We start from the raw sequence: 50,800 nt of genomic DNA, 5'->3' as shown, positions 1-50,800 counted from the left end.
CGAGAGGGCTACGTCCCGAGAGGGCTACGTCCCGAGAGGGCCACGTCCCGGGAGGTCGCGGCCCGGAGGCCGCGTCCGAGAGGCGACGCCAAGGCCGGCCGGGGAAGCCGGGGCGGTCGCGAACGTACTGACGATCATGACGAAAGGGTCGACGGGTCGGAAACGGGGCTGTAAGGAGCGTCACGCGGCCCGCTCCTTCCAGTGGGCGGCGGCCGGGAGTAACGTCGGCCGGCGATGACCAACGTCTGGCACCTGACCGTGCGCCTGTACGTCGACCTCCGACGGCAGGCCAGCGGCATCTGTCCGGCGCAGCCACTCTCCTGACGCTGCCCCGTTCACCCCACCAGACCTTGGACCGACCCCATGGCTTCCGCCCTGCGCAAGTTTCCCTTTTCCCTGCAGATCCTGCTCGGCCTCGTCCTCGGCGTGGCGCTCGGCTTCCTCGCCCGCGCCAACGACCTCGCCTGGCTGACCAGCACCCTCGACACCGTCGGGCACCTCTTCGTCCAGTTGCTCAAGCTGGCCGTACCGCCGCTGGTCTTCACGGCCATCGTGGTCAGCGTGGTCAGCCTCCGTGGCGTGGCCAATGCCGCCCGTCTGGCGCTGAAGACGTTGCTCTGGTTCGGCATCACCGCGCTGGTCGCGGTGAGCATCGGCATCGGTCTCGGCCTGCTCACCGACCCCGGCAAGGGCGTCACCCTCGACGTGGCCGGCGCCGCCGCGCCGAAGAAGACCGGCTCCTGGACCGACTTCCTCACCGGCATCGTGCCGACCAACCCGGTCGGCGCGTTCGTCGAGGGCAACGTCCTCCAGATCGTCTTCCTCGCCCTGGTGGTCGGCGCCGCCGCGCTGCTCATCGGCGAGGCCGCCGAGCCGTTCGTGACGCTCAACCGCTCCGTGCTCGCCATCGTGCAGAAGGCGCTCTGGTGGGTCATCCGGCTCGCCCCGATCGGCACCCTCGGCCTGATCGGCAACGCCGTCGCCTCGTACGGCTGGGACCTGCTGGCGCCGCTCGCCAAGTTCACCACCGCGGTCTACGTCGGCTGCGCCATCGTGCTCTTCGTGGTGTACCCCGTGCTGCTGCTGGCCGCCGGCCGGCTCAACCCGGTGCGCTTCTTCGCCGGCGCCTGGCCCGCCATCGAGCTGGCGTTCGTCTCCCGCTCCTCGGTGGGCACCATGCCGGTGACCCAGCGCTCGGTCGAGCGCCTCGGCGTCCCCCGCGAGTACGCCTCCTTCGCGGTGCCGTTCGGCGCCACCACGAAGATGGACGGCTGCGCCGCCATCTACCCGGCGCTCGCCGCGATCTTCGTGGCGCAGGTCTTCGGGGTGCACCTGGGCGTCACCGACTACCTGCTGATCGCCTTCGTCTCGGTCGTCGGCTCGGCCGCCACCGCCGGCCTGACCGGTGCGATCGTGATGCTCACCCTGACCCTGAGCACGCTGGGTCTGCCGCTGGCCGGCGCCGGCCTGCTGCTGGCGATCGACCCGATCCTCGACATGATCCGCACCGCCACCAACGTGGCCGGCCAGGCCGTCGTGCCGACCATCGTGGCCGCCCGCGAAGGCACCCTCGACCGCACCGCGTACGACTCGGCCGGCCGGCGCGAGCTGCTGGCGCCGGACGAGGCCGACCGCCCCGCGGACCGGCTCCAGCCGGTACCCGCCTGATCTCCACTCCCCGGCCGGGGGAGGGCCCACCGCCCTCCCCCGGCCGCCTGCTGAAGGATGACGGCATGAGCGCCCTGTTCACACCCCTCGCCCTGCGCGGCGTCACCCTGCCCAACCGGGTCGCGATGGCACCGATGTGCCAGTACAGCGCCGGCCCGGACGGTCTGCCCACCGACTGGCACCGGGTGCACCTCGGCTCCCGCGCGGTCGGCGGGGTCGGGCTGCTCCTCACCGAGGCCACCGCCGTACTGCCCGAAGGGCGGATCAGCCCCCAGGACACCGGCCTCTGGTCCGACGCCCACGTCGACGCGTGGCGCCCGATCACCGCGTTCGTCGCCGCCCAGGGTGCGGTGCCGGCAGTGCAGCTCGCGCACGCCGGGTTCAAGGCGTCGACGTACCGGCCGTGGGCCGAGCACCGCGGCGGCGTGCCGGACGCCGAGGGCGGCTGGACCCCGGTCGGCCCGGGCGGCGAGCCGTTCCTGCCCGACTACCGGCGCCCCGCCGCGCTCGACGGGGCCGGCCTAGCCGCGGTCATCGAGGCGTTCGCCACCGCCGCGACCCGGGCGCTGGCCGCCGGCTTCGCCGCCGTGGAGATCCACGCCGCGCACGGCTACCTGCTGCACGAGTTCCTCTCCCCACTGACCAACCACCGCACCGACGGCTACGGCGGTGACCGGGCCGCCCGGATGCGGCTCACCCTGGAGGTGGCCCGGGCCGTGCGCGCCGCGGTCGGCGAGGCGGTGCCGGTGCTCACCCGGATCTCCGCCACCGACTGGGTGGACGGCGGTTGGACGGTCGAGGACAGCGTGGTGCTCGCCGGCGAGCTGGCCGCCGCCGGGGTGGACCTGGTGGACACCTCCTCGGGCGGCGCCTCGGCCACCGCGAGCGTGCCCGTCGGCCCCGGCTACCAGGTACCGCTGGCCGCGCGGATCCGCCGGGACGCCGGCGTCGCCACCGGCGCGGTCGGCCTCATCGTCGAGCCGGAGCAGGCCGAGCAGATCGTCGCCACCGGCGAAGCGGACCTGGTCCTGCTGGGCCGGGAGCTGCTCCGCGACCCGTACTGGCCGTGCCGCGCCGCCGCCAAGCTCGGCGCCGCCCCCGGCTGGCCGCACCAGTACGCCCGCGCGTTCTGACCGCCCCGGCCCCGATCGGCCCGGGGCCGGGCTGATCGGGGCCGGGCGCGTCAGCCGGCCAGGTGACCCCAGCGGGACTCGAGGTCGCGCCACGTCCCCTGGGCGGCGACCTGCCCGTCGATGAGCACCACCACGTGGTCGGCCCGGACCAGCGCGGCCCGTTTGGCGGTCGAGCCGACCACGGTCACGCCGTGCTCGCGCAGCGCCGCCCACAGCGCCAGCTCCGTGGTGACGTCCAGCGCCGACGACACGTCGTCGGCGACCAGCAGTTCGGTACGCGGCGCCAGCGCCCGGGCCAGCGCCAGCCGCTGGAGCTGCCCGCCGGACAGCCGCGTCCCCTTGTGCCCGATGAGCAGCCCCAGCCCACCGCCCGCGGCGGCCAGGTCGTGGTCGAGCTGGGCGGTGGTCACCGCGTCGGCGGCGTCGACCTGGTGCCCGAGCGCGATGTTGTCCGCGACCGTGCCGGAGAGCACCCGGGGCAGCTGACCCACGTACCCGACCTGGTTGGGGCGGAGGAACAGCTCCGGCTCGGTGACCGGTTCGCCGTTCCAGCGCAGCGTGCCGGTGTGGTGGACGATCCCGGCCAGGGCGCGCAGCAGCGACGACTTGCCGGCCCCGACCGGCCCGACCACCAGCACCAACTGTCCCCGGTCCACGGTCAGGTCGACGTCCCGGACGGCGAGCGTGCCGTCGGAGTGCAGCGCGCCGAACCCGGTCAGCTCCAGCCGGCGTAGCGGGTTCCGGGGCGGCGGCTCGGGCGCCGGCGCGGTGCCGGCGGCCAGGTCCACCCCGGGCAGCGGGGCCGAGTAGACGCCGGTCCCGGCCATCGCCGCCGTCCGCCGGGTCCACACCCGCGCCGACGGGTAGTTGGAGACCAGCGACGCGGTGGTCCAGGCGAACCAGCGCGCCGCGCCGAGGGTGGAGACCGCCACCAGGGTGGCACCGGCGGACAGGCCACCGGCCAGGTAGAGCGCCCACGCCCCGATCGGCAGCAGGCCGCTGGCCAGCGACGGAGTGGACCGGGCCCACACCTGCATGGCGATCTCCCGCCGCTGCCGGTCGCTGCGCACGACGTCCAGCGCCGCCAGGTGGTCCAGCACCGGCCGGGTGGCGCCGGCGAGCTTGACGGTACGGGCGGCGGAGAGCGAGGAGACCAGCGCGGTGGCGAACGCCGCGCGGGCCTTGACGGTGCCGCGCGCGCTGCGCTCCAGCCGGGGGCCGAACAGGGTCGCCGCCAGCCCGGAGACCACCATGGTGCCGAGGAAGAACAGCGCCGGTACGAAGCTGCCGGTCACCGCCGTCATGGTGATCAGGATGGCGACCGAGATGAACTGGTCCATCAGGTTGTCGGCGAGCTGCACCACCCGGTCGGTGTCGCCGCCCTGGGCCACCACCTCGGCCGGGCTGTGCCCGCTGACCCGGCGCGGCCCGGTCTGCCCGTGCACCAGCCGGGCGCTGATCCGCAGCATCTGCCGGATCCACCACTGCGGGAACCAGAGGTTCGTCAGGTACGGCAGCGGCAGCACGACCAGCAGCGCGGCGCCGATTCCGAGCGCCGGCAGCCAGGGATCTCCCCCGCCGACCACCCCGGCCCAGAGCCAGGGCAGCACCGCGCCGTCCAGCCCGAGCAGGGTCATCACGATGAACAGCCCCACCGAGAGCAGCCCGTACCGGGGATCGTTGGTGCCCAGCCGGAGGATCTCCCGCAACGTGCGCGCGGGCGGCGGGGCGGGCAGCGGCGGCGGGTCGGTGCGCGGCACCGCGACCGGCCGGACCGGTCCGGCGGGCCGGGCCGGCGAGCCCGGTTCCGTCGGCTCGTCCGTCCAGTCGTCCTCCGGCCCGTCGAGCAGGTCCACCCCGCCGCGCCGGCCGGTGGTGCCCGCGTACGCGCCGGCGTGGCTGGTGGCCAGCAGTTCGGCGAAGCGGGCCGACTCGCGCAGCGGGCCGGCCTCCAGCACCGCCCCGTCGGCCATCACGACCACCTCGTCGCAGCGGCGTACGGAGGAGAGCCGGTGCGCGATGACGATGCCGATCCGGTCGGTGAGCAGGCGTTCGGTGGCCTGGCGTACCCGCGTCTCGGTGACCGGGTCGAGCCGGGCGGTGGCCTCGTCGAGGATCACCACGCGGGGGTCGCGGACCAGGATCCGGGCGAACGCCACCAGCTGCTCCTGCCCGGCGGAGAGCACGTGCCCGCCCTCCCCCAGCCGGGTGTGCACCCCGTCGGGGAGTTCGGCGATCCAGCCGGCCAGCCCCAGCTCCTCCAGCGCCCGGGTGGCGTCGCCGAGCAGGGCGGGGTCGAAGAGTGCGACGTTCTCGGCGAGGGTGCCGGCGAGGATCTCGGTGCGCTGCGGCACCACGGCGATCCACCGGCGCAGCGCCTCGACGTCCAGGTCGACCAGGTCGGTGTCGCCGAGGAAGACGGTGTGGGACGGCACGTCGACGGCCCGGGTGAGCACCTTGGTCAGCGTCGACTTGCCGGAGCCGGTCCGCCCGACCAGGGCGTACGACCGGCCCCGGGCGAAGGTGAGCCGCACGTCGCGCAGCGCCGGGCCGCGCCCATCCTCGCTGGACGGGTAGCGGAAGGTGAGCCCGCGGACGGTGAGGTCGCCGTCCACCGGGGCGGCGCCGCCGGCCGGTTCCTGGCGGGAGCCGGCGAGCAGTTGCACGCGCGCCCACGCGCCGAAGGCCTGTTGCAGGTGCGGCACCCAGCGGGCGATGTGCTCGACGGTGGCGCCGAACGCGAGCACGAGCAGCCAGATGGCGGTGAGCCGGGCGGCGTCCACCCGCCCGGTGCTCAGCGCCCAGGCGCCGGCCAGCACCACGCCGACGATGCCGAGCCGGACCCCGCCGGCGGCCAACGCGGTGACCCGGGCGGAGAGCCGGAACACCCGGCCGCCGCGGGAGATCACCTGGGCGGCCCGCCGGGCGTAGAGCCGCAGCACGTACGGCCGGGCCAGGCTGGTGCGGACGTCGTCCTGGCCGTGCACCGCCTCCTCCATCACGGCGGCCAGATCGGACCAGGCCTCCTCCTCGGCCATCCGGGCCGGGGCGATCCGGGCGGTGGGGCGGCGCAGCAGCACGCCGAGCAGGGCGGTCAGCACGATCATCCCGACGCCGGCCGGCCACCAGACGATCAGCGCGCTGACCGTGGCCAGCAGGCAGACGGCGAGCCCCTGGATCAGCCGTACACCGGTGTTCCGCAGCTCGGCGCCGACCTGGTAGACGTCGTTGTCGATCCGGTCGAGCAGTTCGCCGACCGGGGTGGTCTCCAGGGTGGGCAGGTCCTGGCCGAGCGCCACCCGGCACAGCCGACGGCGTACGTCGGCGGACCAGTCGGCGGTCAGCCGGGCCATGATCAGCCCGATCACCAGGTCGCTCACCACGGCGGCGACCAGGGCCGCCGCGAGCGCGACGAACCAGCCGACCGACCGATGTACCAGCACCGGCCCGGCCAGCGCCGACGCGGCCGCCTGTCCGGCGGCGGCGAGCACGATGAACAGCAGGACGACCGCCAACCGACGGGGTGCGGTGGCCCAGAGGTCTCGGAGCAGGCGCATGGAAGGTCCTCCGGACTCGGGTCGGTGGGGGCGGTACCCCCAGCCTCGCCCGGCCGGGCAGCGCGCTCAAACGAATTACCGCGCCGGGGTCACGTCTGGGCGACCCGGCGGACGATGCCGAGCAGCGCCTCCTGGACGTCCTCGATCGGCCGGTCGGGCTGGAAGACCAACCAGTCCACGGCCACCACCAGACCCACGCCGAACAGCGCCGAGCTGGCCGTGCCGACGTCCAGGTCGGCCGGGAGGTCCCCGCTGGCCACCCCGGCCCGTACGCTCTCCGCGATCACCTCGATGGCCTCGCCGCGCAGCAGCCGCAGGGTCTGCTGCCACTCCCGGTTGGTGCGCCACATCTCGGAGAGCAGGAGCTGGGCGAAGGCCCGGTAGCGGCGGATGTACTCCAGCTCGGCGCGGACCAGCGCGGCCAGCGCCTCCCGGGGCGGCAGCCCGTCGACGGCGGCCCGGAAGTCGGCGGTGAGCAGGCCGATGCCGTGCCGCAGCAGCTCCTCGAAGAGGGCCGTCTTGGACTCGAAGTTGTAGTAGACGGTGCCCTTCGCCACCCCGGCCCGGGCCGCGATGTCGTCCACTGTGGTGGCGGAGAAGCCCCGTTCGGCGATGAGCTCCACCGCCGCCACGAAGAGGCGCTGGCGGGTGTCCTCGCGCCGTCGCGACCGTCCGTCCGTCACCCGCCCATCCTCACATGGCCAGTTCGGGGTGCAGCCTGGCCGGGGTGAGCCGGCGGGACCGGCGGGCCGCGCCGACACCGAGGGCCAGCGCGCCGCCCCCGAAGGCGACCAGCACCAGCGCCGCGGTGAGCACCGGGGCGGCCGGGCCGCCGTTGATGGTGTGCCGCAGGCCGCTCACCACGTACGTCATCGGCAGCCACGGGTGGATGGCCTGGAAGAACCCGGGCGAGGTCTGCACCGGGTAGGTGCCGCCGGAGGAGGTGAGCTGGAGCATCAGCAGGGCCAGCGCGGCGAGCCGGCCGGCCGGGCCGAGCGCCGCGCCGAGCAGCTGCACGATCGCGGTGAACGCCAGCGAGGTGAGGGCGAGCAGCCCGATGGTGGCCACCGGGTGGGCCGGGCGCAGCCCGAGGGCCAGGGTGACCACGGTGACGAGCACGGCCACCTGGGCCAGCCCGATCGCCGCGGCGGGCAGCCAGCCGGCCAGCACGACCCGCCAGCCGGGGGCGCCGGACATCACGTGCCGCCGGTTCACCGGCCGCAGCACCAGGTACGTGATCATCGCGCCGACCCAGAGGGCCAGGGCCAGGAAGTACGGGGCGAAGCCGACGCCGTAGGAGCCGGCCGGGTGCTCGGAGTGGCGGATCAGCCCGACCGGGTCGCCGAGGACGTCGGCGCGGCTGTCCGCGTCGTGGTAGCCGGGCAGTTTCCGTTCTCCGGCGGCGAGCCCGTCGGCGAGGTCGCCGGCGCCGCCCTCCAGCTTGGTCAGTCCGTCGGCGAGGCGGTTGCTGCCGCTGCTGAGCTGGGCGAGGCCCCCGTCGAGCTGGCGGGCGCCGGTGGCCAGCCGGTAGAGCCCGCCCCGCAGCTCGTCGGCGCCGTCGGCCGCGCCGCCGAGGCCGTCGCGGAGTTTGGCGCTGCCCTGGGCGAGGGTGTTCAGCCCGTTGGCCAGCTGGTCGACCTTGGCCCGGGCGGCGGCGATGTCGTCGGCCAGGTGGGGGGCGGCGGCAGCCACGTCGCGGGCGGTCCGCGCGACCTCGGTCAGCTGCGTCCGGAGGGCGGCCAGGTCGGCGCGGTCCAGCGCGGCGACCATCGCCCGGGCGGTGGTGACCGCCTTCTCCGCGGCCTGCCGGGCGGCCACCAGGTTCGGGTCGTCGGCCAGCTCCGGGTGGGCCTTCGCCAGCGCGTCAAGGCGGTCGCGGACCTCCTCGGCCCGGCGCACCACCTGGTCGGCCCGGGCCGGCAGCGCGTCGATGCCGTCGGCCAGGGTCTGCGCGCCCTCCGCGACGAGCGTGGCGGCGCGCCGGATGGTGTCGGCGTTGCGGCGCAGCAGCGGCTCGTACCGGTCGGCGGCCGCGTCCACCTGCGCCGCGGCGGCTCTGGTCTCGGTCGCGGCCCGGCTGGTGCCGTCGGCGATCTGCGCCGCGCCCGTGTAGAGCTGGTCGAGGCCGCCGGCCAGCTTCGCCGCGCCCCGCGCGGAGGTGCCGAGGCCGCCGGCCAGTTGGTCGGCGCCGTCCTCGGCGGCGCCCATCCCGTCGGCGATCTTCCCGGCGCCCTGCTGCGAGGCGCCCAGCCCGTCGTGGAGCCGGTCGGCGCCGGCGGCGGCCCGGCCGGTCTCGGCCTTGGCATCGGTGAAGCCGATCAGCATCCGGTCGAAGTACGTCGCGGCGGCGCTCTCCGCGGCGGCGGCCCGGATCTCGCTGAACGCGGAGCGGGCGAGCAGGCCGGAGAGGTAGTTGGTGGCGTCGTCGTTGACCACCTTCAGCTCGCCCCGGCGGGCCGGCTGGTCCGGTTCGGGGCTGGCGGCCAGGGTGGCGGAGAAGTCGGCCGGGATGGCGAAGACCAGGTGGTAGCGGCCGTCGTTGAGCCCCGCCGTGGCGTCGGCCTGGTCGGTCACCGTCCAGCCGAACACCTTGCGGTCGAGCAGTTCCTCGGTGAGGTCCCGGCCGGCATGCACCGCGCTGCCGTCGCCGGCCTTCGCCGGCCGGTCGGCGTTGACCAGGGCGACCGGAATGCGGTCCAGCTTCCCGTACGGGTCCCAGAAGGCGTAGAGGTAGAGCGCGCCGTAGAGCAGCGGGATGACGGTGAGTACGGCGAGGGCGGCGCGCGGCAGCCGGCCGCGGATCATCCGGCGCAGCTCGAAGCGGGCCAGGCGGAGGGCGCTCATGCGGCGGTCTCCCGGGTGTCGTGCCGGTCGCCGCCGGCGCGGGGCGCGACGAGGGCGGGGGTGGGCAGGGTGGGGTCGCCGATCCGGTGCTCGACGGCGGTGGCGCCCGGTTGGACGGCGCGGGCGCTGGCGATCACGGCGTACCCGTGGTCGGCGAGCCGGTTCAGGGCGGCCCAGATCCAGTCCCGTTCGGCGGCGTCGGAGCCGGCGTCCACGTCGTCGGCGACGATCAGGTTGGGGCCGCTGAGGCTGGCCAGCACGAGGCCGAGCACCTGCCGTTCGGCGGGGGTGAGGTCGCGGCCGTACCGGTGCGGGTCGAGCGGGGTGTCGGTGAGGCCGGCGCCGGCGATCGCGGCGGCGAAGGCGTCCCGGCGGTACGCCCGGCGGGCCCGCACCGTGGCGACCGGGACGAGCCGGCGGCGGCGCGGCACCGGCCCGAGCAGCAGTAGCCGTTCCTGGATGTGCTCGGCGACGGTCAGCGCGGGGTCGGGCTCGTGCACGCCGGCGACCTGCCCGAGGGCGGCGGGGCCGCGCCGGGTCAGCTCGCCTTCGGTGTGCGGGAAGCGGCCGGCGAGGGTGAGCAGCAGCGAGGTGCGACCACTGCCGGGTGGGCCGGTGACGGCGTGCAGTTCGCCCGCGTCGGCGCTGAGGTCGACGTCCCGGTACACCCAGCCGCGTCGGGTCCGCAGACCCAGCCCGCTGGCCTCGACGATTCGCATCGCACCCCGCCCGACTTTCTAAACTGACCAGTCAGTATAAAAACAGGGTCAGCATAGCGCCGGTTGTCCGGTTCGGCGCAAGGCGCGCGGACGTGATCCCGGCCATGCCGGCTGGCCGGTTCCCGCGCCGGGTCCGGCACCGGCCCCGGCGCGGATCTCGTGGCCGGCTCAGAAGAGGACGGTGGCGAGGGTGCCCACGGGGCGGAACCCGCAACGCTCGTAGACCCGGCGGGCGGGCAGGTTGAAGTCGTTGACGTAGAGGCTGACGGTGGGCGCCACCCGGGTCAGCGCGTCGCGTACCACGGCCGCCATGGCCGAGGTGGCGATGCCCCGGCCGCGCCACTCGGGCGCCACCCAGACCCCCTGCACCTGCGCGGTCCGCCGGGTCACCACGGCCAGTTCCGCCTTGAAGACCACCCGGCCGTCCACGAACCGGGCGTAGGCGCGGCCCGCGCGCACCAGGTCACCGACCCGCCGCCGGTAGCCGCGCCCGCCATCCTCGGCCAGCGGCGACACCCCGACCTCCTCGGTGTACATCGCCACCGCCGCCGGGAAGAGCTGGTCGATCTCCACCGCCCGCACCCGGCGCACCTGCGGGTCGGGCGCCACCGGGGGGATGGCCTCCGTGGCCAGCAGCGGCTGGTTGGGGCGTACGTCGCGGGCCGGGCCCCACTGCCCGGACAGGCGCTCCCAGAGGCCGAGCACCGCGTCGGCGCGCCCCACGATCGAGGAGCAGAGCCGTTCCTCGGTGCTCAGCTGCTCGGCGAACGCGGCCACCGCCGGCGGCGAGGCGAGCACCGGGGTCAGGTTGCCGCCCAGCCAGCAGATCGACTCCAGGTTGCGCCGGCCGCCGTAGCCGAGGATCCGCCCCTCGGCCCGCCACCAGGCCAGCCCCTTGGCGGCCACCCGCTCGGCGACCTGCGCGCCGGCGTACGGGTCGAGATCCAGCAGCCGCTCGACCGCGCGGCGCTCCGACTCCCCGAGTTGGCGTACCGGCACCGTGAGCACGGATACCAGCCTGCCAGATCGGCACCGGCCCGCGCGGGCCGACCTGAGGACCGCCGCCGATCGTCCGCTCAGTCGCCGCTCAGCCGACCGGGACCGGCTCGGCCGGCGCCGCCGGGCGGCTCCGCGCGGCCCAGCCGACCACCGGTGGCACCAGCAGCCCGAGCACCAGGAACAGGCCACCGAGCAGCAGCCAGCCCGGTACGCCCCAGCCGATCGCCAGGGTGGTCACCACCAGCGGAGCCACCATCGAGCCGAGCTGCATGCCCATCCCGTAGGCGCCCTGGTACTGGCCCTGGGCGTGGGCCGGGGCCAGGCCGAAGGAGATGCCCCAGCCGGCCGCCGCGTGCCACAGCTCCCCCACCACGTGCACCAGCGCGCCGCCGAGCAGCAGCGGCACGGCGACCGCCACGGGCAGGCACCCGCTCGCCGCGAAGAGCACGCAGGCGACGGCGATCACCAGGCCGGCCCGGCGGGCGGCCCGGCCGGCGCCGGCGAGGTCCTCGGTGCCCCGCGAGGCGCGGACCTGGAAGAGCACCACCATCACGGTGTTGACCAGCAGGCAGGCCGAGACGAGCCAGCGGGGCGCCGTGGTGTGGCCGGCGATCCAGAGCGGCAGCGCGATGTTGATCAGCCCGAAGTGCATCGACATCAGCCCGTCCAGGACCGTGAAGGCGAGGAACGGGCGGTCCCGCAGGGCGATCAGCCGCGGCCCGTGCGTGGGCGCGGGGACCGGAGGCACGGGTGGAAGCCGGAGCAGCACCGCCGCGGCCACCAGGTAGCTGGCGGCGTCCAGCAGGATGAGCGACACGTACCCGGTCCGGGTGTCGGCGGCGAGGCCGACGCCGGCCAGCACCGCGCCGACGGAGATGCCGACGTTGGTGACGGCGCGCAGGTAGGCGCGGGTGCGGACCCGCTGGTCCGGGGGGACCGCGCCGGCGATGAGCGCGCCCCGGGCGCCCCGGGTGGCCGAGTCGGCGACCGCCATCAGCATGCCGACCAGCAGGAACCCGGCGAACGAGCGGACCGCCACCAGGGCGGCGGTGCAGCCGGCCGAGGCGAGCAGCGCGGTGATCTGGAGGCCGCGCGGCCCGAGCCGGTCGGCGAGGTAGCCCATCGGCGTGCTGGCGACGAGGCTGACCAGCGCCGTGATGGTGAGCCCGAGCCCGACCTGGGTGACCGTGAGCCCGACCGAGCGGGTGAGGAAGAGCGCGCTGGCGGTCAGCCAGGTGCCCCGACCGACGGTGTTGACCAGCGTGGAGAGGGCGAGGACCCGGGCCGGGCCGGGTTCGGGAAGCAGACGCACCCTCGCACCCTAGCAGTACGTCCGTACGGTTTTAACCGTCACCCACCTGGCCGTCTTGTCGTTGATGCATTGCCGATATATCGTTGATGCATCAGTGATAGTCACCCGAGAAGGAGAGAGCCTGATGGGATTCCACCGACGGATGCACGCCGCACACGACGAGCTGCGCCGGCGCGGCTTCGGCTTCCCGCCCGTACCGCCCGGTCCGCCGCCGTTCCCGCCCGGCCCGCACGGTCACGGTCACGGCCACGGCCGGGGTCGGGGCGGACGCGGCCGGGGACGCCGGCCCAACGTGCGCGCCGCCATGCTGGCGCTGCTCACCGAGCGGCCGATGCACGGCTACGAGATGATCCAGGAGATCGACTCCCGGACCGGCGGGGCCTGGCGGCCCAGCCCCGGCTCGATCTACCCGACCCTGCAACTGCTGGAGGACGAGGGCGTCATCGCCGCCGCCGCGGACTCCGACGGCGGACGCAAGCGCTTCACCCTCACCGAACAGGGCCAGTCCGAGGCGGCCCAGGCCGCGCAGACCCCGCCCTGGGCGGAGTTCGCCGAGCAGACCGTCAACAGCTGGCACGACATCCGGGACGCCGGCCAGCAGGCCATGCACGCGCTGCGGCAGGTCATGACGACCGGCACCGACGACCAGCGGGCACGCGCCGCTCAGGTGCTCGACGAGACCCGGCGCAAGCTGTACGCCATCCTCGCCGAGTCCGAGTGAGCCGCGCCGACGGTGCGCCGGCCGGGGTGGTCACGGGACCGCCACCCCGACCGGTGACCCCGGCCTGAACCGACACGTGCGGCCGCCCCCGAGTGGGGGCGGCCGCACGTGTCGGTGGCGGCGGTCAGTGCACGGTGACCGTGGCGCCGCCCGGCACCAGGCCGCGCAGCTCCTCGGGAAGCTCGGCGCCCATCTCGTCGGCGATCCGCAGCGCCTCCTCGATCAGCGTCTCCACGATCTGGCCCTCCGGCACGGTCTTGACGACCTGGCCCTTCACGAAGATCTGGCCCTTGCCGTTGCCGGAGGCGACACCGAGGTCGGCCTCGCGGGCCTCGCCCGGGCCGTTCACCACGCAGCCCATGACGGCCACCCGCAGCGGCACCGGCAGCCCTTCCAGGCCGGCGGTGACCTCCTCGGCCAGCTTGTAGACGTCGACCTGGGCCCGCCCGCAGGACGGGCAGGAGACGATCTCCAGGCCCCGCTCGCGCAGGCCGAGCGACTCCAGGATGGCGGCGCCCACCTTGATCTCCTCGACCGGCGGCGCGGAGAGCGAGACCCGGATGGTGTCGCCGATCCCCTCCGCCAGCAGCGCGCCGAACGCCACCGCGGACTTGATGGTGCCCTGGAACGCGGGGCCCGCCTCGGTCACGCCCAGGTGCAGCGGGTAGTCGCACTGCTCGGCGAGCTGCCGGTAGGCCCGGATCATCACCACCGGGTCGTTGTGCTTGACCGAGATCTTGATGTCCCGGAAGCCGTGCTCCTCGAAGAGCGAGCACTCCCAGAGGGCCGACTCGACCAGCGCCTCGGCGGTGGCCCTGCCGTACTTGGCCAGCAGGCGCTTGTCCAGCGAGCCGGCGTTCACCCCGACCCGGATCGGCACGCCGGCGTCGCCGGCCGCCTTGGCGATCTCCTTGACCTTGTCGTCGAACTGCCGGATGTTGCCCGGGTTCACCCGGACCGCGGCGCAGCCGGCGTCGATCGCGGCGAACACGTACTTCGGCTGGAAGTGGATGTCGGCGATGACCGGGATCTGCGACTTCTTAGCGATCGCGGGCAGCGCCTCCACGTCGTCCTGGGAGGGCACCGCCACCCGGACGATCTGGCAGCCGGACGCGGTCAGCTCGGCGATCTGCTGGAGGGTGGCGTTGACGTCGGCGGTCAGGGTGGTGGTCATCGACTGGACCGAGACCGGCGCGCCGCCACCGACCGGCACCGAACCGACCATGATCTGGCGGCTGGCCCGGCGCGGGGCGAGCGGCGGCGGCGGCACGGGGGGCATACCGAGACTGACAGCGGTCACTTCAGGCACTCACCTTGTGAAGAGCGTGATCGGGTTGACGACGTCCGCGGTGACGGTCAGCAGCGTGAACGCGCCACCGATCAGGATCACCGCGTACGTGAGGGGCATGAGCTTGAGGTAGTCCACCCGGCCCGGGTCGGCGCGGCCGATGCGCGCGTACAGCCAGGAGCGGGCCCGCTCGAACCAGGCGATGGCGATGTGGCCACCGTCCAGCGGCAGCAGCGGTAGCAGGTTGAACACGCCGATGAAGAAGTTCAGCGAGACGAAGAGCATGAAGAACGCGTACCAGGCCTCGTTCGCCACGAACTCGCCGCCGAGCCGGCTGGCGCCGACCACGCTGATCGGGGTGTCCATGTCGCGCTCGCCGCCGGTGACCGCGGTCCACAGGGCGGGCACCTTCTGCGGGATCCGCTGCATGGCGTGCGCGGTCTGCACGGCCATGTTGCCGGTGAAGTCGGCGGTGGCGCCGAACGCGGCGACCGGACCGTACTCGATCCGGCTCGGCGTGGTGGGCTGGACCATGACGCCGAGCGCGGAGACGGCGGAGGTGGCGCCCTTCGGGTCGTTCAACGGCGGGCGCTGCACCGCGGCCAGGTCGACCGTGGCGGTGGCCGGCTGGCCGTCGCGGAGGTAGCTGATGGTGGCCGTGCCCGGCGGGACGGCGCGGACCACGTCGAGCATGTCGCCCCAGGTGGAGACCGGCTTGCCGTTCACGGCGGTGATCCGGTCGCCGTCCCGCAGCTGGGCCTTCGCGGCCGGGCTGGCCGGGTCGCCGGCCTGGCAGTTGCGGTTGACGTTCTCCACCACCACGCACGGGGCTAGGGCGATCACGGCGGGCTCGGCCTTGAGGCCCTCCGCGGTGGTCGGGGCCTTCGGGTTGGGCAGCCCCACGGAGACCGCCATGATCCAGAGCGCGCCGAGGGCGAGGGCGAAGTGGGTGATGGACCCGGCGGACATCACGATCGTCCGCTTCCACACCGGGTAGCGCCACATGGCGCGCTTCTCGTCCCCCGGTTCGACGTCGTCGTCCTGCGGGGTCATCCCGACGATCTTGCAGAAGCCGCCGAGCGGGATGCCCTTGACGCCGTACTCGGTCTCGCCCCGGCGGAACGACCAGAGCGTCGGGCCGAAGCCGACGAAGTATCGGGTGACCTTCATCCCGAAGGCCTTCGCGGTGAGCATGTGCCCCGCCTCGTGCAGGCTCACCGAGATGAGGATCGCCAGGGCGAAGAGCACCACCCCGAGCAGGTAAACCATCAGGCTCCTTCCACCGACCCGGCGATGATCGCCTGGGCGCGCGCGCGTGCCCACGCCTCGGCGGCGAGCACGTCCTCGACGGTACCTGGTTCGTCGAAGTCCGGAGCGTCCTCCAACACCCGATCGAGGGTGTCGACGATGCCGAGGAAGGGCAGCCGCCCGGCCACGAACGCCGCCACGCACTCCTCGTTGGCCGCGTTGTAGATCGCCGGCCGGCACCGCCCGGCCTCGCCGGCCGCCTTGGCCAGCGCGACGGCCGGGAACGCGGCGTCGTCGAGCGGGAAGAACTCCCAGGTGTGCGCCGTCGTCCAGTCCACCGCGGCGGCGGCCCCCGGCACCCGGTCCGGCCAGCCCAGCGCGACCGCGATGGGCAGCCGCATGTCCGGCGGACTGGCCTGGGCGATCGTGGAGCCGTCGACGAACTCGACCATCGAGTGGATCACGGAGGTGGGGTGGATCATCACCTCGATGTCGGCGTAGGGCACGTCGAACAGCTCGTGTGCCTCGATCACCTCGAGGGCCTTGTTGACCATGGTCGCGGAGTTGATCGTGACCACCGGGCCCATGTTCCAGGTCGGGTGGGCCAGCGCCTGTTCCGGGGTCACCTCGGTCAACTCGTCGCGCCGGCGGCCCCGGAACGGGCCGCCGCTGGCGGTCACGACCAGCCGGCGGACCTCGGAGCGGGCGCCGGAGCGCAGGCACTGCGCCATCGCGGTGTGCTCGCTGTCGACCGGGACGAGCTGCCCCGGCCGCGTCAGGGCCGCCTTGACCAGCGGGCCGCCGGCCACCAGCGACTCCTTGTTGGCCAGCGCGACGGTACGCCCGGCGCGCAGCGCGGCCAGCGTCGGCGGCAGGCCCAGCGAGCCGACCACGCCGTTGAGCACGACGTCGCACGGCCACTGCGCCAGCTCGGCCATGGCGTCCGGCCCGGCCACGATCTTGGGCAGCTTGAAGTCGCCGGTGGCCCAGCCGCGCCGGCTCGCCTCGGCGTAGAAGGCCAGCTGGAGGTCCTGCGCGGCGGACGCCTTCGCCACCCCCACCGCCTCGACGCCCAGTTCCAGCGCCTGCGCGGCGAGCAGCTCCACGTTGCCGCCACCGGCGCCGAGGGCGACCACCCGGAAGCGGTCCGGGTTGCGCTTGACGATGTCGATGGCCTGGGTCCCGATCGAGCCGGTCGAGCCCAGCAGGACGAGGGTGCGGGGAGTGCTCACCCGGCCATTCTTCCCCAGCGCCGCCGGACGCCCGCCGGGAGCCTCACTCCCCGCCGTCCGGCTCCTCCGCCGGCGCCTCCTCGTCCAGCAGTTCGGCCGGGTCGATGGTGAACGCGAACGGCTGCCGCATCACGAAGGCGCTACCGGCCGCCGCCGCGGCGAGCGGACGGTACTCCCCCTCCGCCAGCTCGTACAGCGCCAACGCCGGTACCCGGTTGCGCAGGTCGACGCGGAGGAAGTAGGGCACACCGGCGGCCGCGTACTGGCGCGGCCGGTCGATCACGTCCTTACGCCGGTTACCCGGCGACACGATCTCTCCGAGCAGGACCGCCTGACTGACGTCCACCGCCGAGCGACCACCACCCGACGTGCGCAGCACTGCGATGTCGGGGATGAACAGGTCCTTCCCGCAGATCAGGTTGATCTCCGGATAGACCCAGAGACCGGCGCGGCGGGCAGCCCGGTGCAGCAGATAAGGCAGTTCCCGTTCCACCGACTGGTGGTCGATTCCGGCATGTGGTGTCACGATCACGCTTCCGCTCAGGACCTCGACCTTGGGGCCGTTGGTCTCCGGTAGGAGATCGAGAGCGAGCTGCGCGGTCCACGGCTCGTCGTGCCAGCGGAGCACGTCGAACGACGGCTCGGCGGGCTGCGGTGCCGGCTCGGGCGCGAATGCGGCCTGGGCCATCCGGCTCACCCCCTCAGCGGAACATCGTGCTATCGCCCACCCTAGCCGCGCAGCCCCGACGAACCGGCCTCGCACACGCTGTCCGTCGCCGACGCCCCTTCTCCTGGCGGACCGGGCGGTCAGGCCGGGCGGCGCAGGACGAAGGTCTCCAGCTCGGCGCCGCCGTACCAGTCGGTCCGGACGCCCAGGTGGGTCATGCCGAGCCGGCGGGCCACCGCCATCGACGGTTCGTTGCCGGCCATCACCACCGCGTACACCTGCGGGGTGCCAGTGGCGAACTCGCGCGCCAGCACGGCCCGGGCCGCCTCGGTGGCGTAGCCGTGGCCCTGCGAGTCGGGGTGCAGGTGCCAGCCGACCTCGATGTCGTCGGTCGGGGTCACCCCGTCGCGCCCCGGCAGCGGCTTGAGCAGGACGCTGCCGGCCACCCGGTCGGCGTCGCGCGGCGCGATCGCCCAGATCCCCCAGCGGCCCGCGTACGGCCCGTAGCGCTCGCGCCACCGGTCCACCCGCTCCCGCGCCTGCGCCGGGTCGGTCATCCGCCCCGCACCGCCGCCCAGCCAGCGCATCACCTCCTCCCGGGAGTAGATGTCGTAGATCCGGGCCAGGTCCTCGGGCGACTCGGTCCAGTCCCGCAGGACCAGCCGCTCGGTCGTGGCGATCGTCATGCCGCCGGATCGTAATGCGTGGCGCACGGCCGTACGGGGAACGAGAGCGCGATGGGCGACGGGTGGGATCGAGCGAAGCGGATCACGGCTACCGCGTTCCGGCCGGTCCGCGGCCGGGACCTGTCCCTGCACGCCGCCGCGATCACCTTCTACGGCGGGATCGCCGTGGTGCCGGTGGCGCTGCTGGCGATCTGGCTCACCGGGCTGCTCGCCGGCGCGGACCGGGTACGCCGGCTGACCGGGTACGCGGTCGACACGCTGCCCACCGAGATCGGCGTGCACCGGGCGGTGGCCGCGCTCGTCGAGGCCGGGCTCGGGCTGACCCCGTGGCTGGCACTGGCCTCGCTGCTGCCGGCCTCGCTCTACGGCGAGGGGCTGCGCCGCGCCTTCGTCTCGGTGGCCGAGCCACGCGCCGAGTCGGGCGCGCTGGTCGGCTGGCGGGGCCGCCTGCTGCTGCTGCCGCTGCTCGCGCCGGCCCCGGCGCTGCTGCTGTCGATCCTGCTGGCGCTGCCGCTGACCACCCGGCTGGTACGGCAGGGCGGCTGGTCCGGCGCGCTCGGCGTGGTGCTGTCGTTCCTGGCCGTGTGGCTGGTGCTCACACCGGTGCTGGTGTGGGTGTTCCGGGTGGTCGGACCGGCCTCCCCCGACTGGCTGGTCACCGTGGTCCTGGGCTCGTTCACCGCGGCGAACCTCTCCGGCTTCCTGCACGGCTTCGTGCTGTTCTGCTCGCTGCCGCTGGACCTCGGCGCGCCGTTCGGCGGCTTCGACGAGATCGGCGGCGGGGTGGCGGTGCTGCTCTGGCTCTACCTGTTCCACGTGATCGTGCTGTCCGGCTACTCGGCCACGCTGGCGGCGAGCCGATGGCGGGCCACCCGGGTGGCGGCCCGCGCCTGACCGCGGTCACGCAACGCCGGCACCGCCCCGCCGCCGGTGACGCCGGCCGGATCCGGGGCCGGTGCGCGGGCGGACGGAGCTGGCGTCCCGCCGCGAACCCTCCCGCCCGCGACCGGCCGGCACTAGGCTCCGGTCGCATGAGTGACGCGAGTGAGCTGCCGACCCGCGCCGACGTCGTGGTGGTCGGCGCCGGGCACAACGGCCTGGTCTCGGCGATCCTGCTGGCCCGCGCCGGGCTGGACGTGCTGGTGCTGGAGGCGGCCGAGGTGATCGGCGGCGCCACCCGCACCGAGACGCCGTTCCCCAAGGTGCCCGGGCTGCGGCACTCCACCGGCTCGTACCTGCTCGGGCTGATGCCGCCGGAGCTGCTGGCCACGCTCGACGTGCGGATCCCGGTGCTGCGCCGCGACCCGCACTACTTCCTGCCCACCCCGGGCGGGCCCGGCTCGCCGTACCTGCTCTTCGGCAGCGACGCCGCGGCCAGCCGCCGGCAGGTCGCGGAGATGTTCTCCCCCGCCGACGCGGCCGCCGACGACGCGCTCCAGGCCGAACTCGCCCAGCTCCGCGCGGACCTGGCCCCGGCCTGGCTGGCCGAGCCGCTGCCGGTCGAGGAGACCGCCGAGCGGTACGTCCGGCCCGCCCTGCGCCAGGTCTTCGTCGACCTGGTGCGCGGCTCCGTCGCCGACTACCTGGCCCGATTCGACTTCCAGTCCGAGCTGCTGGTCAGCATGTACGCGGTCACCGACGGCCTGTCCGGCCTGAACGCCGGCCCGGACGACCCCGGCACCGGGCACAACTTCCTGGTGCACAACATGTGCCGGCTGCCCGGCTCGGGCGGCACCTGGATGATCGCGCAGGGCGGCATGGGCACCGTCTCCCGGACGTTCGCCGAGGCGGCCCGCGCCGCGGGCGCCCGCGTGCACGCCGGCACGCCGGTCACCGCCATCACCCTGGACGGCGGCGCGGCCAGCGGGGTGGTGCTCGCCGACGGGCGCCAGATCACCGCCGAGGTGGTGCTCGGCGCGTGCGACCCGTACCGGCTGATGGCGCTGCTGCCCGACGGCGCGCTCCCGGCGGAGCTGGGCGCGCGGATGGCGGCGGTCCGCCGCCCCGGCACCACGCTCAAGCTCAACCTGGCGCTCACCGGGCTGCCCCGCTTCTCCTGCCTGCCGGCGGACGCGCCGAGCCCGTTCGGCTCCACCATCCACCTGCTGCCCGGCGCTGCGTCACTGGTCGGCGCGGGCGGCGAATCGCCGATGACCGCGCTGCGCGCCATGTGGGCGGACGTGCGGGCCGGCCGGCTGCCGGCCGAACCGACCATCGAGTGGTACCTGCACACCACCGTCGACCCGTCGCTGCGCGACGACGCCGGGCACCACTCGTCGGCGTTGTTCGTGCAGTCCGTGCCGTACGAGCTGGCCGGCACCAGCTGGGACGCGGCGCTGCCCGGCTACGTCGAGCGGCTGGTGGCGATCTGCGAGCGGTACGCCCCGGGCACCGCCGACCTGATCGCCGACGCGGTGCCGCTGCCCCCGCCCGGCATCGAGGCGCACTTCGGGATCACCGGCGGGCACATCCACCACGTCGACAACACCGTCTCGTTCACCGACCGGATGCCGTACGCGACCGGGGTCGACGGCGTGTACGCCGGCAGCGCCGGCTGCCACCCGGCCGGCAGCGTGATCGGCGCGGCCGGCCACAACGCCGCCCAGCGGATCCTCGCCGACCTCGGCCGTTGACGAGCGCAGCGACTGGGCGGGTGGCAGCCGGCGCCGGTCACCCGGCCGGCGCGGCGGCTTCGCGGGGCAGGTCGCCGGGGCGGCGGACCAGGGAGAGGCCGACCAGCAGCAGGTAGAGCAGGAGGCTGAGGATCGGGTCGACGAAGACGAAGGCGAAGGCGACCAGATACAGCAGCGGGCGCAGCCGCAGCCGCCGGGCCACCGCCCCGGCCAGCCGGGGATCCAGGTCGGGATGGAGCAGCCGGCGCCGCCGGGCCCACCACCAGCTCAGGTTGAAGAAGAGCGACTCGCCGAGCACGGTGCCGGCGTAGAGGGCGGCGGTCAGCCGCTGCTCGGTCGGGCTGCCGCGCAGGTTGTCCGCGAGCAGGTCGGCGGTGAACGGGATGGTGGCCACCACGAGCAGCAGGAGCAGGTTGAACACCAGCAGCACCTGGTCCACCCGGACCACGTAGCGCCACATGTTGTGGTGGCCGAGCCAGATCTGGCCACCGATCCCGAAGGTGATCACGTACGCCAGGTAGGTCGGCCAGGCGTGCGCGAGCGCTTCGGGCAATTCCCGCCCGGGATCGCGGGCCGGGCCGTTCTGCAACAGCTCGACCGCCATCACCGTCAGCACGACCCCGAAGACGCCGTCGCTGAACGTCTCCACCCGGGAGGCGTCCCGGGCCATCTCCCGGTCGCGCCGGTACCGGTACTCCCGCTCCCCCGCCTCGGCCACGCCGCCCCCTTCCGACTGTGATGGTGACCCGGCGGGGGCGGCGGGCGCGGGGAAACTAGCTCAGCGCCTCCCCGGCCGGTGCCGGGGTCTCCGCGTCGGCCCGGTGCGCGCGGATCTTGTGGCCGACGCTGGTCAGGCAGCGCCCGCTGGCCAGGTCGAACCGCCAGCCGTGCAGCTGGCAGGTGAGCTGGTCGCCGTCGACGATGCCGAACCGGCTCAGGTCGGCCTTCAGGTGCGGGCAGCGGCGCTGCACCACCCAGCCGTCCAGGGTGATGTCCTCGGCGTCGACGGCCCGCTCGTGCTCGTCGTACCAGCCCTCGGCGTACTGCAGGCGTTCCTCGGAGAGGCACTTGAAGAAGGCGTAGACGAACTCGTTGTACTGGCCGATCCGGGCCGCCGAGAACCGGCAGGACAGGAAGAGCGAGTTGACCCAGTCCACCTCGCCGATGTGCAGCAGATGCTCGATCAGCGCCCGCTCGGTACGGAACCGGTAGCGGACCTTCTCGTCCGCGTACGGCCGGACCTCCTTGCCCGGGAAGTCCACCACGATCGATTCAACCTCGGCACCGTCGTAGCCGACCAGGTCGAAGCGGACCGGACCGCCGACCCCCTTGGCCAGGTAGATCGACTCGTCGAGCAGCGGCTCGATGCGGCGCTTCATCTCGCCGAGCACGTCGACCTCGGGGTGCCGCCAGGACGCCTTCTCGGCCTCGATGATCGGGCGCTTCCGCTCCCGCATCTCCTCCAGGTGGGCCACCTTGTTGGCGAAGAACTCCTCCACCGGCACCGGGTGGGTGGTGGTGGTGCCCCCGGTGGTGACCTCCGCGACGCTGCCCGGCAGCAGCACGATGCCGTTGGTGCCGCCGACCTTGGCGTACTCGGCCAGGAAGACCGACTGGTCGGGGAAGATGTTCCCCTCGTCGCCGAAGATGTCGTTGAACTGCCAGAGACTGTCGTCGAGGAAGCACGGCGGGCCGGCGATCGGGAAGACGCTGTCGGCCTTCAGGTCGTCGATGTAGCGCCAGGTGCGGTCGAACTGCCGGTCGCGCTTCTGCTTGCCGAACGCGGTCTTCGCCGCCTGCGGCAGCTCGTAGACCATCGGGTACCAGATGGCGCCGGAGAACTGCAGCATGTGCGCGTGCACGTGGCCCAGCTCGGCGAAGACGCTCAGGTCGGTCGGGCGGGCGTCGTTCTGGTTGAGCAGCCGCACCCCGTCGTACTCGACCCAGAGCGAGGAGTCGCCGATCGGGCCGTCGGTCGGGCTGGTCAGCGCCTGGATCATGATCTTCAGGCCGCCGGGCAGCTCCACGACCTGCTCGTTCGGGGCCTTGAGGAACTTCGTGAAGCCCAGCTCCCGGAACTCGTCCTCCATCTCCGAGGTGGGGAACTCGGGAAGCAGGACCGTCGCGTCCTTGCTGACGAAGTCCCGCAGGTGCTTCGCGTCGAAGTGGTCCCGGTGCAGGTGCGACACGTACAGGTAGTCGACCTGGCCCAGGGTCTCCCAGTCCAGCAGCGAATTGTCGGGGAAGGGGAACCAGGAGGCGAAGTAGGCGGGATTGACCCACGGGTCGCACAGGATGCTGCCCGCGGCCGTGTCGATCCGCATGCTGGCATGCCCCGTACCGGTCACTCGCACCGTAGTCCCCCTCAAAAAGGCAATCAGGCGTACGTCAAGACGCTACCGGAGGCAGTGTGCTCACCGTCCCGCGACGCCGGTAGTGCCGTTCCGCCCGGTCGGCGACGGGACCAACGGCCCGGTCCCGGTCGCCGTGGTCACCCGAGCGGGGTACGCCGATCAGGGCGGACCCCGCACCGGGCCCGCTTCGGGGCGTGCCAGACTAACCGGAGATCCGATCGCGAGGGAAGGACCGACAGTGGCAGGAAGCGAGCCGGTAACCGCGCCAGATCAGCACAAGCCCGGACACCGCAGGTCCGGACGGATCGGGGCGGTGCTGTCGGCGGTGGTTTTGGTGATCATGGCGTTCTGCGGCAACCACGAGGGCAGGGTCGAGGACATCTGGCTGATCGGGATCGCCGTGCTGCTGCTGGCCATCGTGATCGGCGACGCGGTGCTGCGCCGCAACGGCCTGCGTTCCTGACCCCGGCGGTCGCCGGAGCGTACGCGCGAGGGCCCGCCCCCGGCTGGGGGCGGGCCCTCGTTGTGCGTGGCGGCCTCAGCGGCCCAGCAGGATGTCCTGCACGTCCTTGAGCGCGGCGTCGACCTCGGCCTCGAAGTAGCCGCCGGGCACCAGCCCGAACCGCAGCGTGTCCAGGTCCTTGGGGTTCACCGGCATCGGGTTGCGGCCCTGCATGCCGCCGAGCAGCGTCTCGAAGAACCGGTCCACCTGGTCCGGGTCGTACCCGCTGCCGAAGCGGCGCACCTGGAAGCTGCGCCGGATCTGGTCGACCCGGTAGAGGTCGCTGCCGGGCGGGCCGGCCATCGGCGGTCCCACCATCGGCGGTCCGACCATCGGCGGACCGGCCACCGGCGGCGGGCCGGGCGGCATCCCCGGGCCGGGGCCGTAGCCCTGATCCGGCCCGAAGCCCTGCTGCGGCAGCGGCGGCGGACCGGCCGGGCCGCGGCCACGCGGGTCACGCAGGTCCCGCTCCCGCTCGGGCATCCGGATCTCGGCGGTCATGTCGGCGCGCCCGTGCCGGCCGGCCTCGAACCCGTCGAACCGCTCCTCCGGGCCGTAGCCGGCCGGGCCCGGCGGCAGGCCGCGCGGGGGCGGCCCGCCGTGCCCCATCGGGCCGGGACCGCCCGGGCCCATCGGACCGGGACCACCCGGGCCCATCGGGCCGGGACCACCGGGGCCGCGAGGCGCGTCGTAACCGCCGCGTGGGGCGTCGTAACCACCGGCGAAGGCGCCGGTGGGCTCGTCGTAGCGGTTGCCGTACCGGTCGGGCGGGCCGGCCTGGGCGGGCATCTGCCGGGGCGGCATCGGGGGCTGCGGCACCGGCGACAGGCCACGGTCGTCGCGCATCGGCGGGCCCATCCGGTCGGCGAGCCGCGGGTCGCCGCCACGCCCGCCGGGTCCGGCGCCACGCTCCTCCAGCTCGGCGAGCTGCCGCTCGACCCGGTCGAGGTGCAGATCGACCTGCCACTCGTCGTAGCCGTTGAACCGGACCCGGAAGACGACGTCGTGGACCTCCTGGGAGGCCACGGGCGCGCCGACCGGCTGACCGGCGAGTGTCGCCTCCACCCGGTCCAGGAAGGCGTCGACCTCGTCGACCTTGTATCCCCGGCGGAGCGCCTTACGCCGGAAACGCTGACCCTGACTCGCCACTATGTCTCCTGGTCTCTACCGCTACGCCGTCGCGGTGCGGGGGTCGGTGTCGCTGTCCTCGGCGGCGGCGAGCTGGCCACACGCGCCGTCGATCTCGCGCCCCCGGGTGTCCCGCACCGTGGTCGACACCCCGGCGTCGCGCAACCGCCGGACGAACTCCCGCTCGACCGGCTTCGGGCTGGCGTCCCAGCGGCTGCCCGGAGTCGGGTTGAGCGGGATGAGGTTCACGTGGGCCAACTTGCCGGCCAACAGCCGCCCGAGCAGATCGGCTCTCCACGGCTGGTCGTTCACGTCCTTGATCATCGCGTACTCGATCGACACGCGACGCCCCGTCGTGGCCGCGTAGTCCCACGCCGCATCCAGCACCTCGGACACCTTCCAGCGCTGGTTGACCGGGACGAGTTCGTCGCGCAGCTCATCATCGGGGGCGTGCAGCGACAACGCAAGGGTCACTGAGAGGTCTTCGCTGGCCAGTCGGCGGATGGCCGGCACCAGACCGACCGTGGAGACGGTGATGTGCCGCTGGGACAGGCCGAGCCCCTCCGGGGCCGGCGCGACCAGCCGGCGGATCGCCGCCACCACCCGCGAGTAGTTGGCCAGCGGCTCGCCCATGCCCATGAACACCACGTGCGACAGGCGCGGCGGCGAGCCGGCGACCGCCCCGGAGGCGGCCACCCCGGCCAGGTAGACCGCCTGGTCGACGATCTCCGCGGTGGACAGGTTGCGGGTCAGCCCGGCCTGGCCGGTGGCGCAGAACGGGCAGGCCATGCCGCAGCCGGCCTGACTGGAGATGCAGACGGTGACCCGGTCCGGGTAGCCCATCAGCACGCTCTCCACCAGCGAGCCGTCGTGCAGCCGCCAGAGTGCCTTGCGGGTCGCGCCGTCGTCGCAGGCCAGCTCGCGGACCGGGGTCAGCAGGGCGGGCAGCAGGGCGCCGGCCAGCCGCTCCCGGGACGCGGCGGGCAGGTCCGTCATCCGCTCCGGGTCCCGGACCAGCCGGCCGAAGTAGTGGTTGGAGATCTGCTTGGCGCGGAACGCCGGCTCCCCCAGCTCGGTGACGAGGGACTGCCGGCCCGGCAGGTCCAGGTCGGCGAGGTGACGGGGCGGCATCGCCGGGCGGCGACCACGGGCGTCGGGGTCCACGGAAATCAGGGGGAGGCTCGTCATGGCGCGTCCAGTCTGACACGCCGGAAGCGGGACGCACCCGTCCGTGGGTCCTGAATCGGCCCCGACCGGCCGAGGGAGGCGCTCCCGCCCGCGTGATTCACGCCTCAGCCCGCCATCGGCACGAGGACCGCCAGCAGCAGGTACGCCGTCGGCACCGCGAACAGGATCGAGTCGAGCCGGTCCATCAGCCCGCCGTGCCCGGGCAGCAGGTTGCTCATGTCCTTGACCCCGAGGTCCCGCTTGATCATCGACTCGGCCAGGTCGCCGAGGACGGCCGCGCCGGCGATCGCCAGCCCGAACACGGCACCCCACCAGGGGGCCACGTCGAGCAGCAGCCAGAGCAGCAGGGCGCTGCCCGCCGCCGCCGCGGTGACCGAGCCGGCGAAGCCCTCCCAGGACTTCTTCGGGCTGATCGTCGGGGCCATCGGGTGCTTGCCGAAGGCCACGCCCGCCGCGTAGCCGCCGGTGTCGGAGAGCACCACGGCGACCAGGGTGGCCAGCACCCGCAGGTGCCCGTCGTCCGGCGCGGCGGCCAGCATCGCCGCGAAGCCGCCGAGGAAGGGCACGTAGACCGCGATCAGGGTGGCCGCGGTGAGGTCGCGTTGGTAGTTGCCCGGGCCGTCGCCGAGCCGCCAGATCATCGTGCCGAGCACGGTGACCAGCAGGCCGAGGCTGAGCGCGTCGGGCCCGGCGAACCAGGCCAGCGCGATGGTGAGCACGCCGCCGGCGATCAGCGGCACCAGCGGCGGGTGGGCGCCGGCGCGCCGCACCGCGCGGGCCATCTCCCAGATGCCGATCCCCACCGCGGCGGCGATCACCGCCAGGAACGCCGGCAGGTAGAAGAAGAGGGGGACCACGATCGCCGCGCCGAGGGCCAGCCCCACCCCGATCGCGGCGGGCAGGTTACGCCCGGCCCGGCCGGTCGCCGGCTGGGTGGTCGGCGGTCGGTCGGCCGAGGCCCGGCGCCGGCCCCGCGTCCGGCGACCCGCCGGCACGTCCCCGGCCGCCGGCGGCGCGGCGATCGGCTCGTCGCGCACCGGCGCGAGCTGGGCCGTCGGATAGTCCTCGCCCGGCCCTTCCGGGCGCCACCGATCGGGTCCGCCCCGGTCAGGCGGGGCGTCGTCGCGGACCGGCCGGTCGTAGGGCCGGTCCCGGGGATCGTCATGTCCGGGGCCGCCCGATCCGTCGTAGCCACGCTCCCCCGGCCGGTCGTAGCCAGGTTCCCCGGGCCGGTCGTAGCCGGGTTCCCCGGGCCGGTCGTAGCCACGCTCCCCGGGCCGGTCATAGCCACGCTCCCCGGGCCGGTCGTAGCCAGGTTCCCCGGGCCGGTCGTAGGCCGTCGCGTACGGCCCGCCGTCCTGGCGCCGGCCGCGCGGGTCCGGGCCTCCGGAGCCGGGACCCCCGTCGCGGTAGCGGCGGTCGTCAACCAAGTCTTCGCTGCGGTAGCGGCGGTCGTCGGCCGGGTCGCCGTCGCGGGCCGGGTCGGCGAAACGCATCGGGTGGTCGGGCCGGTAGCCGGGTTCCGCACCGAAGCCGGGCGGAACGCCGGGTCCGCCGCCGTAGCCGGGTTCCGCACCGTAGCCGGGCGGGGCGCCGGGTCCGCCGCCGTAGCCGGGTCCGCCGTCCCGAGGGCGGCCGCCGCGCGGCGTGTCGAACCCGCCGTCCGGGTGGGGCCGGGCGTACGGATCGGCGCCCGGACGGGTCCGCGGCTCGGTGTGGACCTCCGGCGCGCCGGGCCGGTGCCAGGGGCCCGGCTCAAGACTGGTGTCGGGCCAGGGCAGCCCCGCCGGGCGCTCGGGGCGGTCCCAGCCGCCCGGCTCGGCCGTGCCGTAGGGGTCGGGGTGGGACATCACGCACCGGTACGCGCTGCGAGTGCCGCCACATGACGCAAGACCAAAACCATCCCCTACAGGCGCGACTGCTCCGGTTGACCGGCCCGACGGCCGGCCGATTCCCGCCGTTCATCCGGTGGTGGCCGGGAATCGTGCCGAGCCTACTGCACCCGGTGAGCCGGCACGGCGGACGATCACCCACCACGACGGCGGCACCGGGGCCGCCGCCCCGAGGGCGCCGGCTCCCGGCGGCCCGGTCGACCCCGTCCGGCAAGAGCCGCAGGGGGCGCCGAGACCGGGCCCGAAGTCGTCGTCGGGGCGGCGGCACACCGGTGCCGTCCGCGTGGGTACGAGCGCTCAGACCTCGAGCAGCTCGCTCTCCTTGTGCTTGACCAACTCGTCGACCGTGGCGACGTAGCGCTGGGTCAGGTCGTCCAGGTCCTTCTCGGCGCGCCGGCCCTCGTCCTCGCCGACCTCGCCGTCCTTGACCAGACGGTCCAGCTCTTCCTTGCCCCGGCGCCGGATGTTGCGGACGGCGACCTTGGCCTCCTCGCCCTTGTGCCGGGCGACCTTGATCATTTCGCGCCGCCGCTCCTCGGTCATCTGCGGGAACAGGATGCGCAGCTGGTTGCCCTCGTTGTTCGGGTTGACCCCGAGGTCCGAGTCGCGGATGGCCTTTTCCATGGCGCCGAGCTGCGAGTTGTCGTACGGCTTGATGATCACCATGCGCGGCTCGGGAACGCCGATGGAGGCCATCTGGGGCAGCGGGGTCGGGCTGCCGTAGTAGTCGATCACGATCCGGGAGAACATGGCGGCATTGGCGCGACCGGTACGGATCCCGCCGAACTCCTCCTTGGCGTGCTCGATGGCACGCTCCATCTTCTCCTCGGCCTCGAGGAGGGTGTCGTCGATCACCGGTCTCCTCGCCTCCTTCTGTAGCTCGTGGTGGGCTGTACTGCTGCTGTGCTGTCGGAGGACCGCTGCCGGCTCGACCGGGCCGTTCAGGCGGTGATCAGCGTGCCGATCTTCTCACCGCCGACGGCACGGACGATCGTGTCGTCGCCCTGCGCGCCGAAGACCAGCATCGGCAGGCCGTTCTCCATGCAGAGGCTGAACGCCGCGGCGTCGGCCACCCGCAGGTTGCGGCGCAGCACCTCGGAGAAGGTGATCGAGTCGAGCTTGCTCGCCGTCGGGTCGATCCGCGGGTCGGCGGTGTAGACCGCGTCCACGCCGTTCTTGCTCATCAGCACCACGTCGGCGTGGATCTCCAGCGCCCGCTGCGCGGCAACCGTGTCGGTGGAGAAGTACGGCATGCCGGCGCCCGCGCCGAAGATGACCACGCGGCCCTTCTCCAGGTGCCGGATCGCCCGCAGCGGGATGTACGGCTCGGCGACCTGGGCCATGGTGATGGCGCTCTGCACCCGGGTCTCGATGCCTTCCTTCTCCAGGAAGTCCTGCAGCGCCAGGCAGTTCATCACCGTGCCGAGCATGCCCATGTAGTCGGCCCGGGCCCGGTCCATGCCCCGCTTCTGCAGCTCGGCGCCGCGGAAGAAGTTGCCCCCGCCGACCACCACGGAGACCTGCACGCCACGGCGCACCACGGTGGCGATCTGCCGGGCGATGCCCTGCACGACGTCCGGGTCGACGCCGATCGCGCCGCCGCCGAAGACCTCACCGGAGAGCTTCAGCACCACCCGGCGGGCCCGTCCGGGCGGTGGGGCGGTCGGATCGTCCACCGCCAGGCTCCGGTCACTCACAACCTGCGTCATCCGCCGCCCCTTCCGTCGCGCACCTCGCGTGCGCCCGTACCGCGTAACTGCCGCTGCCGACCCTATGTGACGAGGAGGCCGCGGTGCCTGTCACGTACACCGGCGGCCTCCTCGTCGACGTTTCCCTGCCGCCGGTCGCGTCCGCGCCCGGCGGGCGGATCAGGCCTGACCGACCTCGAACCGCACGAAGCGGGTGACCTCGATGCCGGCGTCGGCCAGCAGCTGCTTCACCGTCTTCTTGTTGTCGGCGACCGACGCCTGCTCCAGCAGGACGAAGTCCTTGAAGAAGGCGTTGACCCGGCCCTCGACGATCTTCGGCAGCGCCGCCTCGGGCTTGTTCTCCTCGCGGGCGGTCTGCTCGGCGATGCGCCGCTCCGACTCGACCACGTCGGCCGGTACCTCGTCGCGGGTCAGGTACTTCGGCCGCATGGCGGCGATCTGCATCGCCACGCCGCGGGCGTCCGCGTCGCCGGCCTCGTCGGACTTGCCGGCGTACTGCACCAGCACGCCGACGGCCGGAGGCAGGTCCTGGCTCTTGCGGTGCAGGTAGACGGCGGTGGTGCCGCCCTCCAGCCGGGCGAAGCGGTTGAGCACCAGCTTCTCGCCGATCTTGGCGGACTGCTCCTGGATCAGGTCGGCGACCGGCTTGCCGTCGATGGTGCTGGCGAGCAGCTCCTCGGCGGTGCTCACGCCGCTGCGCTCGCCGTGCTCCACCAGCTGCTGGGCCAGGGCGATGAAGGCGTCGTTCTTGGCCACGAAGTCGGTCTCGCAGTTGAGCTCCAGCAGCGAGGTGCCGGAGTGCGCGATCAGACCGTTGGCGGCCGTGCGGCCGGCCCGCTTGCCGACGTCCTTGGCGCCCTTGACGCGCAGGATCTCGATGGCCTTGTCGAAGTCGCCCTCCGCCTCGGTCAGCGCCTTCTTGGAGTCCATCATGCCGGCGCCGGTGAGGTCGCGGAGCTTCTTGACGTCCGCGGCGGTGAAGTTGGACATGACTCTCTCTTCGGTGTTTGAGACTGCGGTGGGATGGTCTGGCTGCCGGTTACCCGGATCCGGGCCGGTTGTGCCCGGCGTACCCGTCGCGTCCCCACCGGCCGGAAATTCGGACAGTGGGGACGCGACGGCGCGATCACTCCGCGGCGGCGGTCGCCGGCTGCTCGGCGGTCGCGGGCTGCTCGGCGGCGGCCGCCGGCTGCTCGTCGGCCTTCTTCGGCTCCTCGAGCAGCTCGCGCTCCCACTCGGCCAGCGGCTCGTCCGCGCCGACCTGGCCCGGCTCCGGCTTCTCGTCGCCGCCCCGGCCCCGGCCGGAGCGGGCGATCAGACCGTCGGCCACGGCGGCCGCGACGACCTTGGTCAGCAGCTCGGCCGAGCGGATCGCGTCGTCGTTGCCCGGGATCGGGAAGTCGACCTCGTCCGGGTCGCAGTTGGTGTCGAGCACCGCGATCACCGGGATGCCCAGCTTGCGGGCCTCGTCGACGGCGATGTGCTCCTTCTTGGTGTCGACGATCCAGACCGCGGCCGGGAGCTTCTGCATGTCGCGCAGGCCACCGAGGGTCTTCGTCAGCTTGATCTTCTCGCGGGAGAGCTGGAGCGTCTCCTTCTTGGTGTAACCGGCGGCGGTGCCGCTCAGGTCACCCAGGGCCTCCAGCTCCTTCATCCGCTGAAGCCGCTTGTACACGGTCTGGAAGTTGGTCAGCATGCCGCCGAGCCAACGGTGGTTGACGTACGGCTGACCGACCCGGGTGGCCTGCTCGGCGATGGCCTCCTGGGCCTGCTTCTTGGTGCCGACGAAGAGGATGCTGCCGCCCCCGGCCACCGTGGTGCGCACGAAGTCGTACGCCTTCTCGATGTAGTCGAGGGTCTGGCGCAGGTCGATGATGTAGATACCGTTGCGCTCGGTGAAGATGAAGCGCTTCATCTTCGGGTTCCAGCGCCGGGTCTGGTGCCCGAAGTGGACACCGCTCTCCAGCAGCTGACGCATGGTCACGACGGCCATGGGGTACTCCTAGTTTCCCTGGTTGTCCCGTCCGGCCGGCGGCCGGACGCCTGGCGCCCGGTCGGCGGCCATGACGGACCCGAACACGATCGGGACCAGGGAGGCCGTCGCCCCACGGAGCGGTCCGTGGAGAGGGCACGCGAGGTCGACCGCGCGAGGCGGTCGCCAGTCGACCAGTGTACGCGCTCTCCCGCGGCCCCGGTCCCGGGGTGCGGGAACCGCCGGAGGTGGCCACCGGTCGGGCCCGGCCGGTCACCGGGGTACGGGAACCGCCGGCGGCGGTCGGGCGGCCCACCGCGGCCGGTCCCGGGCCGCCGACCCCGGGCCGCCGATCCCGGGCCGCCGGTCCCGCGGGTCCCGGTTCCGGACATACCTCCGGATCGGGGAGGTATGTCCGCGGGGTCAGCGGGCGGCGAGCGCGGCGGCCAGGAAGAGCACCAGCCCGACGGTCAGGTAGGCGGTCGGCGGCCGGAGCCAACCGCGGCTGCCGTCGGCGAGGGCCAGCCCACCGGTGCGCAACCCGTACAGGCCGGCGCCGAAGATCGGCAGGCCGACCACCAGGAACGTGCCCACCACGACGTGCGAGGCGGAGACCGGGTCACCGATCAGACCGTGCAGCAGCACCCGCAGCGCGGGGGCCTCCAGGACCAGCACGAGCGCCGCCAGCAGCACGGCCAGCACCGGCCGCCGGGTCCGGTAGACCCCGTCGCCCGGCGTCGCCGCGTCCTGGCGGGGGGCCACCGACGGCATCGGGCCGGTCGGCAGCTCCAGCGGGTGCGGCACCGGGCCGGGCGCCGCCTCGGCACCGGGCCGCTCCCCGACGGTCAGCGGCGTGGCCCCCGGGTACGCGGGGCGCTCCGCGCCGGCCGGCACCCCGGTGGGACGGTCACCGCCCGGCAGCGCGGCACCGCCGGCGTGGGCCGGATGGTCCCCGGCAGTGCCCGGCGCCGGGGCCGGCTCCGCCGGACGGGTCGGCTCCACGATCGGGTAGCCGCCGAGCGGGCCGGACCGCAGCGGGTCGGCGCCGAGCGGCCCGGCCTCCCGGGCGGCCCCGCCGAGCGGGTCGGCAGCCTCCCGGGCGGCCCGCCGGCCGACGCGCTCGCCCGGCAGCTCGGTGGAGGTGTCCGGATCATCCGTCCAGCGCGACCGGCGGTAACCGTCGGCCCCGTCGACCAGCGGATCGGCCCCGCCGTACGGTCCGGGCTCGCCGTACCGGAAGCCCTCGCGCTGCTCGGGGACGAGGTAGTCGTCGTCGCGGTGCCGCGGCTCGGCCCGCCAGTCCGGCTCGGCGTACCCCCGGTCGCCCCAGCGCGACCCCTGCTCATCCTCGGGAAAGCTCCGTCGTCCGTCCACGACCGGCACGGTATGCGACCGGAACCCGGTCCGCCATTCGACCCCGAGCGGCATCGCCGCTGGTCGATGCCGCTCGACGCGGTGTCCGGGGCGGCACGCCGGGCCGGCGGGTCGCCGGGGCGGGTGGCGACGTTCCGCATCGGTCGTGGTGCCGGTCCCGGCGCGCCGGGACCGGCGCTACCCGCCCTACTTGCCCGTGGGCCAGACCGGGCCCTGGTCGGTCCAGGTGACGCCCTTGTTGCGGCAGAGGCAGAACGGGTGGCCGACGGGGTCGGTGTAGACGCGCCAGCCGTAGCCGTTGGGGCCGACAAAGTCCTGCCGCAGGGTCGCGCCCAGGGCCAGGAGGCGGCTCTGCTCGGCCTCGAGGTCGTCGACTTCGAAGTCGAGATGGAACTGCTTCGGGTGCTCGCCGTCGGGCCACCGCGGGGCGCGGTAGTCCGCCACCCGGATGAAGGCCAACTCGATCTCGCCGAACCGGATACCGGCCCAGTCGCTGTCGCTGCCCTCCTTGACCGGGCGGCCCGTCACCGCTGCGTAGAAGGCCGCCAGCTCCATCGGGTCCGGGCAGTCGATGATGAAATCGGTGAGTCGCAGCATCCGGCGATCCTGCCACAAGGGCAAACCAGCCGGCGCTGTAGCACACCAGACCCAAGATCGTCCGGTCGTCCACAGCCCGCCCCGTCATCCACAGGCGGGCGGCGCCGGAGCACCCCACCGCCCGGCACGCGGCACCGTCGTCGCCATGACGAAGCGGAACCAGGCCGTCGGCGCGTACGGCGAACGGTGCGCGGTCCGGCACCTGATCGAGGCAGGGCTGCGCCCGGTCGCCCGCAACTGGCGGTGCGCCGACGGCGAGATCGACATCATCGCCTGGGAGGGCGAGGTGCTCGCCTTCTGCGAGGTCAAGACCCGCCGCACCGACCACTTCGGCACCCCCGCCGAGGCGGTCGTCCCGGCGAAGGCACGGCGGCTGCGCGGGCTGGCCGCGCGCTGGCTGGCCGAGACCGGCACCCACGCCGACGAGGTCCGCTTCGACGTCCTCGCCGTCCGGCTCCCCACCGCCGGGCCGGCGCGGGTCGAGCACCTGAAGGGCGCGTTCTGAGATGAGCTACGCCAAGGTGCTCTGCGTCGGGCTGGTCGGCGTGACCGGACACGTGGTGGAGGTGGAGGCCGACCTGGCCGCCGGGCTGCCGGGCGTGGTCATCTCCGGCCTGCCCGACACGGCCCTGCACGAGGCCCGGGACCGGGTCCGGGCCGCGGTCGTGAACTCGGGCCAGAAGTGGCCGAACCGCCGGATCACCCTCAACCTGCTCCCGGCCACCCTGCCCAAGTACGGTTCGGCGTTCGACCTGGCCATCGCGGTGGCCGTGCTCGGCGGCTCGGGCGAGTTGCCGCTGCTGCCGCTGGACCGGACGGTGATCCTCGGCGAGCTGGGCCTCGACGGCGCCGTCCGCCCGGTGCGCGGTGTCCTGCCGATGGTCGCCGCCGCCGCGCGCGCCGGCCTGGACCGCGTCGTCGTGCCCGCCGCCAACGCCGCCGAGGCGGCCGTGCTGCCCGGCGTACGGGTCCGGGCCGTGGACACGCTGCACCGCCTGGTGGCCTTCGTCCGCGACGGCACGCCGCTGCTGCCGCCACCGGCCGCCGAGCCGCCCACCGCCCCCGGCGGCCCCGACCTGGCCGACGTGGCCGGTCAGGGGTTCGGCCGCCGGGCGCTGGAGGTGGCCGCCGCCGGCGGGCACCACCTGGCCCTGCTCGGCCCGCCTGGCGCCGGCAAGACCATGCTGGCCGAGCGGCTCCCGTCGATCCTCCCGGCGCTGGACGACGATGCCGCGCTGGAGGTCACCGCACTGCACTCCATCGCCGGTCTGCTGCCGCCCGGTGGACGGCTGCTGCGCCGTCCGCCGTTCCAGGCACCGCACCACACCGCCACGGTGCCGTCCCTGGTCGGTGGGGGCTCCGGCCTGGCCCGTCCCGGGGCGGTGTCGCTGGCCCATCGCGGGGTGCTCTTCCTCGACGAGGCGCCCGAGTTCAGCAAGGCGGCCCTGGAGGCGCTGCGCCAGCCGCTGGAAAGCGGCCGGGTCCGGGTGACCCGGGCGCACGGCGCCACCGAATACCCGGCCCGGACCCAACTGGTGCTGGCCGCCAACCCGTGCCCCTGCGCCAAGCCGTCCGGCGACCTCGACTGCGAATGCACTCCGCTGGCCCGCCGGCGCTACCTGGGCCGGCTCTCCGGGCCGCTGCTCGACCGGGTCGACCTGCAGGTACGCCTGCACCCGGTACGGGCCGCGGAGCTGCTGGCGACCGGTACCCCGCCCGAGTGCTCGGCCGCCGTGGCCGACCGGGTGGCCGGCGCGCGCCGGGCCGCCGCCGACCGGTGGTCGAGCACCGGCCACCGGGTGAACGCGGACGTCCCCGGCCCCTACCTGCGCCGCCCGCCCTGGCAGCTGCCCGGGCGGGACATCCGGGAACTGCGCCGGCGGCTCGACTCCGGTTCGCTCTCCGCCCGGGGGTTCGACCGGGTGGTCCGGCTCGCCTGGACCATCGCCGACCTGGACGGGCGGGACCGGCCGGACGGCGACGACATCGCCGAGGCCGTGCACCTGCGGATGGGCGAGGGCTGATGACCGGCACCGACGAGGACCGGCTGGCCCGGGTGGCCCTGACCTGGCTGGCCGAGCCGGGCACCCAGGCCGTCTTCCACCTGGTCAACGAGGTCGGCGCGGTCGCGGCGCTGGACCTGCTGCTGCGCGGCGACGCGGCGGACTCGACCCTGCGGTCGACCGTGGCGGCCCGGTCGAGCGGCGGCGACGCGCGGGCGGTCGCCGAGCAGGCGGTGGCCCGCGCCGAACGGCTCGGCGCCCGGTTGGTCACCCCCCACGACGACGAGTGGCCGCACCAGGTCGCGCACCTGACTCGGCTCCAGCTCTCCGGGGCCGCCCGCAAGGTCGATCTGGAGACCGCTCCGCCGCTCTGCTTCTGGGTGCGCGGCGCCTGGCCGCTGGGGCAGGCCTTCGAGCGGTCGGTGGCCGTGGTCGGGGCGCGGGCGGCCACTCCGTACGGGACGCACGTCGCCACCGAACTGGGCTACGGGCTCGCCGAGCGGGACTGGACGGTCGTCTCCGGCGGCGCGTTCGGCATCGACTCCGCCGCGCACCGGGGCGCGCTGACCGCCGGCGGACTGACCGTGGCGGTGCTCGCCTGCGGACTGGACCGCCCCTACCCGATGGGCAACACGGCGCTGTTCGACCGGATCGCCGAGACCGGCCTGCTGGTCAGCGAGTGGCTGCCGGGCGCGGAGCCGCTGCGGCCCCGGTTCCTCATCCGCAACCGGGTCATCGCGGCGGCCACCCGCGGCACCGTGCTGGTCGAGGCGGCGGCGCGCAGCGGGGCCACCCAGACGTTGAACCGGGCGATCGGCGTCCTGCGCACCGGGATGGTGGTGCCGGGCCCGGTCACCTCGGCCATGTCCGTCGGCGCGCACCGGTTGCTGCGCGACGAGCCCCGTACCCGGCTGGTCACCGGGGTCGCGCACGTGCTGGAGGAGGTGGGCCGGATCGGCGCCGACCTGGCGCCGCCGGACCGGGCCCCGGAGCGCCTCCGCGACGGCCTCGACGACGCGGCGACCCAGGTGCTCGAGGCGCTGCCCCGGCGCAGACCGCTCGCGCTGGAGGCCGTCGCGGCCCGGGCCGGGGTCGACCTGCGTACCGCCATGCGGAAGCTGTCCATGCTGGAGGAGTTGTCCCTGGTGGTCCGCCGCGACGACGGGTACGCGCTGGCCCCGACACCGTCCGGCGGCCGAAAGTGAGCCGGCTCGTGGTGGCGGCGTCAGGCTCCCGACCGCAGTGGCGCCCGGCGCAGGTCCGAGACGTCGACGTCCTGCTCCTCCAGGGCGTCGTAGAGCTGCTCCGGTCCCTTGGCCGCCAGGAACTCGGCCTCCACCTCGTACGCGGGCACCAGCAGGCAGAAGTTCGTCTCACCGGTCGGGGCGGTCACGAACTGGAAGTCCTCGTCGAACAGCGCCGCCGGGGTCGGCAGCAGGAACCGCATCCCGGTGCTGAGCGGCACCTCGAGGTCCAGCCGGACCGGTTCCTCCCAGGCGAGCAGCCGCGCCTGCTGGGCGTAGCGCACCGCGCAGGACATCACGAAGTCCAGCAGCTCGGGGCCCATGAACCGGCCATCCAGGACGAAGACCAACTCCTGGGCGTAGCCGTCCGGCCGGGCCCAGCCGCGCTGCCGGGCGAGCGCGGCCAGCCCATCGGTGGCCAGGGTCACCTGACCGTCGAACGGGACCTCGGCGAAGCCGTGCAGCCGGATCGGCGCCCCGTCGGGCAGTTCCTCGTCGAGGGTGCTGAAGGGCGTGCCGAGGAACCGGCGCAGGTGCCGGTCGACCTCTCCCGATGCCGCCGTCGGTCGACCGAATTTCCGCATGATCGCCCCATTCCGATCTCGTTGCCGGAGGCTACCCGCTCCGCCGGGCGGAAATCGGAGGGCGTCGCCGGAGCGCCGCAGTGCCCAGCAGGCCGCAGTGCGCGGCACGCCACCGGTGGCCGGCACGCCGCAGTGCCCGGCACGCCATGGTGGGGATCAGTCGCCCTCGAAGCGGATCTCGACATCCCGGCCGTTCAGGCAGCGTCTGACGAGCAGGGCGAGCCGCCGGATCCGCTCGGTCTCCGCCGGTACCCGGGCCGCCTCCATGAGGCAGCGCAGCTCGTCGAGCAACTGCGGCGCCGAGTCGACGCCGACCACCAGCTCGCCGAGCGGGTCGACGCGGTCCAGCAGCGGCGTACGTCCCCCGCCGCGCACCCGCTTGAGCAGGTCCAGGAGCACGTCGTCCGGATCGGCCACCGTCTCGGTCGCGACGTAGGACGGTGGGCGGCGAGGCGGCCCCGCACGCACCTGCCGGTAGAGGACGGCATCCACACCCACGTCCGGTCCCTCCTCCCGTCGGCGCCCGCCCTGCGGCTCGACGCCCGCACCGTCCGACTCGCCAATCACCCTTCCGCGCCGCCGCCCGGGGGCGTCCGGCGTTATGCACCGCTTCAGCCGCCCCGACTGAGCAGATGCCTGCGTCGGCAGCGGTACCGATCCGGCTCCCGCTGGCGGCCCGATCCGCGACCACCGTCCATTTCGTAGGAACAGTTTCCCCTGTCCAGGCCCCGTTCAGCCAGCCCCGGGAACGAGCCACCCCGGTATTCGCCCACCGGGCAGCCTCCGCCCCGGTAACGCCGCGCGGTGCGGTGATCCAACCGCGGGCGCCCATCCACCGGGGCCAGCTCACCCATTGGCCGGCCCACCCGGTGACCCGCCCGCCCGGTGACCCGCCCGCCGGGTGGCCACGTCGTAGGCTGGGTCGGTGTCCACCGCCAGCAGGGTCCGCCCGGTTCCCGGCGTACCGCGACCGGGGCGGGCCGGCCCCGCGGCGGCGGCGAGCCCGATCTCGACGGCCGGGCGGGACCGGTGAGTAGCGGCCGGCCGGGCACCCGGGACCTGCACCAAGGGCTGCCGCCGGCCATGCGGGAGGCGGTGGACGACTTCGCCGACCACCTGGCCCGGGTCCGCAACCGCTCCGCGCACACCGTCCGGGCGTACGTCGGCGACGTGGTCTCGCTGCTCGACCACGCGACGCGGATGGGCTGTGCGGACCTGTCGGAGCTGGACCTGACGGTGCTGCGCAGTTGGCTGGCGCGGCAGCGCACGACGGGCATCGCCCGCACGTCACTGGCCCGCCGGGCCGCCTCCGCCCGCACGTTCAGCGCCTGGGCGCACCGGGCGGGCCTGCTCGGCAGCGATGTGGGCGCCGCACTGGCCAGCCCGAAGGCACACCGGGAACTGCCCAGCGTGCTCCGCGCCGACCAGGCCGCCGCCCTGATGGCCATGCCGGACCGGCACGTCCCGCCGGCGGCGGACCGCACCGTCCCCGAGCCGGCCGGCTTCCGCCGCGGTGCGGACCGCCCGCTCGGGCCGGCCGAGGAGGCGGTGCTGCTGCGGGACCGGCTGCTGCTCGAACTCCTCTACGCCACCGGCGTACGGATCAGCGAGGCGTGCGGCGTGAACGTCGCCGACGTGGACCACGCAAGGCGGGTGATCCGGGTGCTCGGCAAGGGTGGTCGGGAGCGGACCGTCCCGTACGGGGTGCCCGCCCAGCGCGCGCTGGACGAGTGGCTCAGCCGGGGCCGGCCGGCCGTGGCCGGTCCCGCCTCGGGCGGGGCGCTGTTGCTGGGGGCCCGGGGCGGACGGCTCAACCCGACCACGGCCCGGCGGATCGTCGCCGGGTACGCCGAGGCCGCCGGCCTGCCCCGGACCACCCCGCACGCACTGCGCCACTCGGCCGCGACCCACCTGCTGGAGGGCGGCGCGGACCTGCGGGCGGTGCAGGAGCTGCTGGGCCACTCCTCGCTGGCCAGCACGCAGATCTACACCCATGTGTCGGTGGAGCGGCTACGGGCGGCGTACCGACAGGCGCATCCGCGCGCCTGACGGACGACCTGGGAGAACCCCAAGTTGATGATCCACGAAGGGCTACGATCGGCGGATGACCGTTCCGCGGCCACCCGAGCCGATTCCCGGGGCTCGGCTGCTCTTCTCCCTCGATCCATCGGTCAGCTATCTCAATCATGGCGCGTTCGGTGCGGTGCCGATCGGCGTGCAGCGGGCCCAGCAGCGGCTGCGTGACGAGATGGAGGCGAACCCGCTGCGCTTCTTCACCCAGGGCCTGGTGGAGCGGATCGCCCACACCCGGCGACATCTGGCCACGTTCCTGGGTGCCGACCCGGGCGGCACCGCCCTGGTGGGCAACGCCACCACCGGCGTCGCCGTGGTGCTCCAGTCGCTCGGCCTGCGCGCCGGCGACGAGGTGCTGACCACCGACCACGGGTACGGCGCGGTCGCCTTCGCCGTGGAGCGGGAGTGCGCGCGCACCGGCGCGACGCACCGCTGCCTGGCGGTGCCGCTGGACGCGGGTGACGAGGAGATCGTCGAGATCGTCCGGGCCGGCCTGCGCCCGGGGCGTACCCGGCTGCTGATCGTCGATCAGCTCACCTCACCCACCGCCAAGCTGTTCCCGACCGCCGCGATCGTCGGGGTGGCCCGTGAGCGGGGCGTGCCGGTGCTGGTCGACGCCGCGCACGCGCCGGGGATGCTGCCGGTCAACGTGGCCTCGATCGGTGCCGACTTCTGGGTGGGCAACCTGCACAAGTGGGCGTACGCGCCGCGCGGCACCGCCGCGCTCGTGGTGAGCGAGCCGTGGCGGGAGCGCATCCAGCCGCTGGTCGTCTCCTGGGAGCAGCAGGGCGGCTTCCCCGCCCGGGTCGAATGGCAGGCCACGCTGGACTACACCGGCTGGCTGGCCGCCCCGGCGGGCCTGTTCACCCTGCGCAGCCTCGGCGTCGACCGGGTGCGCGCGCACAACGCCGCGCTGGCCGCGTACGGGCAGCGGGTGGTCGGGGACGCGCTCGGGGTGGCGCCGGCCGACCTGCCGGACCCGGGCGGGCCGACGGTGGCCATGCGACTGGTCCCGCTGCCGGCCGGCGTGGCCACCACCATCGACGCGGCACACGAGCTGCGCGCCAGGATCGCGGAGCGGCTCGGCGCCGAGGTCTCCGTGGCCGGCTGGCACGGCCGGGGTTGGCTGCGCCTCTGCGGCCAGGTCTACAACACGCCGGAGGAGTACGACCGGTTGGCGATCCGCCTGCCCACGCTGCTCGCCCAGGCCTGAGCGGTCACTCACCGGACGACCCAGGGGACGGCGACGGGCCGACCCGAAAGCCTGCCAGGCGAGCGCTCACCGGGCCGGCCCGAGGGACGGTGCCGAGCCGACCCGCAAGCCTGCCGGTCGGCCGCTCACCGGGCCGGCCGAGGGACGGTGCCGACCCGACCCGCAAGCCTGTGCTGAGCGGCCGCTCACCGGGCCGGCCCGAGGGACGGCGCCGGGTCCACCGGCAGCAGGCGGACCGGCCCGAGGCCGAGCAGGGCGAGCGGGTCCAGGTAGTCCTCGCCCCGGCGCAGACCCCAGTGCAGGCAGGCCGACGCCGGGCAGCCGGGGTGGCCGGCGAGCAGCACACCGATCGGCGTACCGGCGGCGACCCGGGCACCGGCCGGCAGCCCGGGTCGGACCGGCTCGTAGGTGGTGCGCAGCCCACCGGCGTGCCCCACGGTGACCACCGGACGCCCGGCCACCGGGCCGGCGAAGAGGACCGTCCCGGCGACGGCGGCACGGACCTCCGCACCCGGCGCGGCGGCCAGGTCCACTCCCCGGTGGCCGGGCAGCCACGGCTGCGGCGGCGGGTCGAACCGGCGTACCGGCCGGGGCGGGCCGGCGAGCGGCCACACCGCGGCCGTCCACAAGGGTCCGTCGGCCGGGGCGGGGTGGTATCCGCCGGCCCCGCCGACACCCGGTGCCGACGACGCCGCTCCCGGCTCACCGGCTCCCGGCGCCGGCCCGGCCGCCGCAACGCCGACGGCCGGCGTGACGGCCGGACCGGTGAGGTGCAGGGCGAGCAGCAGGCATCCGGCGGCGGTCAGCCGCCCCGACGGTGAGGTCCACACGCCGGCAGCCTGCCGGCGGGCCGACCCGTCCCGCCAGCGCCGGCGGTGATCCCTGTGGACGGTGGTCGAGCTGTGGACGGTGCCCCGCGCACGGGGCAGATCTGCTACGGGACCGGGCCTATGCTGGCCGGGTGACGACGGACTGGTACGCCTGGCACGCCGACTACGACCAGCCGGACTCGGCGCTGTCCCGGCGCCTGGCGGAGGTGCGCGACCAGGTCCGGGCGGCCCTGGACAGCGCCCCGGCCGGTCCGCTGCGGGCGGTCAGTCTCTGCGCCGGCCAGGGGTCGGACCTGCTGCCGGTGCTCGCCAACCATCCCCGCCGTGACGACGTGACCGCGCGCCTGGTCGAGCTGGACCCGCGCAACGCCGAGGTGGCCCGGCGGTTCGCCGCCGAGGCCGGCCTGAGCCGGGTGGAGGTGGTGGTCGGCGACGCCGCGCGCACCGACCAGTACGCGGACCTGGCGCCGGCGCACCTGGTGCTGGCCTGCGGCATCTTCGGCAACATCGTCGACGCGGACATCCGGAACACGGTCCGGCACTGCGCCGCGCTCTGCGCCACCGGCGGAACGGTCCTCTGGACGCGGCACCGCGACGAGCCGGACCTGGTGCCCACCATCTGCGCGTGGTTCGCCGAGGAGGGCTTCGAACCGGTCGCGGTGAGCAGCCCGGCGGACGGGGTCGGGGTGGGCGCGCACCGCTTCACCGGGACGCCCCGCCCGTTGCCGGCCGGCGCCACCATGTTCGAGTTCGTGCGTTAGCGGACGACCGCAGCCCGTCTGGCCACCGTGGCGCCGGGTGGGGGCGGCCAAGAACCGGGTGCGGCGGGTCGACGTGGTGGCGGCGGTGTCCGGCCGCCGGGCCGGGACGGCCGGATCAGCCGCCGAATCCGGAATCTGCGGGAAGCGAAATGTCGGGCTTTTCGAGCTCTTCGACGTTGACGTCCTTGAAGGTCATCACCCGGACATTCTTCACGAACCGCGCCGGACGGTACATGTCCCACACCCAGGCGTCGTGCATCTCGACCTCGAAGTAGACCTCGCCGTCGGAGTTGCGCACGTGCAGGTCGACCTGGTTCGCCAGATAGAAGCGGCGCTCGGTCTCCACCACGTAGGAGAACTGGCGGACAATGTCGCGGTACTCCCGGTAGAGCTGCAGCTCCATCTCGGTCTCGTACTTCTCGAGATCTTCCGCGCTCATCGCACTCCGCCTTCCATGACCACATCTTCCCCCACCGGTGCCGGGGGTCGCGGCTGCTCGCCCAACGCCACGCCGACGGTACTCCCTGGCGCGCCGGAGCGCTCCATCGGCGTGTCCGGGCCCTCAGCCGCCCCGCCACCGACCACCGGCCGCCGCGCCCGGGGCGGCCGGCCGTCCCGGCCCGAGACGGCCGCCACGTTCACGTACGAGAAGCGGTGCTCCCGGCAGGGCCCCCGCTCCCGCAACGCGGCGGTGTGCTCGGGGGTGATGTAGCCCTTGTGCTCGGCGAAGCCGTAGCCCGGGTACCGCCCGTCCAACTCCACCATGATCCGATCCCGGGTGACCTTGGCGAGCACGCTCGCCGCCGCCACGCAGGCGGCCACCCGGTCGCCCTTCCAGACCGCCAGCCCCGGCACGTCCAGCCCGTCGACGCCGAAGCCATCGGTCAGCACGTACTCCGGGCGGGTGGTCAGCGAGGCCAGCGCCCGCCGCATGGCGGCCAGGTTGCACACGTGCAGCCCGCGACCGTCGACCTCTTCGGCCGGGATGACCACCACCGCGTACGCCAGCGCCCGCGCCACCACCTCGTCGTAGACCCGTTCCCGGGCCGCCGGGGTGAGCAGCTTGGAGTCGGCCAGCTCGTCGATCTCGCCGCGCCGCCCCTCCGGCAGCACCGCGGCGGCAGCCACCAGCGGGCCGGCGCAGGCCCCCCGGCCGGCCTCGTCGGCCCCCGCCACGTGCCGGAAGCCCCGCCGTTGCAGGGCCCGCTCCAGGGCGTAGAGACCGCCGTCGCGGCGCACCACGGTGCGCGGCGGAGTCAGCACGGCAGGCTCCCGTTGCCGGCCGGCACCGGGCCGGCGCCGAGCACCCGGGTGAGCAGGTCCGGCAGGTCGGCCGGGTAGTACCGCGCGGTGCTGGCGGCCAGCTCGGCGGCCGTCCACCAGCGGTGCCCGTGCACGCTGGCCCGCTCGATCTCGTCGAAGCCGGCCGTGTCGACCGCCCATCCGGAGATCCGGACCAGGAAGAATTCCTGCTCCTGGCGATACCAGACGCCGTCGAACGGGAACTCGATCGTCTCGGCCGCGACCGCCTCGCCCAGCTCGGCCGGGGCCAGCCGCAGGCCGGTCTCCTCGGCCAGCTCGCGGGCCGCGCCCTCGGCCGGGGTCTCCTCCGGGTGCAGGCCGCCTCCGGGGGTGAACCAGTAGCGGTGGCCGGGCCGGGCCGGATCGCTGCCCTCGAAGAGGAGCACCCGGCCGCCCGCGTCGACGAGCAGCACCCGGGCCGCACGGCGAGGGTGGTAGGTGGTCACCGCCCAAGACTGCCAGACGTCTCCGACAACCGCCCACGCCCCTCCGGTCAGGGCTGGGGGATCCCGTCGAACTGCTTCGGCACGCTGAGCCAGGTGGCCCGGTTGACCGGCCAGAAGATGGTGAAGGCCCGGCCGATGACCTGGTCCTCGGGGATGGTGGCCTCGTTGATGTCCTCGCCCGACTGCTGCCAGTGCTCCAGCGAGTCGCCGGAGGCCTCCCGGTGGTCACCCATCACCCAGAGCCGACCCTCCGGCACGGTGATGTCGAAGTCCTGGTCCGCCGGCTTGTTGCCGGGGAAGATGAACGGCTCGTCGATCGGCTTGCCGTTGATGATCAGGCGCTCCTGGTCGCCGGTGTGGTCGCAGCAGACGACGTGGTCGCCGCCGACGCCGATCACCCGCTTGATGAAGTCCTCACCGTCGGGGTTGCCGCTCCACTCGGTGGGCGCCTTGAACACGATCACCTCGCCCCGGTGCGGGGAGCGGAAATCGTAGACCAACTTGTTGACCAGCACCCGATCGTCAATCTTGAGGGTGTTCTCCATGGAGGGCGACGGAATGAAGAAGGTCTGCAGCACGAAGGCACGTACCAGCACCGCGACCAGGATCGCCACACCCAGGAGAATGGGCAGCTCCTTCCAGAAGGAGTTGCGCGGCTTCTCGGTCTGCTCGTCAATCACGGGAGGAGCCTACGTCCCCGGGTGCGACGCAGTCGCCCCGAACGCGCGAGAACGGAGAGGGCGGCCGAGGTCGGCAGGAGCAGCACCACACCACCCACCGGGTTCGGATCCACCGGCACCGGCCGGGCCGGTGCCGCGTCGGGCTGCGGCAGGTCGGCGAAGGTCCGCGGGACGGGCAGGGTGGTCCACCGCTGCTGCGGCCAGACGATCATGAAGGCCCGTCCCACCACGTTGTCGATCGGCACCGGCCCCTGGCAGCGGGCGTCCTGCGAGACCAGCCGGTGGTCACCCATCACGAAGATCTGCCCCGGCGGTACGACCACCTCGTTGAACTTGCGGGAGCGGCACTCCTTCGGGTTCGGCGGCAGGTTCTCCGGGGAGTCCTCGGTCACGTACGACCGCTCGTCCAGCGGCACGCCGTTGACCACCACCCGGCCGTCGTCGCAGCACCAGACCTTGTCGCCGGGCACGCCGATGACCCGCTTGATGAAGTCCTTCTCCCCCGGCCGGCTGACGCCGACCAGATCGCCCAGCGTCCGGCCGAGCTTGCCGACGAAGTTGGTCGGCGGCGCGGGGGCCTCCTGGGCGACCCAGTTGTCGGTGCCCCGGAAGACCACCACCTCGCCACGGACCGGGTCGCGGACGTCGTAGACCACCTTGTTGACCAGCACCCGGTCGCCGATGAGCAGGGTGTTCTCCATCGACCCGGAGGGGATGAAGAACGCCTGGAGCAGGAAGGTGCGGATCAGCACCGCGAGGCAGAAGGCCACGATCAACAGCAGCGGCAACTCCTGCCAGAGGGGCATCTGCCGCCGGGTGCGCCGGGACCGCCGGCGCCACGGATCGACGGCACCGTCCTCATCAAGCATTTGCACCATGCCACTCTCCGGTCCGCGGAAACGACACTACCGCCCGGGAGCCTCGTCGTGAGACCCCACGGGCGGCAGTGGACCGCTGTACGCCGTCCCGCGCCCGTACGACCAGGGTAATGGGATCTGGTCGATACGACATCCGCGCAGGTCAGGCGTGGCGAGCGGGAGTTCAGCTGGTGGGCTGCTTCTCCCGCAGCTCCTTGATCTTGGCCTTCTTGCCGCGCAGCTCGCGCAGGTAGTAGAGCTTGGCGCGGCGCACGTCACCGCGGGTCACGACCTCGATCCGGTCGATCGCCGGGCTGTTCAGCGGGTAGGTGCGCTCCACGCCCACGCCGAAGCTGACCTTGCGGACCGAGAAGGTCTCGCGCAGACCGTCACCCTGGCGGCGGATGACGACGCCCTGGAAGATCTGGACCCGGGACCGGTTGCCCTCGACGACCCGCGCGTGCACCTTGACGGTGTCACCGGCGCGGAAGTCGGGCAGGTCAACGCGCTTCGACTGGGCGTCAAGGGCGTCCAGGATGTTCATCGCTGCGTCCTCGTGAGGCTCACGGCGCATCGTCAGTCGATGCGCGGATGGGTGATTCTGACCCCCGGGTGGTGGTCGGCGACGCCGACCCCCGGCGGGGATCCACAGAGCCGACCCCCGGTCGAGGGTCCTCGCAGCCGTCCACGGCGTGGAAGGCTGCGGCAACCCCTCTACTTTGCCACATCCCCGGGCGGCAGCTGAAATCCACCCCGCTCCAACGCCGCCCGGTCCCGGTTGTCCAGGCTCTCCGCGGGCAGCGCGGCGATCATGTCGGGGCGGCGGTCCGCCGTGCGCAGCAGCGCCTCGTCGCGCCGCCAGCGGGCGATCCGCCCGTGGTCGCCGGAGCGGAGCACCTCGGGCACCTCGTGCCCGCGCCAGCTCGACGGCTTGGTGTACATCGGGGCCTCCAGCAGCCCGTGGGCGTGCGACTCCTCGTCCAGCGAGCCGGCGTTGCCCAGCACCCCGGGCAGCAGCCGGGTGACCGCCTCCAGGATCACCAGCACGGCCACCTCGCCACCGAAGAGCACGTAGTCACCGAGGGAGACCTCGGTCACCCGCATCCGGGTCGCCGCGTGCTCCAGCACCCGCTGGTCGATGCCCTCGTACCGGCCGCAGGCGAAGAGCAGGTGTGACTCGCCGGCCAGCTCGTGCGCCATGGCCTGGGTGAACGGGACGCCGGCCGGGGACGGGACGAGCAGCCGGGGCAGGGTGTGCCCGTCCGGGCTCAGCTCGTCGGGGGCCAGGGCGTCCAGCGCCTCGCCCCACGGCTCCGGCCGCATCACCATGCCGGGACCGCCGCCGTAGGGCGTGTCGTCGACCGTGCGGTGCACGTCGTGGGTCCAGGTCCGCAGGTCGTGTACGGCCAGCCGCAACGTGCCGTTGGCGCGGGCCTTGCCGATCAGCGACAGGTCCAGCGGGGCGAAGTACTCGGGGAAGATCGACACGATGTCGACGCGCATGGGGTGGCTCCAGTCAGAGGTCGAGCAGCCCGCCGGGCAGCTCCACCACCACGCGCCCGCCCGCGAGGTCGACCTCGGGCACGATCGCCTTGACGAACGGGATGAGCGCGGTCTTCCCCTCCGGGCGGCGCAGCACCAGCAGGTCGGAGGCGGGGGCGTGGTCGATCCGGGCCACCTCGCCCAGCCGCTCGCCGGCCGGGGTCACCACGGCCAGGCCGACCAGCTGGTGGTCGAGGAACTCCTCCGGGTCCTCCGGGGCGGCCACGTCGGCGCTGTCCACGCCGAGCAGGGTGCCGCGCAGCGCCTCGGCGACGTCACGGTCCAGCACGCCCTCGAAGGCGACCAGCATCCGCCCCTGGTGCCAGCGCGCGGCCTCGACGGTCAGCTCCGCGGGCACCCGCCAGGCGCCCGGCTCGGACGGGACCGCCCCGGGCTCGGTGCGCAGCACCATGCCCGGGGCGAACCGTGCTTCGGGCTCATCGGTCCGCACCTCCACGGTGACCTCACCGCGGATCCCGTGCGGCTTACCGATCCGGCCGACGACGAGAAGCATCAGTACGAGTCGACGATGTCGACGCGTACCCCGCGCCCACCGATGGAGCCGATCACCTGGCGCAGCGCCTTGGCGGTCCGTCCGGACCGCCCGATCACCGTGCCGAGGTCCTCCGGGTGCACGCGGACCTCGAGCCGCTTGCCCCGACGGGAATCGACCATCCGCACCCGGACGTCATCCGGGTGGTCGACGATCCCCTTGACCAGGTGCTCCAGGGCGGGACGCAGCGCCATGTCAGGCCTGCTCGCCGGACTCGACACCGGTCTGCTCCTCGGCCTTCGGGGCCTCGGCCTCCGGCTTCGCGGCCTCCGGCTTGGCGGCCTTCTTGGCCGGCTTGGCCGGGGTGTCCGCCACACCGGCGGCGGCCTTCGCCTCGGCCTCGTACGCCGCCTTGCGGTCGGCCCGCTCGGGGGCGACCTTCAGCGGCGGCGGGGCCGGCAGGCCCTTGAACTTCTGCCAGTCACCGGTCAGCTCCAGCAGACGCTGCACGGCCTCGCTCGGCTGAGCGCCGACCGACAGCCAGTACTGGACCCGCTCCGACTTGACCTCGATCACCGAAGGGTCCTCCTTCGGCTGGTACACACCGACGAACTCGATCGCGCGACCGTCGCGCTTGGTGCGCGAGTCGGCGACGACGATGCGGTACTGCGGGTTGCGGATCTTGCCCATCCGCAGGAGCCGGATCTTTACGGCCACAGTTGTTTCGCTCCTGTTGCGATCTCACCGGCCCGGTGCCGGGCGGTGTGGCGGGTGAGCGCCGACCGGCACAGTGGGGTTTGGGCCGGAGACTGCTCGGTGAACTGGCGACGCGCCCGGGTTAGAGGGCGCCGGACGCGCGCCGGATACCAGCGACCCATTCTGCCAGATCCGGCCGGGAACTCTCACACCGGACCCGGACACCACGCCCGGGGTGGACCGGGCCGTGACGGACGACACCGGTTCAGCGCACCGGCGGGCGGTCCCACCCCGGCGGAAGTTCGTCCGGTACGTCCCATTCAGCCGGCGGGGCGAAGTCGCACCAGGTGCCGTCGAACGGGAACTCGCCCGCCTCGGCGGTCCGGATCACCCGCTCGCCCTCGGCGCGGACCGCCTTCTCGTCGGTCACCCAGTAGTGCTCCGGAAACGCCAGCCGCTCGGAGAACTCGTCCTCGTCCTTCCACTCCCAGCTCAGGTCCGGGCGCACCACCACGTCGAGGTCCTGGTCGACCATGTCGACCCCGGCCACCTCGCCATCGTCCCAGCGGACGCCGGGCTCCTCCAGGTTGACGTACCAGTTCTGGAAGCGGCCCTGCGCGTCGCGGAACCACCAGACGGAGTGGGCCGCGCCGGCCGGCAGGAACTTCAGCACCGGCGGGCCGTTCCACCGCCCCTGCGCGAGCCGGTAGGACGACCTCACCCACTCGGCGAACGGCACGGCCCGCATGCCCAGGCCGGCGGCGTTCACCTCGTGCGCCACCGGCGCCTCCCGCGCCACCCAGAGCACCAGGCCGCGCTCGTCGTCGGAGACCACCCTGGCCGACCGGACCCAACCGATCCGGCCGTGCCGCACGTTCCGGTGCATGATCAACCGGCCGGGCTCGAAGCGCACGTCACCACCTAAGGCTGTCGACCGGAGCCCCGACCACCACCGGGGGCGAGCGGCGGGGCCCCTCCTTGCACCTCAGTAGGCGCGGGCCAGGACGGCGACCAGGTCCGGCTCGTCCTCCGAGTCGGGCACCGAGCCGTCGGCGCGGAGCAGGCACCGGACGGTGACGCCCTGGCCGTTCGCCTCGGCCTCACCGGCGACGCCGACCGCCGACCACGGCACCTTCGCCCAGCCGGTGGCGGCCGCCTCGATCGCCTCGGCCAGCGTCGCCACCTCGACGGTGCGGGACCGGAGGAACTCCAGCGCCTGGTCGTGCAGCGCCCGCTGGTCCGCCTCCAGCGCGGCCAGCACCGCACCGACCACGTCGGCCACCGGCGTCGGGGCCTTCGAGCCGTCCGTACGCCGCACCACCACCGCGTTGCCGGCGGCCAGGTCACGCGGGCCGACCTCGACGCGCACCGGGTAGCCGCGCAGCTCGGCGTCGACCGCGCGGCGGCCGAACGCCGTGTCGGTCCGGTCGTCGAGCGCCACCCGCACCCCGGCGTCACGCAGCGCGTCGCGCAGCTTGGCCGCCGCCTCGCCGACACCCTCGCCGTCCTTGACGATCATCACGTACGCCTGGATCGGCGCCAGCTTCGGCGGCACGCGCAGCCCGTTGTCGTCGCCGTGGCACATGATCAGACCGCCGAGCATCCGGGTCGAGGTGCCCCAGGAGGTGGTCCAGGCCAGCTCCCGGCCGCCCTCGGCCGAGGAGTAGCTGATGTCGAACGCCTTGGCGAAGTTCTGGCCCAGCTCGTGGCTGGTGCCCAGCTGGAGCGCCTTGCCGTCGCCCATCATGCCTTCGCAGGTGTACGTGGCGGTGGCGCCGGCGAAGCGCTCGCGGGCGGTCTTCAGGCCGACCAGCACCGGGATGCCGAGCACGTTGACCATCAGGTCCTCGTACGCCTCGTGCAGGATCCGGCGGGCGTAGGCCCGGGCGTCCTCCCGGGTGGCGTGCGCGGTGTGCCCCTCCTGCCAGAGGAACTCGCTGGTGCGCAGGAAGATCCGCGGGCGCAGCTCCCAGCGGACCACGTTGGCCCACTGGTTGAGCAGCAGCGGCAGGTCCCGGTACGAGTCGATCCACTTGGCCATGAACTCGCCGATCACCGTCTCGCTGGTGGGGCGCACCACCACCGGCTCGGCGAGCTGCTTGCCACCACCGTGGGTGACCACGGCCAGCTCCGGCGAGAAGCCCTCGACGTGCTCGGCCTCGCGCTTGAGGTAGCTCTCCGGGATGAACAGCGGGAAGTACGCGTTCTCCGCGCCGGCCGCCTTGATCCGGGTGTCCATCTCGGCCTGCATCCGCTCCCAGATGGCGTAGCCGGCCGGTCGGATCACCATGGTGCCGCGCACCGGGCCGTTGTCGGCCAGCTTCGCCTTGGCGATCAGGTCCTGGTACCAGCGGGGAAAGTCCTCCGCCCGGGGAGTGAGCACGCGTGCCATGACCGCACATCCTATTCCGCCGCACGCCCCGCCCCTGCGCCGGGGAGCGCCCCCCACACCCCCCACGCCCCCCCACGCCCCCCACCCCCCCGCCCCGCCGCCTTGATCAAGGAGTTTGCGTCGGCGAACGCTACCTCCCGGGGCGCAAACCCCTTGATCAACGCCGGCTGGGGCGGACGGGCGGGTGGGTGGGGTCGGGGTGGGGGGTCGGGGTGGGGTGGGGTGGGGTGGGGTGGGGTGGGGACGCTCCTATGACGCGTC

Annotated in this window: 49 protein-coding genes; 12 read left to right on the top strand and 37 right to left on the bottom strand. The window is 74.0% G+C overall.

Features of this window, described 5'->3' with window-relative positions; translation table 11 throughout:
* The first annotated feature begins 375 nt into the window (after positions 1–375).
* Complete coding sequence (locus LQ51_RS22465) at positions 376–1,668, top strand: dicarboxylate/amino acid:cation symporter (protein ID WP_197087874.1); 1,293 nt, start codon at positions 376–378, stop codon at positions 1,666–1,668.
* 65 nt (positions 1,669–1,733) lie between these two features.
* A complete protein-coding gene (locus tag LQ51_RS22460; RefSeq protein WP_046568808.1) occupies positions 1,734–2,801 on the top strand; it encodes an NADH:flavin oxidoreductase/NADH oxidase in 1,068 nt (355 codons plus the stop codon).
* A gap of 50 nt (positions 2,802–2,851) precedes the next feature.
* On the opposite strand, the gene LQ51_RS22455 is transcribed toward LQ51_RS22460, so the two are convergent.
* From LQ51_RS22455 to LQ51_RS22430, 6 genes are all read right to left on the bottom strand, one after another.
* Entirely contained in the window at positions 2,852–6,358 is a 3,507-nt protein-coding gene (locus LQ51_RS22455) for an ATP-binding cassette domain-containing protein (protein ID WP_046568807.1), read from the bottom strand.
* Positions 6,359–6,447: 89 nt separating this feature from the next.
* Positions 6,448–7,041: a TetR/AcrR family transcriptional regulator gene (locus LQ51_RS22450; RefSeq protein WP_046568806.1), complete on the bottom strand. Its 594-nt coding sequence runs from the start codon at positions 7,039–7,041 to the stop codon at positions 6,448–6,450.
* A gap of 10 nt (positions 7,042–7,051) precedes the next feature.
* Positions 7,052–9,202, bottom strand: a complete 2,151-nt coding sequence (locus LQ51_RS34400) for a YhgE/Pip family protein (RefSeq protein WP_046568804.1) — start codon at positions 9,200–9,202, stop codon at positions 7,052–7,054.
* Entirely contained in the window at positions 9,199–9,921 is a 723-nt protein-coding gene (locus tag LQ51_RS22440; RefSeq protein ID WP_046568803.1) for an ATP-binding cassette domain-containing protein, read from the bottom strand. Before LQ51_RS22440 ends, LQ51_RS34400 begins: the two co-directional genes overlap by 4 nt.
* A gap of 168 nt (positions 9,922–10,089) precedes the next feature.
* The gene (locus LQ51_RS22435; RefSeq protein ID WP_046568801.1) at positions 10,090–10,929 is read right to left on the bottom strand and encodes a GNAT family N-acetyltransferase; all 840 of its coding nucleotides are present in this window, start codon (positions 10,927–10,929) and stop codon (positions 10,090–10,092) included.
* Between the two features lie 79 nt (positions 10,930–11,008).
* Positions 11,009–12,232 carry an MFS transporter gene (locus LQ51_RS22430; protein WP_046568800.1) on the bottom strand — a complete coding sequence of 408 codons (1,224 nt, stop codon included), beginning with the start codon at positions 12,230–12,232 and terminating at the stop codon, positions 11,009–11,011.
* A gap of 124 nt (positions 12,233–12,356) precedes the next feature.
* Here LQ51_RS22430 and LQ51_RS22425 point away from each other — a divergent pair, with 124 nt between their 5' ends.
* Positions 12,357–12,953, top strand: coding sequence for a PadR family transcriptional regulator (locus LQ51_RS22425; protein WP_046568798.1), 597 nt, complete (start codon positions 12,357–12,359; stop codon positions 12,951–12,953).
* Positions 12,954–13,077: 124 nt separating this feature from the next.
* Here the strand turns inward: LQ51_RS22425 and ispG are convergent, their stop codons facing one another.
* The 5 genes from ispG to LQ51_RS22400 all read right to left on the bottom strand — a co-directional run bounded on the left by ispG (position 13,078) and on the right by LQ51_RS22400 (position 18,074).
* A complete protein-coding gene (ispG, locus tag LQ51_RS22420; protein WP_046568796.1) occupies positions 13,078–14,253 on the bottom strand; it encodes a flavodoxin-dependent (E)-4-hydroxy-3-methylbut-2-enyl-diphosphate synthase in 1,176 nt (391 codons plus the stop codon).
* A 9-nt stretch (positions 14,254–14,262) separates the two neighbouring features.
* Positions 14,263–15,510: a M50 family metallopeptidase gene (locus tag LQ51_RS22415; RefSeq protein WP_046568793.1), complete on the bottom strand. Its 1,248-nt coding sequence runs from the start codon at positions 15,508–15,510 to the stop codon at positions 14,263–14,265.
* Positions 15,510–16,721, bottom strand: a complete 1,212-nt coding sequence (gene dxr / locus LQ51_RS22410) for a 1-deoxy-D-xylulose-5-phosphate reductoisomerase (RefSeq protein ID WP_046568792.1) — start codon at positions 16,719–16,721, stop codon at positions 15,510–15,512. The genes LQ51_RS22415 and dxr overlap by 1 nt, the downstream gene beginning before the upstream one ends.
* 43 nt (positions 16,722–16,764) lie before the next feature.
* Positions 16,765–17,409, bottom strand: coding sequence for a Uma2 family endonuclease (locus tag LQ51_RS31470; protein WP_052745031.1), 645 nt, complete (start codon positions 17,407–17,409; stop codon positions 16,765–16,767).
* Positions 17,410–17,528: 119 nt separating this feature from the next.
* Positions 17,529–18,074, bottom strand: a complete 546-nt coding sequence (locus LQ51_RS22400) for a GNAT family N-acetyltransferase (RefSeq protein WP_046568790.1) — start codon at positions 18,072–18,074, stop codon at positions 17,529–17,531.
* A 51-nt stretch (positions 18,075–18,125) separates the two neighbouring features.
* Here LQ51_RS22400 and LQ51_RS22395 point away from each other — a divergent pair, with 51 nt between their 5' ends.
* Complete coding sequence (locus LQ51_RS22395; RefSeq protein WP_046568788.1) at positions 18,126–18,968, top strand: YhjD/YihY/BrkB family envelope integrity protein; 843 nt, start codon at positions 18,126–18,128, stop codon at positions 18,966–18,968.
* A gap of 137 nt (positions 18,969–19,105) precedes the next feature.
* Entirely contained in the window at positions 19,106–20,707 is a 1,602-nt protein-coding gene (locus tag LQ51_RS22390) for a phytoene desaturase family protein (protein WP_046568817.1), read from the top strand.
* Between the two features lie 37 nt (positions 20,708–20,744).
* On the opposite strand, the gene LQ51_RS22385 is transcribed toward LQ51_RS22390, so the two are convergent.
* Together LQ51_RS22385 and LQ51_RS22380 are read right to left on the bottom strand one after the other, a co-directional pair.
* Entirely contained in the window at positions 20,745–21,377 is a 633-nt protein-coding gene (locus tag LQ51_RS22385; RefSeq protein ID WP_046568816.1) for a TMEM175 family protein, read from the bottom strand.
* A 103-nt stretch (positions 21,378–21,480) separates the two neighbouring features.
* Positions 21,481–23,061 carry a Rieske 2Fe-2S domain-containing protein gene (locus LQ51_RS22380; RefSeq protein WP_046568786.1) on the bottom strand — a complete coding sequence of 527 codons (1,581 nt, stop codon included), beginning with the start codon at positions 23,059–23,061 and terminating at the stop codon, positions 21,481–21,483.
* Between the two features lie 238 nt (positions 23,062–23,299).
* Here LQ51_RS22380 and LQ51_RS22375 point away from each other — a divergent pair, with 238 nt between their 5' ends.
* Entirely contained in the window at positions 23,300–23,524 is a 225-nt protein-coding gene (locus LQ51_RS22375) for a DUF2631 domain-containing protein (protein WP_046568785.1), read from the top strand.
* Positions 23,525–23,599: 75 nt separating this feature from the next.
* Here LQ51_RS22375 and LQ51_RS22370 read toward each other — a convergent pair whose 3' ends face one another.
* From LQ51_RS22370 to LQ51_RS22330, 9 genes are all read right to left on the bottom strand, one after another.
* On the bottom strand, positions 23,600–24,712 hold the full coding sequence (locus tag LQ51_RS22370; RefSeq protein ID WP_046568783.1) for a DivIVA domain-containing protein: 1,113 nt from the start codon (positions 24,710–24,712) through the stop codon (positions 23,600–23,602).
* A 21-nt stretch (positions 24,713–24,733) separates the two neighbouring features.
* Positions 24,734–25,879: a dual-specificity RNA methyltransferase RlmN gene (gene rlmN / locus LQ51_RS22365; RefSeq protein WP_046568779.1), complete on the bottom strand. Its 1,146-nt coding sequence runs from the start codon at positions 25,877–25,879 to the stop codon at positions 24,734–24,736.
* 104 nt (positions 25,880–25,983) lie between these two features.
* Complete coding sequence (locus LQ51_RS34050) at positions 25,984–27,375, bottom strand: phosphatidate cytidylyltransferase (protein ID WP_082159589.1); 1,392 nt, start codon at positions 27,373–27,375, stop codon at positions 25,984–25,986.
* Between the two features lie 693 nt (positions 27,376–28,068).
* On the bottom strand, positions 28,069–28,626 hold the full coding sequence (gene frr / locus LQ51_RS22355; RefSeq protein WP_046568775.1) for a ribosome recycling factor: 558 nt from the start codon (positions 28,624–28,626) through the stop codon (positions 28,069–28,071).
* Positions 28,627–28,712: 86 nt separating this feature from the next.
* Positions 28,713–29,480 carry a UMP kinase gene (gene pyrH / locus LQ51_RS22350; protein WP_046568773.1) on the bottom strand — a complete coding sequence of 256 codons (768 nt, stop codon included), beginning with the start codon at positions 29,478–29,480 and terminating at the stop codon, positions 28,713–28,715.
* A 159-nt stretch (positions 29,481–29,639) separates the two neighbouring features.
* Positions 29,640–30,470, bottom strand: coding sequence for a translation elongation factor Ts (tsf, locus tag LQ51_RS22345; protein ID WP_046568771.1), 831 nt, complete (start codon positions 30,468–30,470; stop codon positions 29,640–29,642).
* Between the two features lie 136 nt (positions 30,471–30,606).
* Complete coding sequence (gene rpsB, locus LQ51_RS22340) at positions 30,607–31,473, bottom strand: 30S ribosomal protein S2 (protein WP_046568768.1); 867 nt, start codon at positions 31,471–31,473, stop codon at positions 30,607–30,609.
* A 402-nt stretch (positions 31,474–31,875) separates the two neighbouring features.
* Positions 31,876–32,835: a hypothetical protein gene (locus LQ51_RS22335; RefSeq protein WP_046568815.1), complete on the bottom strand. Its 960-nt coding sequence runs from the start codon at positions 32,833–32,835 to the stop codon at positions 31,876–31,878.
* A 177-nt stretch (positions 32,836–33,012) separates the two neighbouring features.
* Positions 33,013–33,423 (bottom strand): VOC family protein, encoded by a 411-nt coding sequence (locus LQ51_RS22330; RefSeq protein WP_046568767.1) that lies wholly within the window; start codon positions 33,421–33,423, stop codon positions 33,013–33,015.
* Between the two features lie 145 nt (positions 33,424–33,568).
* Between LQ51_RS22330 and LQ51_RS22325 the strand changes: the two genes are divergently transcribed.
* From LQ51_RS22325 to LQ51_RS22315, 3 genes are read left to right on the top strand one after another with little or no spacing between them, the layout of a single operon-like run.
* Positions 33,569–33,928 (top strand): YraN family protein, encoded by a 360-nt coding sequence (locus LQ51_RS22325; RefSeq protein ID WP_046568765.1) that lies wholly within the window; start codon positions 33,569–33,571, stop codon positions 33,926–33,928.
* Between the two features lies 1 nt (position 33,929).
* Positions 33,930–35,447 carry a YifB family Mg chelatase-like AAA ATPase gene (locus LQ51_RS22320; RefSeq protein ID WP_046568763.1) on the top strand — a complete coding sequence of 506 codons (1,518 nt, stop codon included), beginning with the start codon at positions 33,930–33,932 and terminating at the stop codon, positions 35,445–35,447.
* Positions 35,447–36,631 carry a DNA-processing protein DprA gene (locus LQ51_RS22315; protein WP_046568761.1) on the top strand — a complete coding sequence of 395 codons (1,185 nt, stop codon included), beginning with the start codon at positions 35,447–35,449 and terminating at the stop codon, positions 36,629–36,631. Before LQ51_RS22320 ends, LQ51_RS22315 begins: the two co-directional genes overlap by 1 nt.
* 20 nt (positions 36,632–36,651) lie before the next feature.
* Here the strand turns inward: LQ51_RS22315 and LQ51_RS22310 are convergent, their stop codons facing one another.
* Entirely contained in the window at positions 36,652–37,254 is a 603-nt protein-coding gene (locus LQ51_RS22310) for a suppressor of fused domain protein (RefSeq protein ID WP_046568759.1), read from the bottom strand.
* Between the two features lie 156 nt (positions 37,255–37,410).
* Entirely contained in the window at positions 37,411–37,752 is a 342-nt protein-coding gene (locus LQ51_RS22305; RefSeq protein WP_046568757.1) for a hypothetical protein, read from the bottom strand.
* A 585-nt stretch (positions 37,753–38,337) separates the two neighbouring features.
* Here LQ51_RS22305 and LQ51_RS22300 point away from each other — a divergent pair.
* The gene (locus LQ51_RS22300; RefSeq protein ID WP_046568813.1) at positions 38,338–39,303 is read left to right on the top strand and encodes a tyrosine recombinase XerC; all 966 of its coding nucleotides are present in this window, start codon (positions 38,338–38,340) and stop codon (positions 39,301–39,303) included.
* Between the two features lie 55 nt (positions 39,304–39,358).
* On the top strand, positions 39,359–40,540 hold the full coding sequence (locus tag LQ51_RS22295) for an aminotransferase class V-fold PLP-dependent enzyme (RefSeq protein WP_046568756.1): 1,182 nt from the start codon (positions 39,359–39,361) through the stop codon (positions 40,538–40,540).
* Positions 40,541–40,725: 185 nt separating this feature from the next.
* Here the strand turns inward: LQ51_RS22295 and LQ51_RS22290 are convergent, their stop codons facing one another.
* The gene (locus tag LQ51_RS22290) at positions 40,726–41,370 is read right to left on the bottom strand and encodes a murein hydrolase activator EnvC family protein (RefSeq protein ID WP_231605829.1); all 645 of its coding nucleotides are present in this window, start codon (positions 41,368–41,370) and stop codon (positions 40,726–40,728) included.
* Positions 41,371–41,501: 131 nt separating this feature from the next.
* On the opposite strand from LQ51_RS22290, the gene LQ51_RS22285 reads away from it, so the two are divergent.
* A complete protein-coding gene (locus LQ51_RS22285; protein WP_046568754.1) occupies positions 41,502–42,131 on the top strand; it encodes a class I SAM-dependent methyltransferase in 630 nt (209 codons plus the stop codon).
* Positions 42,132–42,246: 115 nt separating this feature from the next.
* On the opposite strand, the gene LQ51_RS22280 is transcribed toward LQ51_RS22285, so the two are convergent.
* The 12 genes from LQ51_RS22280 to proS form a co-directional block, all read right to left on the bottom strand.
* Positions 42,247–42,570 carry a DUF2469 domain-containing protein gene (locus LQ51_RS22280; RefSeq protein ID WP_007075222.1) on the bottom strand — a complete coding sequence of 108 codons (324 nt, stop codon included), beginning with the start codon at positions 42,568–42,570 and terminating at the stop codon, positions 42,247–42,249.
* Positions 42,567–43,394, bottom strand: a complete 828-nt coding sequence (locus LQ51_RS22275) for a ribonuclease HII (RefSeq protein ID WP_046568752.1) — start codon at positions 43,392–43,394, stop codon at positions 42,567–42,569. Before LQ51_RS22275 ends, LQ51_RS22280 begins: the two co-directional genes overlap by 4 nt.
* Entirely contained in the window at positions 43,388–43,879 is a 492-nt protein-coding gene (locus tag LQ51_RS22270; protein WP_046568749.1) for an NUDIX hydrolase, read from the bottom strand. The genes LQ51_RS22275 and LQ51_RS22270 overlap by 7 nt, the downstream gene beginning before the upstream one ends.
* A 47-nt stretch (positions 43,880–43,926) precedes the next feature.
* A complete protein-coding gene (gene lepB / locus LQ51_RS22265; RefSeq protein ID WP_046568748.1) occupies positions 43,927–44,559 on the bottom strand; it encodes a signal peptidase I in 633 nt (210 codons plus the stop codon).
* Positions 44,556–45,437, bottom strand: a complete 882-nt coding sequence (gene lepB / locus LQ51_RS22260; protein WP_046568746.1) for a signal peptidase I — start codon at positions 45,435–45,437, stop codon at positions 44,556–44,558. The genes lepB (LQ51_RS22265) and lepB (LQ51_RS22260) overlap by 4 nt, the downstream gene beginning before the upstream one ends.
* Before the next feature lie 163 nt (positions 45,438–45,600).
* Positions 45,601–45,960 carry a 50S ribosomal protein L19 gene (gene rplS, locus LQ51_RS22255; RefSeq protein WP_046568744.1) on the bottom strand — a complete coding sequence of 120 codons (360 nt, stop codon included), beginning with the start codon at positions 45,958–45,960 and terminating at the stop codon, positions 45,601–45,603.
* Positions 45,961–46,130: 170 nt separating this feature from the next.
* Entirely contained in the window at positions 46,131–46,919 is a 789-nt protein-coding gene (gene trmD, locus LQ51_RS22250; protein ID WP_046568742.1) for a tRNA (guanosine(37)-N1)-methyltransferase TrmD, read from the bottom strand.
* A gap of 13 nt (positions 46,920–46,932) precedes the next feature.
* Positions 46,933–47,472 (bottom strand): ribosome maturation factor RimM, encoded by a 540-nt coding sequence (gene rimM / locus LQ51_RS22245; RefSeq protein ID WP_046568739.1) that lies wholly within the window; start codon positions 47,470–47,472, stop codon positions 46,933–46,935.
* Positions 47,472–47,732: an RNA-binding protein gene (locus LQ51_RS22240; RefSeq protein WP_187399607.1), complete on the bottom strand. Its 261-nt coding sequence runs from the start codon at positions 47,730–47,732 to the stop codon at positions 47,472–47,474. Before LQ51_RS22240 ends, rimM begins: the two co-directional genes overlap by 1 nt.
* Complete coding sequence (gene rpsP / locus LQ51_RS22235; protein WP_046568736.1) at positions 47,707–48,168, bottom strand: 30S ribosomal protein S16; 462 nt, start codon at positions 48,166–48,168, stop codon at positions 47,707–47,709. The genes LQ51_RS22240 and rpsP overlap by 26 nt, the downstream gene beginning before the upstream one ends.
* Positions 48,169–48,412: 244 nt before the next feature.
* Positions 48,413–49,060 carry a ribonuclease FAU-1 family protein gene (locus tag LQ51_RS22230; protein ID WP_046568734.1) on the bottom strand — a complete coding sequence of 216 codons (648 nt, stop codon included), beginning with the start codon at positions 49,058–49,060 and terminating at the stop codon, positions 48,413–48,415.
* Between the two features lie 72 nt (positions 49,061–49,132).
* Positions 49,133–50,539 (bottom strand): proline--tRNA ligase, encoded by a 1,407-nt coding sequence (proS, locus tag LQ51_RS22225; protein WP_046568732.1) that lies wholly within the window; start codon positions 50,537–50,539, stop codon positions 49,133–49,135.
* Positions 50,540–50,800: the final 261 nt, after the last annotated feature.

The organism is Micromonospora sp. HK10 (assembly GCF_000982955.1).
In the GTDB taxonomy this organism is placed as follows: Bacteria; Actinomycetota; Actinomycetes; order Mycobacteriales; family Micromonosporaceae; genus Micromonospora.
The sequence above is the reverse complement of the archived record's forward strand: the minus strand, read 5'-3'. Positions and strand labels throughout refer to the sequence as shown.

Excerpts from the sequence above, each read along its gene's own strand:
- trmD (WP_046568742.1), bottom strand. The coding sequence starts at position 46,919 with ATGCGCGTCGACATCGTGTCGATCTTCCCCGAGTACTTCGCCCCGCTG.
- LQ51_RS22415 (WP_046568793.1), bottom strand. The coding sequence starts at position 15,510 with ATGGTTTACCTGCTCGGGGTGGTGCTCTTCGCCCTGGCGATCCTCATC.
- rlmN (WP_046568779.1), bottom strand. The coding sequence starts at position 25,879 with ATGACGAGCCTCCCCCTGATTTCCGTGGACCCCGACGCCCGTGGTCGC.
- LQ51_RS22280 (WP_007075222.1), bottom strand. The coding sequence starts at position 42,570 with ATGAGCGCGGAAGATCTCGAGAAGTACGAGACCGAGATGGAGCTGCAG.
- LQ51_RS22395 (WP_046568788.1), top strand. The coding sequence starts at position 18,126 with ATGGGCGACGGGTGGGATCGAGCGAAGCGGATCACGGCTACCGCGTTC.
- proS (WP_046568732.1), bottom strand. The coding sequence starts at position 50,539 with ATGGCACGCGTGCTCACTCCCCGGGCGGAGGACTTTCCCCGCTGGTAC.
- LQ51_RS22320 (WP_046568763.1), top strand. The coding sequence starts at position 33,930 with ATGAGCTACGCCAAGGTGCTCTGCGTCGGGCTGGTCGGCGTGACCGGA.
- LQ51_RS34050 (WP_082159589.1), bottom strand. The coding sequence starts at position 27,375 with ATGCGTTTCGCCGACCCGGCCCGCGACGGCGACCCGGCCGACGACCGC.
- lepB (WP_046568746.1), bottom strand. The coding sequence starts at position 45,437 with ATGGTGCAAATGCTTGATGAGGACGGTGCCGTCGATCCGTGGCGCCGG.
- LQ51_RS22390 (WP_046568817.1), top strand. The coding sequence starts at position 19,106 with ATGAGTGACGCGAGTGAGCTGCCGACCCGCGCCGACGTCGTGGTGGTC.
- LQ51_RS22330 (WP_046568767.1), bottom strand. The coding sequence starts at position 33,423 with ATGCTGCGACTCACCGATTTCATCATCGACTGCCCGGACCCGATGGAG.
- LQ51_RS22295 (WP_046568756.1), top strand. The coding sequence starts at position 39,359 with ATGACCGTTCCGCGGCCACCCGAGCCGATTCCCGGGGCTCGGCTGCTC.
- rpsB (WP_046568768.1), bottom strand. The coding sequence starts at position 31,473 with ATGGCCGTCGTGACCATGCGTCAGCTGCTGGAGAGCGGTGTCCACTTC.
- LQ51_RS22400 (WP_046568790.1), bottom strand. The coding sequence starts at position 18,074 with ATGACGATCGCCACGACCGAGCGGCTGGTCCTGCGGGACTGGACCGAG.
- rimM (WP_046568739.1), bottom strand. The coding sequence starts at position 47,472 with ATGCTTCTCGTCGTCGGCCGGATCGGTAAGCCGCACGGGATCCGCGGT.
- tsf (WP_046568771.1), bottom strand. The coding sequence starts at position 30,470 with ATGTCCAACTTCACCGCCGCGGACGTCAAGAAGCTCCGCGACCTCACC.
- pyrH (WP_046568773.1), bottom strand. The coding sequence starts at position 29,480 with ATGACGCAGGTTGTGAGTGACCGGAGCCTGGCGGTGGACGATCCGACC.
- LQ51_RS22440 (WP_046568803.1), bottom strand. The coding sequence starts at position 9,921 with ATGCGAATCGTCGAGGCCAGCGGGCTGGGTCTGCGGACCCGACGCGGC.
- LQ51_RS22425 (WP_046568798.1), top strand. The coding sequence starts at position 12,357 with ATGGGATTCCACCGACGGATGCACGCCGCACACGACGAGCTGCGCCGG.
- LQ51_RS22300 (WP_046568813.1), top strand. The coding sequence starts at position 38,338 with ATGCGGGAGGCGGTGGACGACTTCGCCGACCACCTGGCCCGGGTCCGC.
- rplS (WP_046568744.1), bottom strand. The coding sequence starts at position 45,960 with ATGAACATCCTGGACGCCCTTGACGCCCAGTCGAAGCGCGTTGACCTG.
- LQ51_RS22460 (WP_046568808.1), top strand. The coding sequence starts at position 1,734 with ATGAGCGCCCTGTTCACACCCCTCGCCCTGCGCGGCGTCACCCTGCCC.
- LQ51_RS22325 (WP_046568765.1), top strand. The coding sequence starts at position 33,569 with ATGACGAAGCGGAACCAGGCCGTCGGCGCGTACGGCGAACGGTGCGCG.
- LQ51_RS22455 (WP_046568807.1), bottom strand. The coding sequence starts at position 6,358 with ATGCGCCTGCTCCGAGACCTCTGGGCCACCGCACCCCGTCGGTTGGCG.
- LQ51_RS34400 (WP_046568804.1), bottom strand. The coding sequence starts at position 9,202 with ATGAGCGCCCTCCGCCTGGCCCGCTTCGAGCTGCGCCGGATGATCCGC.
- LQ51_RS22315 (WP_046568761.1), top strand. The coding sequence starts at position 35,447 with ATGACCGGCACCGACGAGGACCGGCTGGCCCGGGTGGCCCTGACCTGG.
- LQ51_RS22310 (WP_046568759.1), bottom strand. The coding sequence starts at position 37,254 with ATGCGGAAATTCGGTCGACCGACGGCGGCATCGGGAGAGGTCGACCGG.
- LQ51_RS31470 (WP_052745031.1), bottom strand. The coding sequence starts at position 17,409 with ATGGCCCAGGCCGCATTCGCGCCCGAGCCGGCACCGCAGCCCGCCGAG.
- LQ51_RS22385 (WP_046568816.1), bottom strand. The coding sequence starts at position 21,377 with ATGGCCCGGGACGCCTCCCGGGTGGAGACGTTCAGCGACGGCGTCTTC.